At 70.7% G+C, this 55,542-nt stretch carries 55 protein-coding genes and 2 tRNA genes (1 of these 57 cut by a window edge); 29 read left to right on the top strand and 28 right to left on the bottom strand.

What is annotated here, in order from left to right:
* Together EXW95_RS10965 and EXW95_RS10960 are read left to right on the top strand one after the other, a co-directional pair.
* Window positions 1-827: the 3' portion of a DUF1501 domain-containing protein gene (locus EXW95_RS10965; protein WP_174367488.1), read on the top strand. The gene continues 346 nt to the left of window position 1, outside the view; the window shows 827 of its 1,173 coding nt (coding positions 347-1,173); the start codon falls outside the window, past its left edge; the stop codon is at window positions 825-827.
* Window positions 824-1,321 carry a hypothetical protein gene (locus EXW95_RS10960; RefSeq protein ID WP_371810021.1) on the top strand — a complete coding sequence of 166 codons (498 nt, stop codon included), beginning with the start codon at window positions 824-826 and terminating at the stop codon, window positions 1,319-1,321. Before EXW95_RS10965 ends, EXW95_RS10960 begins: the two co-directional genes overlap by 4 nt.
* 135 nt (window positions 1,322-1,456) lie before the next feature.
* Here EXW95_RS10960 and EXW95_RS10955 read toward each other — a convergent pair whose 3' ends face one another.
* The 4 genes from EXW95_RS10955 to EXW95_RS10940 form a co-directional block, all read right to left on the bottom strand.
* On the bottom strand, window positions 1,457-3,232 hold the full coding sequence (locus EXW95_RS10955) for a WD40 repeat domain-containing protein (RefSeq protein WP_174367487.1): 1,776 nt from the start codon (window positions 3,230-3,232) through the stop codon (window positions 1,457-1,459).
* A 149-nt stretch (window positions 3,233-3,381) separates the two neighbouring features.
* A complete protein-coding gene (locus EXW95_RS10950; RefSeq protein WP_174367486.1) occupies window positions 3,382-3,750 on the bottom strand; it encodes a hypothetical protein in 369 nt (122 codons plus the stop codon).
* A 251-nt stretch (window positions 3,751-4,001) separates the two neighbouring features.
* Window positions 4,002-4,271: a hypothetical protein gene (locus tag EXW95_RS10945; RefSeq protein ID WP_119675247.1), complete on the bottom strand. Its 270-nt coding sequence runs from the start codon at window positions 4,269-4,271 to the stop codon at window positions 4,002-4,004.
* 164 nt (window positions 4,272-4,435) lie between these two features.
* Window positions 4,436-5,824: an RNB domain-containing ribonuclease gene (locus EXW95_RS10940; RefSeq protein ID WP_174367485.1), complete on the bottom strand. Its 1,389-nt coding sequence runs from the start codon at window positions 5,822-5,824 to the stop codon at window positions 4,436-4,438.
* A gap of 250 nt (window positions 5,825-6,074) precedes the next feature.
* Between EXW95_RS10940 and EXW95_RS10935 the strand changes: the two genes are divergently transcribed.
* Genes EXW95_RS10935 through EXW95_RS10925 form a run of 3 tightly spaced genes read left to right on the top strand, consistent with a single transcriptional unit; the run spans window position 6,075 to window position 7,782 of the window.
* On the top strand, window positions 6,075-6,950 hold the full coding sequence (locus EXW95_RS10935; protein WP_174367484.1) for a hypothetical protein: 876 nt from the start codon (window positions 6,075-6,077) through the stop codon (window positions 6,948-6,950).
* Window positions 6,947-7,144 (top strand): hypothetical protein, encoded by a 198-nt coding sequence (locus EXW95_RS10930; RefSeq protein ID WP_174367483.1) that lies wholly within the window; start codon window positions 6,947-6,949, stop codon window positions 7,142-7,144. The genes EXW95_RS10935 and EXW95_RS10930 overlap by 4 nt, the downstream gene beginning before the upstream one ends.
* A complete protein-coding gene (locus tag EXW95_RS10925; protein WP_174367482.1) occupies window positions 7,141-7,782 on the top strand; it encodes a hypothetical protein in 642 nt (213 codons plus the stop codon). Before EXW95_RS10930 ends, EXW95_RS10925 begins: the two co-directional genes overlap by 4 nt.
* Before the next feature lie 461 nt (window positions 7,783-8,243).
* Here EXW95_RS10925 and ftsH read toward each other — a convergent pair whose 3' ends face one another.
* Entirely contained in the window at window positions 8,244-10,109 is a 1,866-nt protein-coding gene (ftsH, locus tag EXW95_RS10920; protein WP_174367481.1) for an ATP-dependent zinc metalloprotease FtsH, read from the bottom strand.
* 120 nt (window positions 10,110-10,229) lie between these two features.
* Window positions 10,230-10,736: an ATP-dependent metallopeptidase FtsH/Yme1/Tma family protein gene (locus EXW95_RS10915; RefSeq protein WP_174367480.1), complete on the bottom strand. Its 507-nt coding sequence runs from the start codon at window positions 10,734-10,736 to the stop codon at window positions 10,230-10,232.
* Window positions 10,737-10,830: 94 nt separating this feature from the next.
* Here EXW95_RS10915 and EXW95_RS10910 point away from each other — a divergent pair, with 94 nt between their 5' ends.
* Entirely contained in the window at window positions 10,831-12,255 is a 1,425-nt protein-coding gene (locus EXW95_RS10910) for a hypothetical protein (protein WP_174367479.1), read from the top strand.
* A gap of 226 nt (window positions 12,256-12,481) precedes the next feature.
* Here EXW95_RS10910 and EXW95_RS10905 read toward each other — a convergent pair whose 3' ends face one another.
* On the bottom strand, window positions 12,482-13,408 hold the full coding sequence (locus EXW95_RS10905) for a GNAT family N-acetyltransferase (protein ID WP_174367478.1): 927 nt from the start codon (window positions 13,406-13,408) through the stop codon (window positions 12,482-12,484).
* 349 nt (window positions 13,409-13,757) lie between these two features.
* On the opposite strand from EXW95_RS10905, the gene tkt reads away from it, so the two are divergent.
* Complete coding sequence (gene tkt / locus EXW95_RS10900) at window positions 13,758-15,725, top strand: transketolase (RefSeq protein ID WP_174367477.1); 1,968 nt, start codon at window positions 13,758-13,760, stop codon at window positions 15,723-15,725.
* 69 nt (window positions 15,726-15,794) lie between these two features.
* Here tkt and queC read toward each other — a convergent pair whose 3' ends face one another.
* The 16 genes from queC to EXW95_RS10820 all read right to left on the bottom strand — a co-directional run bounded on the left by queC (window position 15,795) and on the right by EXW95_RS10820 (window position 28,549).
* Window positions 15,795-16,487, bottom strand: coding sequence for a 7-cyano-7-deazaguanine synthase QueC (queC, locus tag EXW95_RS10895; protein WP_174367476.1), 693 nt, complete (start codon window positions 16,485-16,487; stop codon window positions 15,795-15,797).
* A 107-nt stretch (window positions 16,488-16,594) separates the two neighbouring features.
* The gene (locus tag EXW95_RS10890; RefSeq protein WP_174367475.1) at window positions 16,595-17,287 is read right to left on the bottom strand and encodes a 7-carboxy-7-deazaguanine synthase QueE; all 693 of its coding nucleotides are present in this window, start codon (window positions 17,285-17,287) and stop codon (window positions 16,595-16,597) included.
* 4 nt (window positions 17,288-17,291) lie between these two features.
* A complete protein-coding gene (locus tag EXW95_RS10885; protein ID WP_174367474.1) occupies window positions 17,292-17,702 on the bottom strand; it encodes a 6-carboxytetrahydropterin synthase in 411 nt (136 codons plus the stop codon).
* Window positions 17,703-17,706: 4 nt separating this feature from the next.
* On the bottom strand, window positions 17,707-18,174 hold the full coding sequence (queF, locus tag EXW95_RS10880; RefSeq protein ID WP_160976175.1) for a preQ(1) synthase: 468 nt from the start codon (window positions 18,172-18,174) through the stop codon (window positions 17,707-17,709).
* Window positions 18,175-18,357: 183 nt separating this feature from the next.
* A complete protein-coding gene (locus EXW95_RS10875; RefSeq protein ID WP_174367473.1) occupies window positions 18,358-18,789 on the bottom strand; it encodes a DUF6508 domain-containing protein in 432 nt (143 codons plus the stop codon).
* 69 nt (window positions 18,790-18,858) lie between these two features.
* Window positions 18,859-18,934: transfer RNA gene (locus EXW95_RS10870), tRNA-Phe, on the bottom strand.
* Between the two features lie 5 nt (window positions 18,935-18,939).
* Window positions 18,940-19,015 (bottom strand) — tRNA-Asp (locus EXW95_RS10865).
* A gap of 84 nt (window positions 19,016-19,099) precedes the next feature.
* Window positions 19,100-19,861, bottom strand: a complete 762-nt coding sequence (locus tag EXW95_RS10860) for a metallophosphoesterase (protein WP_174367472.1) — start codon at window positions 19,859-19,861, stop codon at window positions 19,100-19,102.
* A gap of 4 nt (window positions 19,862-19,865) precedes the next feature.
* Window positions 19,866-20,465 carry a single-stranded DNA-binding protein gene (locus EXW95_RS10855; protein WP_174367471.1) on the bottom strand — a complete coding sequence of 200 codons (600 nt, stop codon included), beginning with the start codon at window positions 20,463-20,465 and terminating at the stop codon, window positions 19,866-19,868.
* Window positions 20,466-20,477: 12 nt separating this feature from the next.
* Window positions 20,478-22,886 carry a penicillin acylase family protein gene (locus EXW95_RS10850; protein WP_174367470.1) on the bottom strand — a complete coding sequence of 803 codons (2,409 nt, stop codon included), beginning with the start codon at window positions 22,884-22,886 and terminating at the stop codon, window positions 20,478-20,480.
* 240 nt (window positions 22,887-23,126) lie between these two features.
* The gene (locus tag EXW95_RS10845; protein ID WP_174367469.1) at window positions 23,127-23,498 is read right to left on the bottom strand and encodes a hypothetical protein; all 372 of its coding nucleotides are present in this window, start codon (window positions 23,496-23,498) and stop codon (window positions 23,127-23,129) included.
* Window positions 23,499-23,693: 195 nt separating this feature from the next.
* Entirely contained in the window at window positions 23,694-24,539 is an 846-nt protein-coding gene (locus tag EXW95_RS10840; protein ID WP_174367468.1) for a 4-(cytidine 5'-diphospho)-2-C-methyl-D-erythritol kinase, read from the bottom strand.
* On the bottom strand, window positions 24,536-25,225 hold the full coding sequence (ispD, locus tag EXW95_RS10835; protein WP_174367467.1) for a 2-C-methyl-D-erythritol 4-phosphate cytidylyltransferase: 690 nt from the start codon (window positions 25,223-25,225) through the stop codon (window positions 24,536-24,538). Before ispD ends, EXW95_RS10840 begins: the two co-directional genes overlap by 4 nt.
* The gene (locus tag EXW95_RS10830; RefSeq protein WP_174367466.1) at window positions 25,225-25,791 is read right to left on the bottom strand and encodes a UbiX family flavin prenyltransferase; all 567 of its coding nucleotides are present in this window, start codon (window positions 25,789-25,791) and stop codon (window positions 25,225-25,227) included. The genes ispD and EXW95_RS10830 overlap by 1 nt, the downstream gene beginning before the upstream one ends.
* 59 nt (window positions 25,792-25,850) lie before the next feature.
* On the bottom strand, window positions 25,851-27,953 hold the full coding sequence (locus EXW95_RS10825) for a hypothetical protein (RefSeq protein ID WP_371810019.1): 2,103 nt from the start codon (window positions 27,951-27,953) through the stop codon (window positions 25,851-25,853).
* On the bottom strand, window positions 27,950-28,549 hold the full coding sequence (locus EXW95_RS10820) for a glycerol-3-phosphate acyltransferase (protein WP_174367465.1): 600 nt from the start codon (window positions 28,547-28,549) through the stop codon (window positions 27,950-27,952). Before EXW95_RS10820 ends, EXW95_RS10825 begins: the two co-directional genes overlap by 4 nt.
* A 54-nt stretch (window positions 28,550-28,603) precedes the next feature.
* Here EXW95_RS10820 and EXW95_RS10815 point away from each other — a divergent pair, with 54 nt between their 5' ends.
* Both EXW95_RS10815 and EXW95_RS10810 read left to right on the top strand, forming a co-directional pair.
* Window positions 28,604-29,341: a HesA/MoeB/ThiF family protein gene (locus tag EXW95_RS10815; protein WP_174367464.1), complete on the top strand. Its 738-nt coding sequence runs from the start codon at window positions 28,604-28,606 to the stop codon at window positions 29,339-29,341.
* A gap of 211 nt (window positions 29,342-29,552) precedes the next feature.
* Entirely contained in the window at window positions 29,553-29,909 is a 357-nt protein-coding gene (locus tag EXW95_RS10810; protein ID WP_174367463.1) for an HU family DNA-binding protein, read from the top strand.
* A gap of 187 nt (window positions 29,910-30,096) precedes the next feature.
* Here the strand turns inward: EXW95_RS10810 and EXW95_RS10805 are convergent, their stop codons facing one another.
* Both EXW95_RS10805 and EXW95_RS10800 read right to left on the bottom strand, forming a co-directional pair.
* The gene (locus EXW95_RS10805; RefSeq protein ID WP_174367462.1) at window positions 30,097-30,741 is read right to left on the bottom strand and encodes a Crp/Fnr family transcriptional regulator; all 645 of its coding nucleotides are present in this window, start codon (window positions 30,739-30,741) and stop codon (window positions 30,097-30,099) included.
* A gap of 38 nt (window positions 30,742-30,779) precedes the next feature.
* Complete coding sequence (locus EXW95_RS10800; RefSeq protein ID WP_174367461.1) at window positions 30,780-31,007, bottom strand: 4Fe-4S binding protein; 228 nt, start codon at window positions 31,005-31,007, stop codon at window positions 30,780-30,782.
* A gap of 176 nt (window positions 31,008-31,183) precedes the next feature.
* Here EXW95_RS10800 and EXW95_RS10795 point away from each other — a divergent pair, with 176 nt between their 5' ends.
* Both EXW95_RS10795 and EXW95_RS10790 read left to right on the top strand, forming a co-directional pair.
* The gene (locus EXW95_RS10795) at window positions 31,184-31,567 is read left to right on the top strand and encodes a hypothetical protein (protein ID WP_254605585.1); all 384 of its coding nucleotides are present in this window, start codon (window positions 31,184-31,186) and stop codon (window positions 31,565-31,567) included.
* 60 nt (window positions 31,568-31,627) lie between these two features.
* Entirely contained in the window at window positions 31,628-33,790 is a 2,163-nt protein-coding gene (locus EXW95_RS10790; RefSeq protein ID WP_174367459.1) for a bifunctional diguanylate cyclase/phosphodiesterase, read from the top strand.
* 24 nt (window positions 33,791-33,814) lie between these two features.
* On the opposite strand, the gene EXW95_RS10785 is transcribed toward EXW95_RS10790, so the two are convergent.
* Window positions 33,815-34,096: a hypothetical protein gene (locus EXW95_RS10785; RefSeq protein ID WP_174367458.1), complete on the bottom strand. Its 282-nt coding sequence runs from the start codon at window positions 34,094-34,096 to the stop codon at window positions 33,815-33,817.
* Between EXW95_RS10785 and EXW95_RS10780 the strand changes: the two genes are divergently transcribed.
* The 4 genes from EXW95_RS10780 (at window position 34,079) to EXW95_RS10765 (ending at window position 36,765) form a co-directional block, all read left to right on the top strand.
* A complete protein-coding gene (locus EXW95_RS10780; protein WP_174367457.1) occupies window positions 34,079-34,336 on the top strand; it encodes a hypothetical protein in 258 nt (85 codons plus the stop codon). The two genes, EXW95_RS10785 and EXW95_RS10780, sit on opposite strands and share 18 nt — an antisense overlap.
* Window positions 34,337-34,536: 200 nt before the next feature.
* On the top strand, window positions 34,537-34,950 hold the full coding sequence (locus EXW95_RS10775; protein ID WP_174367456.1) for a hypothetical protein: 414 nt from the start codon (window positions 34,537-34,539) through the stop codon (window positions 34,948-34,950).
* Between the two features lie 14 nt (window positions 34,951-34,964).
* Window positions 34,965-35,681: an aminoacyl-tRNA hydrolase gene (gene pth / locus EXW95_RS10770; protein ID WP_174367455.1), complete on the top strand. Its 717-nt coding sequence runs from the start codon at window positions 34,965-34,967 to the stop codon at window positions 35,679-35,681.
* Window positions 35,656-36,765 carry a M42 family metallopeptidase gene (locus tag EXW95_RS10765; protein ID WP_371810017.1) on the top strand — a complete coding sequence of 370 codons (1,110 nt, stop codon included), beginning with the start codon at window positions 35,656-35,658 and terminating at the stop codon, window positions 36,763-36,765. The genes pth and EXW95_RS10765 overlap by 26 nt, the downstream gene beginning before the upstream one ends.
* Window positions 36,766-36,789: 24 nt before the next feature.
* On the opposite strand, the gene EXW95_RS10760 is transcribed toward EXW95_RS10765, so the two are convergent.
* Together EXW95_RS10760 and EXW95_RS10755 are read right to left on the bottom strand one after the other, a co-directional pair.
* Entirely contained in the window at window positions 36,790-39,840 is a 3,051-nt protein-coding gene (locus tag EXW95_RS10760) for an AAA family ATPase (protein WP_174367454.1), read from the bottom strand.
* A 155-nt stretch (window positions 39,841-39,995) separates the two neighbouring features.
* The gene (locus EXW95_RS10755; RefSeq protein WP_174367453.1) at window positions 39,996-41,852 is read right to left on the bottom strand and encodes a hypothetical protein; all 1,857 of its coding nucleotides are present in this window, start codon (window positions 41,850-41,852) and stop codon (window positions 39,996-39,998) included.
* Between the two features lie 209 nt (window positions 41,853-42,061).
* Here EXW95_RS10755 and EXW95_RS10750 point away from each other — a divergent pair, with 209 nt between their 5' ends.
* The 14 genes from EXW95_RS10750 (at window position 42,062) to EXW95_RS10685 (ending at window position 55,515) form a co-directional block, all read left to right on the top strand.
* On the top strand, window positions 42,062-42,619 hold the full coding sequence (locus tag EXW95_RS10750) for a DUF4126 domain-containing protein (RefSeq protein ID WP_174367452.1): 558 nt from the start codon (window positions 42,062-42,064) through the stop codon (window positions 42,617-42,619).
* 353 nt (window positions 42,620-42,972) lie between these two features.
* Window positions 42,973-43,344 (top strand): P-II family nitrogen regulator, encoded by a 372-nt coding sequence (locus EXW95_RS10745; RefSeq protein ID WP_174367451.1) that lies wholly within the window; start codon window positions 42,973-42,975, stop codon window positions 43,342-43,344.
* A gap of 24 nt (window positions 43,345-43,368) precedes the next feature.
* Window positions 43,369-44,676 carry an ammonium transporter gene (locus tag EXW95_RS10740; protein ID WP_174367450.1) on the top strand — a complete coding sequence of 436 codons (1,308 nt, stop codon included), beginning with the start codon at window positions 43,369-43,371 and terminating at the stop codon, window positions 44,674-44,676.
* Between the two features lie 257 nt (window positions 44,677-44,933).
* Window positions 44,934-45,311, top strand: coding sequence for a P-II family nitrogen regulator (locus EXW95_RS10735; RefSeq protein ID WP_046843660.1), 378 nt, complete (start codon window positions 44,934-44,936; stop codon window positions 45,309-45,311).
* Complete coding sequence (locus EXW95_RS10730; protein ID WP_174367449.1) at window positions 45,311-46,621, top strand: ammonium transporter; 1,311 nt, start codon at window positions 45,311-45,313, stop codon at window positions 46,619-46,621. Before EXW95_RS10735 ends, EXW95_RS10730 begins: the two co-directional genes overlap by 1 nt.
* Before the next feature lie 261 nt (window positions 46,622-46,882).
* Window positions 46,883-47,200, top strand: coding sequence for a V-type ATPase subunit subunit G family protein (locus EXW95_RS10725; RefSeq protein WP_174367448.1), 318 nt, complete (start codon window positions 46,883-46,885; stop codon window positions 47,198-47,200).
* Window positions 47,197-49,260 (top strand): V-type ATP synthase subunit I, encoded by a 2,064-nt coding sequence (locus EXW95_RS10720; protein WP_174367447.1) that lies wholly within the window; start codon window positions 47,197-47,199, stop codon window positions 49,258-49,260. Before EXW95_RS10725 ends, EXW95_RS10720 begins: the two co-directional genes overlap by 4 nt.
* A 16-nt stretch (window positions 49,261-49,276) precedes the next feature.
* Window positions 49,277-49,579 carry a V-type ATP synthase subunit K gene (locus EXW95_RS10715; RefSeq protein WP_174367446.1) on the top strand — a complete coding sequence of 101 codons (303 nt, stop codon included), beginning with the start codon at window positions 49,277-49,279 and terminating at the stop codon, window positions 49,577-49,579.
* Window position 49,580: 1 nt separating this feature from the next.
* Entirely contained in the window at window positions 49,581-50,150 is a 570-nt protein-coding gene (locus EXW95_RS10710) for a V-type ATP synthase subunit E (RefSeq protein WP_174367445.1), read from the top strand.
* An 8-nt stretch (window positions 50,151-50,158) separates the two neighbouring features.
* Window positions 50,159-51,136, top strand: coding sequence for a V-type ATPase subunit (locus EXW95_RS10705; protein ID WP_046843656.1), 978 nt, complete (start codon window positions 50,159-50,161; stop codon window positions 51,134-51,136).
* Window positions 51,133-51,474 (top strand): V-type ATP synthase subunit F, encoded by a 342-nt coding sequence (locus EXW95_RS10700; RefSeq protein ID WP_058974473.1) that lies wholly within the window; start codon window positions 51,133-51,135, stop codon window positions 51,472-51,474. The genes EXW95_RS10705 and EXW95_RS10700 overlap by 4 nt, the downstream gene beginning before the upstream one ends.
* A 112-nt stretch (window positions 51,475-51,586) precedes the next feature.
* The gene (locus tag EXW95_RS10695; protein ID WP_174367444.1) at window positions 51,587-53,335 is read left to right on the top strand and encodes a V-type ATP synthase subunit A; all 1,749 of its coding nucleotides are present in this window, start codon (window positions 51,587-51,589) and stop codon (window positions 53,333-53,335) included.
* Entirely contained in the window at window positions 53,332-54,747 is a 1,416-nt protein-coding gene (locus EXW95_RS10690) for a V-type ATP synthase subunit B (RefSeq protein ID WP_046843653.1), read from the top strand. The genes EXW95_RS10695 and EXW95_RS10690 overlap by 4 nt, the downstream gene beginning before the upstream one ends.
* Window positions 54,748-54,840: 93 nt before the next feature.
* Window positions 54,841-55,515 carry a V-type ATP synthase subunit D gene (locus EXW95_RS10685; protein WP_160980777.1) on the top strand — a complete coding sequence of 225 codons (675 nt, stop codon included), beginning with the start codon at window positions 54,841-54,843 and terminating at the stop codon, window positions 55,513-55,515.
* Window positions 55,516-55,542 lie beyond the last annotated feature (27 nt).

Below are 55,542 nucleotides of genomic sequence, written 5' to 3'. Positions count from 1 at the left end.
TCGCCAGCATGGCCATCTGGCACACCGCCGACCCCAGTCAGGCGCAGGCGGACGGCTGGATCGGCCGGATCGCGGAGAAGATCGGCGACCCGTTCTGCGCCAGCAACCTGGGGGCCGCCACGCCGCAGGCGCTGCAGGCCAGCGAGTTCAGCCTGCCCAGCATCGACTCGGTGGACAACTTCCAGCTGAAACTCCCGGCCGGGATGAACACGCCGTTCGAGTCCCTGCTGAACTCCCCGCGCAGCGGCGAGGCCGCGTACCTGACCCGCGCCACCCGCCAGATGATGAAGAACACCGCCCGCGTGCAGGAGAACGTCAGGAAGTACAGGTCGGGCGCCACCTACCCCGACACGAAGTTCGCCTCGCAGCTGCGCGACGCCGCGCGCCTGATCGCCGCCGGGGTGGGGCAGCGCGTCATCTACGTGTCGCTGGGCGGCTTCGACACGCACGCCGGGCAGCGCGCCGAACAGGACGGCCTGCTGACAACCCTCGCCGGGGGACTCAGCGCCTTCCAGGCGGATCTGGAAACCCAGGGCCTCGCCAAGGACGTCATCGTGATGGGCTTCTCCGAGTTCGGGCGGCGCGTCGCGGAGAACGGCAGCGCGGGCACCGACCACGGCAAGGGCAGCGTCATGTTCGCCTTCGGGCAGGGCGTCAAGGGCGGCGTGCACGGCAGCAGCCCCGACCTCGAAGACCTCTCCGAAGGGGACATCAAGTACAGGCAGGACTTCCGCGGCGTGTACGCCGAGGCCCTGACCCGCTGGCTGAACCTGGACGCGCGCGGCATCCTGGGCGGCACCTTCACCGGACCGCGCTGGATCGCGTGAACGCCCGCGTGGGCAGCCTCAGCGTGAAGGGCGTCGGGCTGACGCTGGGGGCACTCGTGCTGCTCTCGCCGCTGCTCAGCCCCGCCGGGGCGCTGCCCCGCTACCGCATCCAGGCCGCGCCGCAGCTGCACCTGACCGAAGGCAACGAACTGTGGGAACTGGACCGCCGCGTCATGCCCTGCACGTACTGCCACGTCAACCCGGACGGCGGCGCCCCCTGGAACCCCTTCGGGCAGGCCATCCAGGCCACCTTTGCAAGCGAGGCCAGAGAGGGGCGGCACCTGACCTTCCCCCAGGCGCTCTCCACCCTCCTGCAGGCCGATACCGACGCGGACGGCGACGGCTATCCGGACGCACTGGAGATCTACGCGAAGACCCTGCCCGGCGACCCGGCCAGCCACCCCGCCACCCCGCTGGATGAGCTGCGCGCGGCGTTCGCGGCAGCCGGAGGCGCCGAGCAGTTCGCCACGCCGAAGAAGAAGGCGGGAAAATAAAAAAGCCGCCTCTCGGGCGGTGATGTCTAAAACTATAGCGCGGTATGCAGGGGCAGTCAAGCCTATGCGCCGGGTGGGTGATGTGCAGAGGCGCCCCCGCTGGATTGGGGGCGCCTCTGACCTCTGCTGGGGGGATCAGCGTCTGACGTCGTACACGCTGACGCTGCCGGGCTGGCCGACCTGTCCGGCGCCGACCATCAGTTGCGTGCCGGTGTCGGACCACGTCAGGAGGTTCGTGCGCAGGCTGAACTGCCCGGCGCGGGTCAGCAGGGTGCCGCTGGCGGTGTCGAAGACGTGCAGGGCGTTCTTCGCGTCGTTCGTCAGGACGGCCAGGAGTTTCCCGTCGGGGCTGAAGCGCAGCGCGCGCACGGCCGCCGTGAACTTCAGGGTCTTGAAGGCAGTGGTCGCGCCGGGTTTGACGAGCGCCACGAACGGCGCGTCGTCCACCGAGTACGCCACGGCGAGCGTTCCGCCGCGACTCTGCTGGAATTCCTCGCTGGACGCGTCGGTGGGCAGTTTCACGGCCACCTGGGTTTTGCCGGTCTTCACGTCCAGGCGCAGGGGGTTGCCCTCGTGCGGGATGACGAGCACGGCCTTGCCGTCGGTGGTGGGCAGCGCGTCGTGGATGTCCTCGACTTTCAATTGCGCCGCCGTGAACTGCGCGACGATCTTGCCGGTCTGCCCGTCCAGCAGCGCCAGGCCCTCGTAGCCGCTGACGGTGGCGTAGCGTCCGTCGGGGGAGGTGTGCAGCGTCTCGAAGTCCACCTTGCTGCTCAGCGCGGGGAGTTTCACGATCTTCCCGGCGCGGTACACGTTCACGGCGCCGCTGCCGTTCAGGGTCCACACCTGCGCGCCCTGCGTCTCGGCGGCGTACAGGCGGTCGCGGTTACCGACGTTCAGGGTCTTGCCGGTCTTCAGGTTGATGAATTCACCCAGGCCCGCGTGGGGCACGCCGCCGATGAACGCGCCGGTCCAGGTGTTGCCGCTGGGCAGTTTCACCTGCGGGCGCGCCGGGGCGTCCAGCGCGTCCAGGGTCAGGCGGCCCACGCTGCCGCCCAGGCTGAGGACCTGCCCGTCGGGGCCGCCGATCAGCGTGTCGAAGGTGTCGAGTTCCAGCGCGTCGCCGACGGCCTCGCCGGTCTGCGCGTCGAACAGTTGCCCCTCGCCGTACTCGGCGTACAGGAACTGCGCGTCGTTCAGGAACACCACGCTGCCGTCCAGGCTGAGGTCCTCGCCGCCCTCGACCTCGGTGGGTTCGGCGCCGCCGCGCAGGATCAGCGTCTCGGACCCGGTGCGGATCACGGCGGCCTGCGCGTCCGGGCTGAAGGTCGCCTCCAGGCCGTCCCACTCGTCGCTGATCGCGCTGCTGGCGACGACCTGCGCGTCGGCGAGCGCCACGAGGTCCACGCGGTCCTCGTAGATGACGGCGGCCAGGGTGCCGTCCGCGCTGACGCGCACGTCGTACGCCTCGCCGTCACCGAGCAGGTCGGTCGTCTGGCCGCTCTGCAGGTCCACGCGGGTCAGGGTCCCGTCGTTCAGCATCAGCAGGCTGCCGTCGGCGGCGAAGGCCAGGGTGGTGTCGTACTCGGGGGTGCCGCTGCGGACCTCCTGCCCGGTGCGGGTGTCCCACACGACCCAGCGGTCCCGGCCCAGCGCGGCGACGCGGGTCCCGTCCGGGCTGGCGCTCAGGGCCTGCACGGCGCCCTGCAGGCCGTACCACGCGCGGACGGTCTTCAGGTTCTGGTCGAGGATCATCACGGCGTTGTCGGCGTCCACGGCCACCTGACCGCCCGGCAGGAACGCCGCGAGGTGCGAGTCCGCGCCCGGCACGGTGTACACGGCGGGTTTGGAGAGGGTCAGGGCGGACGCGCTTCCCAGGGTCAGGGCGACGCTCAGCAGCAGGGTTCTCATGTGACCCACTGTATGGAAAAGTGACCGTGAGGGTATCCACATTTAGGCTGAGGCGCCCGCCTGGCCGGATGGCTCACGCGGGCCGGTCCATGCCCCCGTCATTCCGCGCCTCCCTCCCATCAACGCCCCCTCGGATCAATCCCCTCCGATCAACGGCCGTCGCTGAAGGTCACGGTCAGGGGCAGGCGCTGCCCGGCCATGGTGGCGGTCGCGCCGCTGATGTGCAGCCCGGCCGACTGGGCGGTCGTGTCCGAGAGTTTCAGGCGCAGCAGGCGCACGCGGCTGCCCTGGCGGATCAGGACGCTGGTGATCAGGTCCCCGGCCTGAATGCAGCGGGCGTTCATGGGGCAGCGGCTGTCCTGCGTGCGCAGCAGCGTGACGGTCGCGTCCCCCAGTTTGCCGCTCTGGCCGACCTGCAGGTCGAGGGTGGCGGCGTGGGCGCCCCCGAGCAGGGCCAGGGGCAGGACGGCGCGGCGCAACAGATTGAGGGGCAGCAGGGTGAGGGGCAGGCTGGTCATGCGCCGAGTGTGCCGCGTGAAGCTGAGGGGGAACTGACCGCCGCGCCCTGTGAACCTTGAGGTCCGGGGCGCGGCGGTCGGTTGGGGGGGCGGCTCTTACGGGTTCCGTCTGTTTCGTTGACAGATCGGAACACCACCGACCTGCCAACTCCACGCCCGGAACCCGTTTTACTCCTACTCTGCTCCGCAGCTCTACGAGTCGCGTCCGCTCGGGTTGGAAGATGTTGCACACCTTCCAACCGGAGTCTGTATCAGCCGAGCAGGGGGGCGTCGCCGCTGCCCGCCAGGGCGCGGAAGCTGGCGGCCTTGGCATTCAGGCCCATCTGGTCGTAGCACCCGGCGAGTTTCAGCGCGAAGAACTCCACGGCGCGGCAGTCCTCGCGGCGTTCGGCGGCTTCCAGGCAGGTGCGGTAGTGCAGCACGGCGAGGTGGTACTGCGCTTCACGCGCGGCGTGTTCGGCCCGGCAGTGGCTCATGCGGAGGGACACGATGTCGCAGGGGAGGGTGCTCGCGGCGGACATGACTGGCAGTGTAGTCACGCCGGGCAGTGGATGAATGAAAGATGAATCAGGTTTCGGGAAGCAGATTGTGCGTCTGTCACGCTGCTTTTCGTTATTTGCTAATTTTACGGCTGGGATTTTATGCATGCGCGGGGGACGCGCAGGTGCCCTGCGTCCCCCACCGTTCAGGTCGTCAGCACCCGCGCGCGCAGCGTCAGGTTCGGCAGGTTCACGTCCCCCAGCACCACGCGCAGGGTCGTCCCCGGCGCGGCGGGCGTACTCAGCGGCAGGTCGAAGGCCAGATCCGGGATCAGCAGCGTCGCCTGCGGCCCCCGGCGGTCCACCACGACCGCCTCCCATTCCCGCTCGGGCTGCGCGGCGATGAAGCGCAGGGTGTGGTGGCGTCGGCTCAGGCGTTCGGCCTGCCGGGTGGCGTCGGCGTTCATCTGCGCCTGCGCCACGCGCGCCGCGACCTCCTTGCCGCTCAGGCCGTCCTGCCCGGCCAGATGGGCGCGCAACTGCTGATGCACGACCAGATCCAGGTAGCGGCGCATCGGGCTGGTCGCCTGCGTGTACAGGTCCAGGCCCATGCCCGCGTGCGGTCCCGGCGCGGGCTGGAAGCGGGTGCGGGCCAGCGTGCGCCGCCGCGCCCACTGCGCGGGCAGCGTGTCGCCGCGCACCTCGCGGTGGGGCGGGTCCTGCGTCGCGAACGGCAGGGCGATCGAGTGGTCGTCCGCGTAGATCGCGGCGCCCCACCCGGCCAGCGTCATGCATTCCTGCACCACCAGCCGCATCTCCGGCTTGGGCAGGGGCGTGACGGTCGCGCCCGCCTCGTCGGCCTTCACGCGGACCTCGGGCAGGTCGATGCTCAGCGCGCCCTCCTGCACGCGCAGCTCGCGGCTCGCGGCGGCCAGCCGGGCCAGCCTCACGAACGGCTCCTGACCTGCGTCCAGCCGCTCCTGCGCCTGCGTGTACGTCAGGCGCTGCACGCGCACGGTGGTCAGCTGCACGTCCACGGCGTCGGCGTTGCCGTCCTCGTCCAGATCCAGGCTGATGCTCAGCGCGGGGCTGGTGTCGTGCAGGCCCAGGCCCGCCTGCTCGACCAGCGCGTCGGGCAGCATGCCGATCGTGCGGTCCGGCAGGTACAGGGTCGCGCCGCGCGCGCGGGCTTCCAGGTCCAGCGGGCTGTCGGCGGGGGCCAGCGCGGCCACGTCCGCGACGTGTACCCACAGTCGGGTCAGGCCGCCGGGCAGCGCCTCGATGCCCACGGCGTCGTCCGGGTCGCGGTTGCCCTCGTCGTCGATGGCGTACACGTCCAGGTGCGTCAGGTCCAGCCGCTGTTCGGGCGCGAAGGGCGGCACGTCCAGCGTCACGGGATTCAGGGCGGCGCCCAGCCGGTCGGCGTAGGGCGTGCGGGCGTCGGTCCACAGCCCGGCGCGCAGCAGCAGCGCGTGCGCGGCCTCGGGTGTCTCGGGTTGCTTCAGGTCGCGCATGGTGCGGCTCTTGTCCTGTTTGCCGCGGGCGAGCAGTTCCAGCTCGGTGCGCTGCGCGGGCGTGAGGTCGGGCAGGGTCATGCCCCAGAGGATAGGGCGCGGAGACTCCCCTGAGTTCCTGTAAAGCACAGATTTCCAATCAGTGAGATTCACCCTGCCGCTCTGCCTGACTGCGTGATCTGTGTTCGATCCAGAAAAGATGCAGGAATGCGTCTAGAACGAAAAAAATGCGACCTCCTCCTCCCGCTGGGCGACATAGATTTTTACTATATGGAAAGTCCGATTTGACAAAAGAGAAAGTTGATGTTTCTATGTGACTCAGGAGGGCAGCATGAATGACCAGCACCCCGCAAGCGAGTTCCACGCCCATGTCCAGCGTCTGGTGGCCGAAGGCAAACTCACCCCCGAGGAAGCCCAGGGACTCCTGGACGACACCCAGGACACCCCCACCGCCCAGACCCAGCCGACCAGCACCCTGGTCCCCAGCACCACGCCGGCCGACGCCACCCGCGACCTGCACCTGCTCGTCCGCGGCTACACCCTCACCGTCCTGACCGACGCCGCCCTGAGCGCGCCGCACCTCGCCGTGAACCTCGACGGGCACCTGAGCCTCGACCACACCCCGCAGGGCTGGCGGGTCGCCCGCCTCCCCGGCCAGCAGGGGCACGTCCCGAACCTCAAGGCCATCCTGACCCTGCCCTTCACGCCCGGCCACACCCACGCCGAGATCAGCGGCGGCAACCTGACCCTGCCCGACCTCGCCGGGGGCCTGCGCGCCGAGGTGAACGGCGGCAACGTCCGCATGGGCCGCGCCCACAGCCTCCACGCCGACGTGAACGGCGGGAACCTGAACGCCGCCGAACTCAGCGGCCCCAGCACCGTCACCGTCAACGGCGGGAACCTCACCCTGACTGGCGCCGCCACCCTGAACGCCAGCGTCAACGGCGGCAACCTCACCTGGGCCGGGACGCTCAGCGGCGGCAACCACCGCGTCGAGGTGAACGCCGGGAATGCGAAACTGCACCTCCAGCCCGGCAGCAGCGTCCACATCGACGCCCGCGTCACCCTCGGCTCCTTCAAGGCCGACTTCCCCACCGGCAAGAGCGGCGGCTTCCTGAACACCCACCACACCGGCCAGCTCGGCGGCGGCGACGCCCACCTGCACTGCCAGATCACCGCCGGGAACCTGAAGGTCGTGACCGCATGACCGCCCTGCACGTCCAACCCGCGCCCAGCCTGCCCAGCCTGCGCGCCGTCCGGCTGCGCCTGCTCACCCACCTGCGCGCGATCCTCACCCCCGACGCCACCCAGGCGCACGCCCGCACGCAACTGCGCCGCACCCTGGATGCCGAAGCGCACGGCGCCCGCATGCAGCGCGCCCTGCTCGGAGGCCGACCATGAAAGAGAAGATCCGCCGCATCCTCGACCTGATCCGCGCCGGGAAACTCACCCTGGAAGACGCCGGACCGCTCATGGCCGCCCTGAGCCCCAAACTCGCCCTGACCGACAGCGACCGCGAATTCGTCTCCGCGCTGCTGGCCCGCCAGGAACTCGACACCGCCCACGTCGCCGAACACCTGATGCTGCTGCGCGGCGTCCGCGAACCCGGCCCCGTCCCACCCCCGCCGCCCCAGCCCCCCCGCCGCCCCCAGCTCGTCATGGGCACCCAGCGCACCCGCGGCATCGACGGCCTCGTCGACCGCATCACCGGAGGAATCGACAGCATGGTCGAGAACATCACCGGTCAGATCGACCGGGAACTGCACGGCTTCCAGCCCGACACGCCCCACACGCCCAGCGCCCGCATCCTGCACATTCACGTCCAGAGCCAGCACGGCGACGAGTACAGCGCCAACATCCCCGTCAGTCTCGCCCCGCACCTCGACCGCCTGATCCCCCCCCACGGCCGCTCGGCGCTGGAAAGCGCGGGCTTCACCCTCGACGCCCTGCGCCTCCTGATTGAGGCCAGCCCCCACCGCGGCCCCCTGATCGACGCCGAGGACCAGCACGGCAACGAAGTGCACATCAACCTGATGTGACCACCGCCGAATCCACGCCGCCCCCGACGACCACCGGGGGCGGCGCCCTGCTGCCGGGACAGGGTGGGGGAGAGGCCCGACGGGATTCATACGGGATGAAATTGACTTGCGTCCAACGTGATTGCCTTCCGTTGTCCCCTCTCCCCCTGTGGGACTCAGAGAGCTGCGCAGCAGAGAGGGAGGGAGGAGCGAAGCGACGGAAGGGTGAGGGGGCCACCGGGCGACTCCGAATGTTTTGGAATCACTTGAATCCCGTATCAGGTGCTGCCCCGGTGTCCCCTTCGCCTTCCCGCTCACGCTGTCGCACCGGGAGAGGACGGGAGCGTCCCGCGTAGGCCGGAGGAGGCGACTGCACTTCAACAGGTTCAGGTCGTCGGGTGACCGCTGCCGCAAGTTCTGTCCAGGCCATGGAAAACCGCCCCCGATGGTCCGGGAGCGGTTCGTGGCGTGAGGCTGTGGGTTCAGGCGGTCGTCTGCGGCATGGGCTGGGTCTGTCCGCCCACGCGGCTGACCGCCTCGCGCACGACGTCCCCGGTGATGAGTTCCTGCGTCAGCAGGGCGTCGGCAACCTCGTGCATGGCCTGCTGGTACTCGGTGACGAGTTCACGGGCGCGTTCGAACGCGCGGGTCAGGATGCGCTTGACGTCCTCGTCGACCAGCTGGCTGGTGTGCTCGCTGAATGCCTTGGGTTTCGCCATGTCCTCGCCCAGGAACACGGGGCCGCTGTCGGTCGTGAGGGCCATGTTCTTGAAGTTGTCGCCCATGCCCCACTCGAGGACCATCTTGCGGGCGATGTTGGTGGCCTTGCGGAAGTCGTCCGCGGCGCCGCTGGTCACGCTGCCCATGAAGACTTCCTCGGCGGCGCGGCCGCCCAGCGCGACGATCAGCTGGTTCTCCAGGCGTTCCTTGCTCATCAGGACCTGCTCTTCGGGCAGGTAGAACGCGGCGCCCAGCGCGCGGCCGCGCGGGATGATGCTGACCTTCTGGAGTTTGTCGCTGCCGGGGATGACGGCGGCGGTGACGGCGTGTCCGGCCTCGTGGTAGGCGATGGCCTTCTTCTCCTGGTCGCTGATCGTCAGAGATCCGTTCTCCAGGCCCAGGGTGATCTTGTCCAGCGCGCGGTAGAAGTCGCTCATGTCGATCTGGGTCTTGCCGACGCGGGCGGCTTCCAGCGCGGCCTCGTTCGTGACGTTCTTCAGGTCGGCGCCGCTGAAGTACGGCGTGCTCTTGGCGATCTCGGGCACGTCCACGCCGCTCGCCATGGGCTTGTTGCGCAGGTGGACCTTCAGGATCGCCTCGCGTTCCTTGAGGTTCGGCAGGTCGATGGTCACCTGACGGTCGAAGCGGCCGGGACGCAGCAGGGCCGGGTCGAGGACGTCGGGGCGGTTGGTGGCGCCCAGCACGATGACGCTGCTGCTCTTGTCGAAGCCGTCCATCTCCGAGAGGATCTGGTTGAGGGTCTGTTCGCGCTCGTCGTGCCCGCCGCCGATGCCCGCGCCACGCTTGCGGCCGATGGAGTCGATCTCGTCGATGAACATGATGGCGGGCGCGCTCTTGCGGGCGTCCTCGAACAGCGTGCGGACGCGGCTGGCGCCGACCCCGACGAACATCTCCATGAACTCGGAGGCGCTGACGCTGAAGAAGGGCACGTCGGCTTCACCGGCGATCGCGCGGGCCAGCAGCGTCTTACCGGTGCCGGGAGGGCCGACGAGCAGCACGCCCTTGGGGATTTCCGCGCCGATCTGGTGGTACTTGCCGGGGTTCTTCAGGAAGTCCACGACCTCCACGAGTTCCCGCTTGGCTTCCTCGTGCCCGGCCACGTCGGTGAACTTGGTGGGCACGCGGTTTTCCTTGCCGTACTTCTTGGCCTTGCTCTGCCCGAACTGCATGACGCCGCTCTGGCCGCCCTGGGCACGCATGAAGAAGAAGTACATCATGCCGAACAGCAGGATGATCGGCAGGAAGTTCAGCAGGATCCCCAGCCACTGGCTGGGCTGCTCGAAGCGCAGGTCCACGCCCTGCTGCTGCATCTGGGTGATCAGGCTGGTGTCGGGCGTCGCCTGGCTGCTGGGCAGGCGCACGCTGAAGTCCTTGATCTCGCGCTCCTGCGGGCCGCTGGCGGTGTTCACCTCGACGGAGGTGGGCTGCTTGAGGGTCACGTTCGCGTTGTTCTCGCGGACGATGACGCGCTCGACCTGCCCGCCTTCCAGCAGGGACTTGAATTGGGTGTAGTTCACGCTGGAGCGCCCGCTCAGGGGAGCCTGCGAGAACATCAGGAACAGGGCCAGGACGAACAGGACGATCAGCCAGGGATTGAGCCGTTTCAAGAACAGGTCCTCCGGAGGGAGAGAAGAGGGTGAATGGGGCGAGGTGGGGGGCAGGCCCCCGCTGAAGTTGAGTCTACCAGACTCAAGGTGTGTGAAATTGTCCCGCCGCACACCTGCGCTTTAGGGATTGACAACCTTCACGCGCCGCGCAGCCCACCACCCCAGCCCCACCAGCAGCGCCGCCACAGCCGCCGTCCAGCCCACCAGCAGCAGCACCGGCAGGAAGTTCAGCAGGATCCCCAGCCACTGGGTGGGCTGCTCGAAGCGCAGGTCCACATTCCGCTCCTGCATGAGCGACACCAGGGTGGTGTCGGATGTGGCCAGCTCACCTGGGACCCGTACCCGGACCTCCCGCACGTCCCGTGTCACTGGGCCGCCCGGCGTCAGCACACGCACGGGCAAACCCTGGTTCAGCGTCACGGTCGCCGTCTCACCCCGCACGACCACCCGCTCCACCTGCCCGGCCTCCAGCAACGACCGGAACTCCGCGAACGGCACGACCTGCGCCCGCGCGCCCGACCACCACGACACGCCCCACACGCCCAGCGCCGCCAGTAGCACCAGTCCCAGAAGGCCCAATGCCAGCACGCCGCCCGCCACGGTCCCCCACGCTCCACGTCGTCTCATTCCCCCATGACACCCCGAAGGGGCGCGGCATGCAAGCGACCAAAGGTGCAGGCAGTCCGCCCCTGTGGGCGCGCGTGCCGTATCCTGACGGGGAATGATTGACGTGGCCACCACCTGGCAGCAAGTGTGCGAGGCGCTCGCCGGCGGCGACTACGAGCAGGCCTTCGGCGTGCTGGACGCCGCCATGCGCGAAGCCCACCGCCCCGAACGCGCCCGCCTGACCCTCCTGCTCGGCAGCCTGCACGCCCTGTACGGCGACGCTGCCACCACCGACCTGGGCGCCGCGCTGCGCGAGGCCCGCACCATCGACCCCAGCCTGCGCGAGGACGCCCTGTACCAGGCGCTCATGGCGGAACTCGACGCCCGCACCCGCGGCCCCGACGCCGCCCCGCCCAGTGCCGCCGTCCGCGAGGCGACCGACCCGCTGGCCCGCTTCCACGCGCTGTGCGCCCTGGTCCTGATGGACGAGGGGCAGGCGGCGCTGGACATCCACCTCCCGGCGTCCGACCTGCCCGTGCACCTGCGCTGGCGCCTGCGCTCCTGGGAGGCCGAGGCGAACGAGGGCCTGGGCCAGACCGCCGACGCCGCGAACCTGTACGGCGAGGCCGCGCACCTCGCGCAGGGCCTGAACCGCGCCGTGATGCTCCAGGAGCAGGCGGCGCTGCAACTGCAACTGGGGCAGCCCGAGGCCGCGAAGAACACCCTGGATCAGGCGCGCCTGCTGTACCCCACCCGCCCCGGCCCGCACGACGCCGAGGACGCCGGACTGAACCTCGCCACGTGGCACTACCTGCGCGCGCAGGCCCTGCTGAACCTGGGCCAGCCGGACGCCGCGCACGACATGATCCGCGAGGCCGCCCGCCTGGAAGCGCAGCACGGCGACCCCAGCTACGGCGTCGCCCTGGTGCGCGGTCAGGTCCTGACCCACCTGGGCCGCCAGCAGGACGCCCTGAACGCCTTCGAGGACGCCCTGAAGCTCGCCACGGAAGCCGACCGCCCCTACGCGAACCACGAACTGGGCGTCGCCCTGCTGGACCTCGACCGCCCCGTGGACGCCCGCGAGAAACTCGAAGCCGTGCTGGCCGACCCCGAGTACCCCTACCAGCCGGAGGTGCTGGCCGACATCGCCGAGTGCGACTACCGCCTGGGCCGCCTGCAGGAGGCGCAGCTGGAGGCCGAGCAGGCCCTCGCGCAGGGCGCCGTGATTCCCGCCAGCCTCGTGCTGGGCAGCGTCGCGCTGGACTACTTCCAGCTGGACGAGGCGCTCGAACACTACTACCGCGTCCTGCGCGAGGCCGCGCCCGAGAGCCGCGACTGGGTCACCGCGCACCAGATGGCCGCCGACGTCATGGCCCAGCAGGGCTTCCCCGACCCGGCCGCCGCATACGCGCACGCCCAGCAGGCGCTGGCCCACACGCCTGACAGCGACGACTGGCACGTCACGTTGCAGGAGCACCTGCGCAAGGCCGAGGCGCTCCTGTCCCAGCAGGGCGGCACCGGCGGCCGCATGCTGAACTGAGCGCAGGGGGGAGGCTCCCGGCTATGCGCCATGGGCTATGAGGAGAAGAGTGGACGCTCCGGCTGTCGCTTGCCCTCAGAACTCATGGCTCATACGGACTCCGATTGAATGGACTGCAAAGGCCGTTCAATCCGAGCGGATGCGAGTAGGAGCAGGGCGGGTTCCGGAAGTGAAGCTGGCAATCCGGTGAAGTTCCGGATTGTCAGCGAAACAAACGGAATCCGTATCAGAGCTCCTTCTCCCAGGTGATCCACATGCGTTCCACGCGGTAGCCCAGGCGGGTGTTCACGCGCAGCATGGGGAGGTTCAGGACGGTGCCGCCCGTCCCGGCGTGCATGTGCCCCGCCCCCTGCGCCCAGGTGAGCGCGTGGGCTTTCAGGGCGGTCATGATGCCCCTGCGGCGGTGGTCGGGGTGGGTGACGCTGCTCTCGCTGTCCACTTCGTGTCCGCGTGGGGTGAGGCGGGTCAGGGCGACGATCTGGCCGCGCCAGCGCGTGACGAACGCGGCCTCCTCCCGCCGGATGACGTCGCGCAGACTGTCCCGCGTGAGGGGATCGGGGGTGGTCGTGGGGTTGCGGGGCTGATCACGCACCCCGGTCTGATACAGGGTGTAGAGGGTGTCCCAGTCGGCGTCCGGTGCGTCCGGACTGAGGCGTTCGGGTTCGTAACCGGCGAGGAACAGTCGCTCCTGCAACGCCTCGAAGGGCGCGGGGTCGAAGGCGCGCAGGTCGAGGTGCGCGCCCCAGGACTGCCACGCGTTCCGGAAGCCCGCGGCTGCGAAGAAGGTCATCTGCTCGGTGAAGTCCTCGCGAGTGACGCCCAGCACACGCCGGAAGCCGGAGGGCGCCTCGGCCAGCTGCGCCAGCAGCAGCGGCGTGAACGATGCCCCGTCCCCGGCGACGTCCAGCCGCAGCGCGTCCGGCACGCCCTCGCCGAACGGCGCGAGGCGCGCGGTGGCGACCACCAAGCCGCCCTGCTCGGCGACGAGACGGGTGGGGCGGGTGCCGGGCTGTGCCTCCCGGAACTGTGCTGGGGTGTAGGTCCAGTGGCCGCGCACACTCTCGGTCACGAGGCGGGCGACGGCTGAGGCATCCGCCGCGCGGAACGGACGGAGGTGGGGCAGGTGATCAGTCGGGTGGGGGGCGTGGGTCATGCGCTCACTGTGCGCTGGCGTGTGGGCGCGGCGCGAATCGCGCGGGTACGCCATCTGGCCTATCCGGCATGAAGGGAGGTTCAAGGGTGATTGCATGTCGGCTCAGTGAGTATTCACGGAAGAACTTGCGCCTATTCTGCTTGTGGCGTATTCTGTTGTCACCGGAATGGAGGTGCCGATGGTGCGCCTGCTCCCCAGGACGGATGGCCCAGACCCCGACTGTTCCCCGCTCCCGCGCTGCCGGGAGCGCTTCTCTTGGGGAGTGTTCCCGCGTGGGTTCACGCTTGAGTCTAGAAAGCGCCAAAAAGTGTACACGGTACACATACTCTTCTCGGGGTAGGATGACGGCATGTCCAGCGACATCCCACAGCTGAGCGTCAACACCATCCGCACCCTGAGCATCGACGGCGTGCAGGCCGCCAACAGCGGCCACCCCGGCGCGCCCCTGGGCGCCGCGCCCATGGCGTACGTCGTCTGGCAGGACTACCTGCGCTTCAACCCCGTTCACCCGGAATGGCCCGGCCGCGACCGCTTCGTGCTGTCCGCCGGGCACGCCAGCATGCTCATCTACAGCCTGCTGCACCTCACCGGCTACGACCTCTCGCTGGACGAACTGAAGAACTTCCGTCAGTGGGGCAGCAAGACCCCCGGCCACCCCGAGTTCTTCCACACCCCCGGCCTGGACGCCACCACCGGCCCCCTCGGCCAGGGCGCCGCGATGACGGTCGGCATGGCGATGGCCGAGGCGCACCTCGCCGCGCGCTACAACCGCCCCGAGTTCCCCATCTTCGACAACCACACCTACGCCATCCTGGGCGACGGTGACCTGCAGGAAGGCGTGAACCACGAGGCCGCCGCGTTGGCCGGGCACCTGCGCCTGAACAAACTGATCTGGCTGCACGACGACAACCAGGTGCAGCTCGACACCGCCACCTTCAAGGCCGAGAGCGACGACGTGGCTGCCCGCTACGTCGCCTACGGCTGGAACGTCCTGAAGGTCGCCGACGGCAACGATCTGGACCAGATCCGCGCCGCCGTGAAGGAAGCGCAGACCAGTGACCGCCCCACCCTGATCCAGGTCCGCACCGTGATCGGCTTCGGCAGCCCCCGCGCGGGCACCAGCAAGGCCCATGGCGAACCCCTGGGCGCCGAGGGTGTGGCGGAAACCAAGGCCGCACTCGGCTGGGACTACCCCGCCTTCACCGTGCCTGACGAGGTCAAGGCCCACATGGACGCCCGTGAACGCGGCGCGAAACTGGAAGCCGAGTGGAACGACCTGATGGACGGCTACCGCGCCGCGCACCCCGAACTGGCCGCCGAAGTCGACGCCATGCTCAAGCGCGAACTGCCCGCGAACCTCGCCGACGCGCTCCCCAGCTACGAGGTGGGCGGCAAGGGCGTCGCCACCCGCAACGCCAGCGGTGAAGTCATCAACGCCCTGGCGAAGGTCCTCCCCGGCCTGATGGGCGGATCGGCCGACCTGAGCGGCAGCACGAAGACCACCATCAAGGACGGCGGCGAGATGCAGAGCGGCAGCATGGCCGGACGCAACGTCCTGTTCGGCGTGCGTGAATTCGGTATGGCCGCCGCCGCGAACGGCCTGAGCCTCTACGGCGGCCTGCACCCCATGGTCGGCACGTTCCTGGTGTTCGCGGACTACCTCAAGCCCGCCTTCCGCCTCAGCGCCATCCAGATGCAGCCCGTCACGTACGTCCTCACGCACGACAGCATCGGCCTGGGCGAGGACGGCCCCACCCACCAGCCCATCGAGCAGATCGCCATGCTCCGCGCCGTCCCCGGCGCCCACGTCATCCGCCCCGCCGACGCCAACGAAACCGCCGCCGCGTGGCAGATGGCCCTCGAATACGACAAGGGCCCCACCGCCCTGGCCCTCACCCGCCAGGACCTCCCGATCCTGCCCCGCAACCACGCGGGCGTGAAGAAGGGCGCCTACGTCGTCCGCGACGCAGACGGCGCGCAGGTCATCCTGATCGCCTCCGGCAGCGAGGTCAGCCTCGCCCTCGACTCCGCCGAGGCCCTGGCCGCCGAGGGCATCCAGGCGCGCGTCGTCAGCATGCCCTGCATGGAAGTCTTCCGCACCCAGGACCGCAGCTACCGCGACAGCGTCCTCACCCCCGGCGTCAAACGCGTCGCCATCGAGGCCGCCGCCAAGAGCCCCTGGTACGAATGGGTCGGCACCGACGGCGCCGTCATCGGCATGGACACCTTCGGCGCCAGCGCGCCCGCCAGCGTCCTGTTCGAGAAGTTCGGCTTCAGCGTCCAGAACGTCAGCAAGGTCGTCAAGAGCATCCTGTAAGGGATTTCACGAGAGGGAGGCGGGACGCGTGGGGAAGACCCCCGGCGCGTCCCGCCTCTCCTGCTGGAATTACAGCTGCGCCTGGGCGTAGGTGGTGGCGAGGTCGGGGCGGCCCGCCTCGATCAGCGCCTTATCCCGGATGCGGCACGAGTCGCACACCCCGCACGGCTCCGCCCCACCCTGGTAGCAGCTCCACGTCACGTCGATCGGCACGCCCACCGCCAGCGCCTCGCGCACGATGTCCGCCTTCGTCAGCTCCGCCAGGGGCGCCGTCAGCACCGCCCCGCGACCCTCCAGCCCCGCCTTCGTCGCCAGGTCTGCCAGCGTCTGGTACGCCGCGAGGTATTCCGGCCGGCAGTCCGGGTACCCGCTGTAATCCACCGCGTTGATCCCCAGGAACACCCGCTCCGCATCAATCGCTTCCGCGAGACTCAGGCCCACGGCAATAAAGACCGTGTTCCGCCCCGGCACGTACGTCGGCGGAATCACGCCATCTTCCGTGCCGTCCGTCGGCACCACCATCGACTCGTCCGTCAGCGCACTCCCCCCGAACGACCCGATGTTGATGTCGATCACCCGGTGCACGGCCCCGAAGTGCGCCGCGACCGTCGCCGCCCGCTCCAGTTCCACCGTGTGCCGCTGCCCGTACCGGAACGACAGCGCCGTGCACGCGTACCCGTCGCGGGTCGCCATGCCCAGCACCGTGCTCGAATCCAATCCGCCCGACAGCAGCACCACCGCGCGCTTCTTCCCTTCCGTCATGTCCAATCCTCCGGTGGGGTTCACCCCCACCCAGCCTCCCCCTCAAGGGGAAGGAGAAACAGCGTGATTCAGGCCGCAGTGCCTACAACCCACAACCCACATCCCGTTCAGTACCCGAGTGCCGCGTTTCCGCCGAGGGGGATCAGGCGTTTGTCGCTGTGCGCGTCGAGGTCGTCGGCGCGGTACAGCTTGTGCATCTGGTACCCGGCCCGCAGGCGCGGGTTCTCCTTCACCGCCTGCGTGATCGCGTTCAGGACGGTCAGGTCCCGTTCGCGGGCCTTGCTCCACTCGGGGTGCAGCCAGATCACCGCGTCCTCCCTCAGGCCGGTCAGGGTGTCCAGTCCGGCCTGAATGTCGCCCGGTTCGTGGACGATGATCTTCACCTCGTCCGCGACCGCCACGACGCCCGGCAGCGGGGGCTGCCCGAAGGGTTTCGGGGACAGCGTCACCCAGTCCAGCGCGCCGCGCAGGGGCGCGATGCCGCTCGTCTCGATGTGGACGCGGCGACCCAGGGCGTGCAGGGCCTCCGTCAGGGGCGCGAGGTCGAACAGGATCGGCTCGCCCCCCGTGATCACCACGACCGCGCCGTCCGGACTCTCGGCCCGCACCACGTCGGCCAGTTCGCCTTCGCTCATCAGGGTCACGCCGTCCGGGCGGTACTCCCGGTGCCACGTTCCGGCGCTGTCGCACCAGGGGCAGGCCTGGGGGCAACCGTACAGGCGGATGAAGTACGCCGCGCGGCCCAGGTGCACCCCCTCGCCCTGCCAGGTGTAGAACCGCTCATAGACTGGGTACTTCACCCGATTACTCCCAGTACTCGCAACTGCTGTCCGGCGTCTCCCACAGGGTCACGTGCAGGCGCAGGTCCGCGCCGTCGTCGTCCTCGGGCAGGTCGGCGCGCACGCGGTCCATGGTCTTGCGGTGGATGTACGCGGCGATGACCTCGGCGGTGGTGTCGTCGCCCAGGTCGGGGAGGTCGTTCAGGTACGCGTGGTCCAGGCCGCCGGCGTCGACGTCCTTCTTGGCCCATTTGAGGGTCTTGAAGTCCGCGACCATGATGGCGCGCTTGACATGCGCACTGGGCCGGAGGCGGTCACTGGTGAGTTCCATCCGCACGCGGTACGTGTGCCCGTGCAGGCGGCCGCAGGGGCCGTCGTAGCCGGTGATCACGTGCGCCGAATCGAACGTGAATTCCGACGTCAGTTTCCACGGCATCCGCTTACGCCCCCTGGTGGTCGGGCGCGACGTACTTCACGGTGCAGATCGTGTTCAGACCCCCACGCATGCCGTAATCGCAGCGGATCTCCATGCTCAGGGGATTGAGCAGATTCACCAGATCCGCCAGCACCCGCCGGGTCGCGTGCTCGTGGTAGATGCCCACGAACCGGTAGCTGGTCAGGTAGTACTTCAGGCTCTTGAGTTCCACGCACGCCTCGCGCGGCAGGTACCGGATCTCCAGGCGGCCGAAGTCCGGCAGGCCACTCCAGGGGCACACCGGGCTGAACTCGTCCGTCACGATCTCGATCTGCATCGGCTCGCCCGGGTAGCGGACCGGGTCGTCCTCGCGGATGTGCGGGAAGGTACCCAGCACCGCCACGTCGATGGCGTCGAGGCCCTGCACGTCGTAGCGGCGGTCAAAACCAGGGTTCTGGGGTCCGCAGTCGGCCCCGGCAGTCACGTTCGTCATAGTCTTTCCTCCCGGCAGGCCCGCACCCTGAACGGCGCGGACCTGGGGTGACAGCACAGGTCACCCGGTTGTGGGAGTCCGCACCCGCAGGCGCGACCTCAACCGCGCATTATCCACAACTCCATGCATGACCGCCAGGGGGCGCGGAACAAACGCGCGCAGGCCCCCGGCAGGGGAGAGGACTCAGCCCGCCGCCTGCGCCAGTGCCGCGGCGCGGCGCAGGATGCCCAGCAGCAGCCCGGACTCCCAGAAGCCCAGGCGCGAGCCGTCACTGAACCGCTCCTGCCGCGCGAAGATCGTCAGCAGCCGCGCCAGCTGCGTGGGGGTCGCGCGGGCCAGCACCGCCGGGTCGTCCCGCAGGGCGCGTGCCTCGGGCGACTGCGCCCACTGTGGCCACTGAAACCGCTCGTCCCCATGCACCCACCCGAACTCGTCCAGCGTGCGCAGCAGCCGCGCCACCTGTGGGTCGTACGCGTACCCGCGCATCTGAATGCCGCCGTCCGGCAGGACCACGGCAGGCGGCTGGCCGTCCGTGAAGCGGAACGCCGGGTCCGCCATGACGGGCAGGAACGCCGCGACGGCGCGCAGGGCTTCAGGCGTGAACTGTGGCGGCATGCTGCCCAGCATCGCCCGCGCGCATGAGCACACGGAAAACCCCCACCGCGTGGGTGGGGGCTTCTTTGGTGGTGGCCAGGGCCGGACTTGAACCGGCGACCCAACGATTTTCAGTCGTTTGCTCTACCAGCTGAGCTACCTAGCCTTCCTTGGCGGTCCGGACGGGATTTGAACCCGCGACCTTCTGCGTGACAGGCAGATATGCTAACCGCTACACTACCGGACCGTGCCTTGAAGGGGCTGCAAAAGCAGCGGGGTTAAGGATAGCGGCGCGTTTCACGGTTGTCAATGCGTGCGGGTGCGGGTGGGGTCAGAAGGGGACGGCGCGAACGTTCCGGACGGGGTGTTCCTGGCCGGGGTCGAGCAGCAGTTCCAGGTACTCGCGGGCGTGCAGCGCGTCGATCATGGCGAGGTGGTGGTCCTCGTCGAGGTGGATGCCGCCGTCGATCTGGGTGTGGCCGTACACGCCGTAGTCGAGTCCGGCCATGCGGACGTACTCGGGGGATTCGCGGAACCAGCGTTTGGGGGCGTGGTCGGCGTAGAACAGGTCGTCGTAGTGCGCGTGGGCGGGCAGCGGGGAGACGTGCGCGAACTGGACGGTGCCGACGCGGATCTCGCGCGGGAAGCTGCGCATCCACGCGGCGAGGTGGTCGGGGAGGATCAGGCCGCCGTGGTCCGGGTCGAATTCCACGTGGACCATGCCGCCGCTGGTGCCCAGGACGTAGCTGGTGTTCAGGACGGCGTCGTCGTGGTTGCCGAGGATGATGTGCACGGCGTGCGGCGCGGCGTCCTGGTACGCCTTGAGTCGTTCCAGGTGGCGGATCTGTTCGCGCGCGGCGAGGAACAGGTGGTCCGGGTTCTTGTGGTCGAAGCGGGGCAGGCCGGTGAGGCGGGCGTAGTCGCGGTCGTTCTTGGGGTGGACGAGGTCGCCGATCAGGACGACCTGGAACAGTCCGGCCTGCACGGGCGGGGTGGGCAGGCCGTCGGGCGTGGCGCAGCTGGCGGCGCGCAGCGCGGTCCACAGGAGGTCGAAGTCGGCGTGGACGTCTCCGAAAGCGAGGAATTTACGCATGGGGTCAGCCTTTCAGGAGGGCGTGGAGGTCCTTGTAGATGGCGCGGCTTTCTTCCAGCGTCTCGCCGTAGCCGCGCATGAGGATGCGGGCGGCTTCCCCGCCGCGCCCGGCGACTTTCAGCTGCTCCAGCAGGTCCTCGATGTGCCGCCGGGCTTTTTCCATCTGCGGGTCGCGGGGCGGTTGCGGTGGGAGGGGACGTTCGGCGGCGGGCGGTGGGGTGGGCGTGTCGGTTTCCAGTTCGCTGGTGTTCGCGCCGTCCTCCGGGTCGTACTCGACCCAGACCGGGTCGCTGGTGGGCGTCACGCCGTACGCACGGGCGAGGTCGGCCAGGGCGGCCAGTTTGGCGTCCTGAAGGGTGTGCGCGGTGGCGAGGCCCTCACGGGTGGCGCCGAGGACGCTCAGGCGGGCACGGACGATGGGCGGCGCGGGGTGGTCGCACGCCCAGGTCAGGCTCCAGCCGGGGTCGATCGCGTCGAGCTGCGGGGCGAGCACGTCGAGGTCGGGGGCGAGGGTCACGCGGGCCTGGTCGTCCCGGACGGTCAGGGTGGCCCAGGCGGTCATGCTGGCGCGCAGGGCGTCGCGCACGCGGTGAGGTTCGGCCATACCGCAGTCTACCTACTGCCCGGCCGGGTGGAGGGTGAGGGTCTGCGTGTTTCCCCAGTCGGCGGCCCTGGTGCTCATGGGCAGGTACTGCCCGTCGATCCAGCGGTTCATCTGGTCGGTCGCGTGCGGGGCCAGGGGACTGCCCGCCTGCCCCAGGCTGCCGATGTACAGGCTGCGGTCGGGGTCGCTGAGGTCCACGATCTGGCGGTAGCTGGCGCCGTGCGTCTGCGAGAAGGTGCCGTGTTCGGGCCGGGCGACGTTCACGGTGTTCGTCCCGCCGGGGGTGGGCGCGTGGTGGTTGAACAGCCACGCCAGGGCGCCCACCTTCCCGAACGCGCGGTGGTTGCTGGCGACCTGATGCAGCTTCCCGTACGTCCAGCCGGTCATGTCGTCCCCCAGGCGGGCCTGCAGGTCACCCAGGGCGGCGTCCAGCGTGCGGGTCAGCAGGGCCGCGCAGTCCCCCTGGCCGCCCCGCGCGCACAGTTCCCCACCGCCGCGCAGCTGGTTCAGGACGGACAGGCTGTTCATGGTGGTCGCGTCGTTCAGTTCGTCGCGGGCCATCTCCTGCAGCTGCATCAGCCACGCCTCGAACAGCAGGGCGCCCTGGCTGCCGGTGGTCATGCTGCCGTCCCAGCCCTGCAGGGTGCCCAGCGCCTGCCGGGCGCGGTCACTGCCGGGCTTCGTGGCCAGCAGGATGGGCCGGAAGTCCTCCCAGACGAGGCTTCGGGTGTCGAGCTGGGTGCGCTGCACGTCCGCCACGCTCAGTTTCGGGGTGGCGGTCAGCAGGTCCGTGATGCGCCGCGCGCGGTACGGTTCGGCCCAGTTGCGGGCGTTGCCCAGCAGGTACGGGTACCCGTCGGGGACGACCTTGTTGTTCGCGGTGACGACCAGACCGTCGGCGGGGTTGAAGGTGTGGGGCAGCGCCTCGAAGGGAACGTATCCGCGCCACTCGCGGCTGCCGTCGCCGGGGACGGGCACGCTGCCGTCCCAGCCCTCGCGGATGGGCACGCGGCCCGGCGCGTAGTACCCGGTGTTGCCGTCCACGTCGGCGTACACGAAGTTCTGGCTGGGCCCCACGTACCGTGAGAGCGCCTGCGTGAAGTCCGGCCAGTTCTGCGCGTAGTTCAGGCCCAGGAAGGCGTCCATGGTGGTGTCGCCCGGTTGTAGTGCCGTCCACTTCAGCGCCACGCGCGGCCCGGCGTCCGCGAAGTTCAGGCCGCCGCCCCCGTTGTCGCTGATGACCGGGCCGTGCGCGCTCTCGCGGACGGTGATGGTCACGTCCTCTTTGCCCTTGACCTTGATCACCTCCGGTCGGCTGGTGAGCTTCGCGTCCTCGGGTTCCACGTACAGGTCCTGCACGTCGGGGTTCATGTTCGTCACGCCCCACGCGACCCGTTCGTTGCGGCCGATCACGATGGCCGGGAGGCCCGGGATGCTCGCCCCGATGGCCTTCAGGTCCCTGCCCTGCACGTCCGCGAGGTACCACAGCATCGGCGCGGTCAGCGCGAGGTGCGGGTCGTCCGCCAGGATGGGTTTCCCGGTCGTGGTGCGCGATCCGGCGATCACCCAGTCGTTGCTGCCCTTCCCGGGAACCTGCTGCATGCCCAGTGCCTCGGCGGCCCGCAGGTGCGCCCGCAGCGCCGTGACCGTCGCCTCCGGCAGGCTGGGTGAGGCCGAGGTGGTGCCGCCCCGCGGCGCGGCGTTCTCCTCGCCCACCTCGTCCGCGCTGAGGATCGTGGGAGCACCCGCCGGGTACGGCGCGGTGACCTGATCCAGGCCGCCCGTCCCCAGTCGCCGCGCGACGTGCGCGTTCAGCACCTCGTCGTCGTAGTTGCCGCCCAGATCGAAGGCCATCAGCTTGCTCCAGGACACCGTGTCCACGTCCTGCCAGGGCTCCGGCGTGTAGCCCAGGATCCGGAATTCCAGCGCGGTCTTCCCGCGTCCCTGCGCGGCGTTCACACCCGCCGTGTACGCCGCGATCAGGCGGCGCGACCGCGCGTCCAGGGCGGGCAGGGCACTCTGCGCGGCCCGCTGGAAGCCCCAGGTGCGCAGGAATTTGTCCTGCGGCAGCGCGGCCTCGCCCAGCACCTCCGCCAGTCGGCCCTGCGCCACGCGGCGCTGGAAATCCATCTGCCACGCGCGGTCCTGCCAGTGCACGAAGCCCAGCGCGAACACCGCGTCCTCGTCCGTCTGCGCGCGGATGTGCGGCACCCCCCACGCGTCGCGCGTGACCTGCACAGTCCCACCCAGGCCCGGCAGGTCCACGTTCCCGGCCCGCTGCGGTTCGCTGCTCAGGCGCAGCCACGCATACGCGCCGCCGCCCGCCGCGCCCAGCAGCAGCAGCGCGCCCAGCGTCCCGGTCGCCACGCGGCGACCCCACGATCCCTTCCGCCGCAGCGGACCAGCCGTTCCCTTGTTCATGTGACCCGCGCAGCATAGCCCCGCGCCGCCGGGCCGCGCCAAACCGCGCGGTGGGGGTATGGGTGCCCCCGCCGCGCGGTCAGTTCAATTCGGTGCCGGTGCCAGTCGTACGGATTCCGTTTGTTTCGTTGACAACCCGGAACCACACCGGGTTGTCAACTCCACGTCCGGAACCCGTTTTTCTCCCACTCGCTCCGCTCGGATTGAATGGCTTACAAAGCCATTCAATCGGAGTCTGTATCAGAATTCCTCGTCCAGCAGGCTGCTGTTCGCCTTCACGCGCCGCGGGTGCAGGCCCAGCCGCTCGGTGAGCATCAGCAGCCCCTCGGTGCCCTCGTGCGACAGGCCCGACAGGAACGACGTCGCGACCGTCGTCGAGAAGCACGGCTGCGGCGTGGGCTGCATGCAGTCCAGCACGCAGAACTCGAAGGCGCTGTCCTCCGGGCGGGACAGCTGGCGGGTCACGGCCGCGCCGTACCCGTTCGAGAACTGGAACACCATCAACTCCGCGCCGGGCAGCGTGTGCCGCTGCGGCAGCGCACTGACCCGCTCGAAGGCGGCCGAGGGAACGAACAGGGTGGGGTTCGAGATCAGGGTGGGGGTGTGGGTCACGCGCAGGCTCCGTTCCCCGGTCCGGGGCAGCCACCGGCAGGCGCCAGTCAGCGACCACGATCAGGGATGCCCCAGCGTAGGCGCGCCCGCCTTACCGCCCCCTTACCGCACCCGACCTGAAGGGGCCCGCCGCCCGGAGATGAGGGTCCCCCCGGAACCCTGAGCAGCCCAGAAGCCGGTCAGCCCAGGACCTGTTCAGCCCAGGATCTGGGTGGCCTGCGCCCACCAGCCGGGGTGCCGCCCTGCGAGGAGCTGCGCGGCGTCGTGCGCGTGCGCGTCGTCGCGGGCCAGCGCGAAGCAGGTGCTCCCGGACCCGCTCATCAGGGGCGAGTGCAGCCCGGCGTCCGTCAGGGCGGCCAGCGCCTCACGGATCGGGGCGTGCCGCGCCGCCACCGGCCCCTGCAGGGCGTTCAGGTACGGGACCGGGCGACCGTTGGACAGTGCGGCCAGGATGCCCTCGATATCCAGGGCGGGCGTGAAGGCCTCCTCGGCGTCCAGCCACGCGTAGGCGTCGCGGGCACTGACCTCCACGCCCGGATTCAGCAGGACCAGCGCGGCGCGCGGCACCGGGGTGGGGGACAGGACCTCCCCGACCCCCGACGCGACCGCCGCGCGGCCCAGCAGGAAGAACGGCACGTCCGCGCCCAGCCGCAGCGCCAGTCCCGGCAGGTCCACGCCCGCCGGGTACAGCCGCGCGAGCGCCATCAGCGTGGTCGCCGCGTCGCTGCTGCCGCCCCCCAGGCCCGACGCGAGCGGCAGCCGCTTGTGCAGCGTGATCGCCGCGCCGCCCGGTACGCCCGCCGCGTCCAGGTACGCCCGCGCCGCGCGGAACACCAGATTCCCCTCGTCGGTGGGCAGGTCCGCGCCCTCAACGCGCAGGGTCAGCGTGTCAGCGGGGGCGATCTCCAGGTCGTCCCCGACGCTCAGGGGCACCATCAGCGAGTGCAGTTCGTGGTACCCGTCCGAACGCAGGTCCCGGACACTGAGGCCCAGGTTCACCTTGGCGGGCGCGAAGTACGTGACGGCAGCAGGGTCGCTCATGCCCCCCCAGCATCCCACACCTGCCCGTCCCAGGTCGGGGCCAGCGCCTGCGCCAGGGCCAGGTCGCCGGGCGTGGTCACCTTGAACAGCCGCGCGTCCCCCGGCACCAGCCGCACCGCGCCGCCCGTCCGGGCGATCAGGCCCGCGTCGTCCGTCGCGGCGAAGCCGTCGGCCAGTGCCGCCTCGTGCGCGGCGAGCAGCAGGTCACGCCGGAATCCCTGCGGGGTCTGCACCGCCCATAGCCCCTCGCGCGGGGTGAGGGTGCCCCAGAGGGTGCCACAGTCGCCGCCCGGTCCGGCCCGCACCAGGGTGTCCGCCACCGGCAGCGCCGCCGTCGCCGCGCCCACCTCTCGCGCCGCCGCGATCACCGCGCCGACCACCGCGCCCGGCAGGAAGGGCCGCGCCGCGTCATGGACCAGCACCACGTCCGCCCGCGTGGCGCGCAGCAGCGCCAGCACGCTCGCCTGCCGGGTATCGCCGCCCGTCACGGCGCGGGCCGGAACGTCCCCCGGCAGGTCCAGGCCCACCGGGAGCGCCACCAGCACCTCGTTCACGTGCGGGGCCAGCGCCGCCGCGCTGCGGCCCAGCAGGCTGCGGCCCGCGACCTCCACGAACGCCTTCGGCCCCAGCCCCAGCCGCGTGCCCGACCCCGCCGCCGGGATCAATGCCGCCACCCGCACGCCCATTACGCCTCTCCTTCACGCCAGCGGCGGAAGCCCGGCACGTCCAGCCCGAACTGATCCAGCACCCGCGCCGTCACGAAATGCAGCAGCTCGTCCACGCTGCCCGGCGCGTGATAGAACCCCGCGCTGGCCGTCATCACGGTCGCGCCCGCGTCGTGCGCGGCCAGCATGTTCAGCAGCATCGGGCGCGGCAGCGGGTCCTCACGCAGCACCAGCACCAGCCGCCGCCGCTCCTTCAAGGTCACGTGCGCCGCGCGCGCCACCAGATTGTCCGCGAAGCCCTGCGCGATCTTCGCCAGCGTCCCCGCGCTGCACGGCACCACCAGCATCCCGTCCGTGCGGAACGACCCGCTCGCCACGCCCGCCGCCAGATCCCGGTCGTCATGCACGACCGACGCCAGCGCCGTCAGGTCCGCCAGCTGCGGCCCCGACCCCTCGGCCGTCATGACGCGCTTGGCGCCGCTGCTGACCACCAGATGCGACTCCACGCCCAGGTCACGCAGCGCCCGCAGGATCGACTCCGCGTACGGCATGCCGCTGCCGCCCGACACCCCCACCACCAGCCTCATGCCCGGCAGGCTAACAGGCCCGCCCACGCCCGACGGTACGCGCCACCCAGTTCCGCCGGTCAGCTCGGCCCGGCGCGCCGCTCGCGGCCCAGCTGCCGCGCGTGCCGGACCTCGGCCAGCACGAACGCCAGCGTGTTCAGCACGTACGTGCCCCCCAGCGCGCCCAGCAGCGCCGCCTGCGCGCCCGCCAGCGGCAGCCCCGCGAACACCACCAGTCCCGACAGCGGCAGCAGCGCCGCCACCACCACGCCCCACGCGCCCAGCAGCACCCCACCCCACGGGGAATCCAGCAGCGACGCGCCGGGCAGCAGCAAACCCAGCAGCCGGAAGCCCACCGGACGCGACCGCGCCGCCGGGAGCGGCGTGCGCGGCAGCATCAGCGACAGCAGCAGCAGCGCCGTCAGGCCAGCCGTGCCCAGCAACGCCAGCCCCAGCCGCGCCGACCCGCCCGCCGACGGATCCAGCAGCGCCAGCGGTGAGCGCAGCCCCGCGCCCAGCGTCACGCTCAGGTCGCCGGTCACGGCGCGTGTCAGGCGCCGCTGGTCCGGGTAGCACAGCCGCGCCTGACCGGGCCGCAACCGCTGCTGGAACGCCGCCTCGGGCGACGCGGGCTTCAGGCCCAGGTTGAACGCCGCCGCCATCAGGTCCGGCTGCTCGGCCAGCGCCGCGCGGAACAGGTCCCGCGCCTGCGGGTCGTCCCCGCGCGTGCGGGCGATCACGCCCAGGTTGTTGCGCATGCAGGCGTCCGAGCCCACGTACAGGTCCCGTGCGCGGGTGTCCTCGCCGTCCAGTTGCGCGCCCAGCGCGGTCAGCAGCGCCGCGTCCGGACCGGGCCGCAGCGTCAGGCTGTCCAGCTGCGCGTTCCACCACCCGCCGCCGTACGTGCCGCTCGACAGGACCGGCGAGCGCAGCGCCGCGCCCGAAAGGTTCGCCCACTGCACGCCGCCCAGCGTGCCCAGCAGCGCCAGTGCCAGCAGCGTCACGGTCAGCCGCTCGCTGGGGGACGCGTACGCCACGAACACCCGCCGCGCCCGCGCCAGCGGCCGCCGCGCCCACGAACGGTAGCGGCCGCCCAGTTCGCGGGTGTCGTCCGCCTGCGCCGGGAACGCCCGCACCGACAGGGTCAGCAGCGCCGCGAGCAGACTCAGGCCCAGCGCCAGGCTCGCCAGTCGCGCCGCGTCCCGCACCGACCCCAGGCCCTCCAGGCCCAGGTTGTACAGCGTGCCGGGCCGCAGGGACCGCGCGAACTGCCGCCACTCGGCCGCCTCGCCCTCGCGGCCCTGCGCGTCCAGCGTGCGCGCGTAGCGTTCGTACAGCGCCCCGCCGCCCTCGAAGCGCGGGTGCAGCTGCCGCAGGTACGTCATCCACACCCCGGCGCGCTCCACGCGGCCCTGCGTGAGCAGCGTCCCCACGTACCCGCTGGGATTCCCGAACGCCCCCAGTGCCGCGCGGCTCATGGCGATCTCGGGGTCCACGCCGCGCGCCGCGGCGTCCGCCTGCGCCTGCGCCAGCGCCAGGTCCGCCGCGGACGGGAAGCCCGCCCCGTCCAGGCGCGCGGCCAGCTGCACCCACGCCGGGAACGGCAGCGTGGTGCCCAGCGTGCGCCGCACGAGGCTCAGCGCCTCGAAGGGGTCCGCCTGCGCCTGCGCCAGCCGCAGCGTCAGGAACGGGTTGAGCGGGTCCAGCCGCGCCGCGTCCGCCAGTCCCGCCGGGGGCACCTGATCCGCCACGCTGGACAGCCAGCCGGTCACGACCGGGTCGGGCGGCAGCACCACCCGCTCCTGCACGCGCAGCTCGCCCCCCTGCGCGTTCAGGTTCACGTTCAGCGTGAAGCGCTCGGTCACGCCGCCCAGCAGCGTGCTGGCCGTCACGACGTCCCCCCCGGCGTCCAGGCTGCTGACGATGCCCGGCAGGTCCGCGCGGCCCGTCACGACGCCCCCGGCACCCAGCGCGTACACGGCTGGTCCGGCGCCCAGCAGCACCAGGTTCCCAACCTCCAGCGGCGCGCTCAGGGGACCCAGCGCGTCCGGGAGGGTGCGCTGCCACGCGCCGCCCGGCCCCTCGTGCCGCAGGGTGCGGCCCTCCAGGGTGGTGGTCGCCCCGGCGGTGCCCAGCAGCGCCGTCAGGCTCAGTCCCGCCAGCAGCGCCCGCAGGCGCCTCACGCGCCGCCCCGCAGCAGGTGCGCGGCCCGCACGGCCATGACAACCCCGCCCGCCAGCAGCGGCCAGAAGCCCCCGCTCAGCGCGCCGACCAGCAGGCCCACGGGCACCGCGACCGCCGTCGTGAACGGCACCGCGTTCAGCTTCAGGCGGGGCTGCAGCGTGGCCTTATACGTGGGGATCACGACCGCCGCGGTCAGCAGCAGCGCCAGCAGCACGCCCGGCGTGAACACCAGCAGCGCCCCCAGCAGCGGCGCGATGCCCCCGCCGCCCCGGAAGCCGAAGAAGACCGGGTAGCAGTGCCCGGCCACGACCGCGCCCGTCACCAGCGCCGCCAGCGCCTCGCCACCCTGCGGGACGAGCGCGCGGGCCAGCAGCGCCGCCACGACCCCCTTCAGGATGTCCCCCGCCGTGACCAGCGCGGCCGCGCCGCGCCCGAACTGCCGCCACGTGCCGCTCCCGCCCGGCAGGTCCCGGTCGCGGATGTCCGCCCCGCGCGCGCGGGAGTACAGCACGCCGCTGACCAGCGACCCCAGCAGGAACGCCAGGACCGTCACGAGCAGCGTCGGGGCGGGCGGCAGGGCAGACAGGTCGGGCATACGCCGCGCATTCTAGAGCGGCCCCGTCCCGCACGCGCCCGCTACACTGCCCGCATGACCGGCCCCCGCCTCCCCGGACTGACCCGCCCGGAACTGCGCCGCTACTCGCGCGCGCTGCTGGTCCCCGAGTGGCTGGACGCCGGCGCGCAGGAACGCGTGCGGGCCGCGCACGTCCTCGTGGTCGGGGCGGGTGGGCTGGGCAGCCCCGTGATCGCCAGTCTGGCCGGGGCGGGCGTGGGCACCCTGACCGTCGCGGACGACGACCGCGTGGACCTCAGCAACCTGCACCGCCAGACGCTGTACGCCACGCCTGACGTGGGCCGCCCCAAGGCGGAACTGGCCGCCGCCCGCGCCCAGACCATCAACCCGCACGTGCAGGTGCGCGCCGCGCCGCGCGTCACGCCGGACACCCTCCCCGCGCTGCTGGGCGGCGTGACGCTCGTCGTGGACGCCACCGACAACTTCGAGACGCGCTACCTGATCGCCGACACCTGCGCCGCGCAGGGCCGCGAGTGGATCTGGGGCGCAGCCAGCGGCACGACCGGCATGGTCAGCGTGTTCGGCCCCCACGCGGGCCTGCGCGACGTGTTCCCCGACCCCGGCGACGACCTGAGCTGCGACGAAGCCGGGGTGCTCGGCCCGGTTCCGGCGCTGACCGGGCAGCTGATGGCGCTGGAAGCCCTGAAGGTGCTCGGCGGCGTGGGTGAACCGCTGCGCGGCCGCCTGTGGACCTTCGACGCCCTGACCGGCCGCGCCCGGACCCTCACGCTGCGCCCCGCCCCCACCCTGTAGAGCACGTCAGGCACGAGCTTCACCGGCAGGTGTCGCCCCGCACGGCCGCCCCCGGCGCGCCAGCGGTGACCCGGCGCGGCGCTGCACCCCCGCTGGGCGCACCTCCAGCCCCTCTTGACGCCCGGCGCGGCTGTGTTACTGTGCGGCTGAGCCCACAATTCAATTGCGTTCGCCCTGTGCCGCTCGCAGTCCACTCCCGGAGGTTGCACGTATGGCCAAGAGCACCAAACCCGCCGCGAAGAAACCCGCCCCCAAGAAAGGCGCGGCCAAGCCCGCCCCGAAAGCCGAGGCCGGGAAGATCGCCAAGACGCAGATCATCGACATGGTCGCCGACAAGACCACCCTGAACAAGAAGCAGGCCGGAGACGCCGTCGCGACCGTCATCGACAGCATCGTGGACGCCCTGCGCGCCGGGAGCAGCGTCGGCCTGCCCGGCCTGGGCACCCTGAGCGTCACCCACACCGCCGAACGCACCGGCGTCAAACCCGGCACCAGCGAACGCATCACCATTCCCGCCGGGAAGAAGGTGCGCTTCAAGGTCGCCACGACCCTCAAAGGCACCCTCTAATACGGACTCCGATTGAATGGGCTGCAAAGCCCGTTCAATCCGAGCGGATGCGAGTAGGAGCAAAACGGGTTCCGGACGTGGAGCTGGCAGATCGGTGGTGTTCCGATCTGTCAGCGAAACAGACGGAATCCGTATAAAGCCCCTTCCCGGCGCGGCCCCTGCCAGACGGTGGGGGCCACGCCGGCAGTTATCCGGGCAGGTGGCGGCGCAACTGCGGTTCGTCCAGCGTCACGACCTCCCGGCGGCGCAGGCCGATCAGGCCCTGCCGGTACAGGTCACCGAGGTGACGGCTGACCAGTTCCGGCACGGTCCCCAGCTGCTCGGCCAGGGCTGAGTTGGTCGGCAGGACGTGCGGGCCGCGCTCGAGCAGGTAGGTGACCAGCCGGGCGGCCACCGGGGCGCTCAGCAGATTCAGCCGGGCCTCGGCGTCACGGGTCTGCGCGGCCAGCAGGGCCAGGGCCGCCCCGGACACGGCCGGATCACGCATCGACGCCCGCAGCGTCGTGCCGGGCAGGGCGACCAGTCGACTCGGCGCGCCGCCCAGCGCGTCCTCGCAGAAGGTCGCGGGTGCGCCCAGCACGTCTCGCAGGCCCAGCACCTCGCCCGGTGTGCGGACCGCCCGGGTCAGGCTGCGACCGCTGGCCTGTGCCCGCGTGAGTCGGACCTCGCCCCCGAGCAGGATGAACGCGCCCCCGACCGGGTCATCGGCGCGCCACAGCGTCTCGCCCCGGGCCAGCACCCGTGGCGCGGCGTGCGCGGCCAGCTGCCGCAGCGTTTCCGGCGCGGCGCCGCTCAGCAGCGGGGACACCCGCAGATCGTCAGGACTGATCACGCTTCAGATGCTGTCACGACCACGTGGGGGTGGGGGGCTCACCACAGGTGCAGCGCCGTGCGGGCATACGCGATCCATTCGGGGGCCTCGTGACCCTCCACGATGGCCTGCGCGGGGCAGGCGTTCGCGCAGGCGCCGCAGTCGATGCACTCGTTCGGGTGAATCACGAACTGATCGCCCACGTCGTGAATGCAGGCCACGGGGCAGACGTCCAGGCAGGCGCCGTCGCGGACGCCCGCGCAGCGGGAGGTGATTGCGTAACTCATGCCCTCAGGGTGGGGGACACCGCCGGGTGCGGCCATGACTTTGGTCAAGGCTTCCCGGTGGCGGGTGTCACGTGCCGCCCAGGGTCGCCCGGTACGGTGGGGGGATGACGACCCGGCCTGCTGAGCGTTCCACGTCCTTTCCGCGTTCGGCGGCGCGGGTGCTGCTGGGGGCGTTCATGACCCTGGCGGGTGTGGGGCACCTGACGTTCCAGCGGCAGGAGTTCCAGGCGCAGGTGCCGACGTGGCTGCCGGTGGACCGGGACGCGGTGGTGCTGGGTTCCGGGGTGCTGGAGGTGGCGTTCGGGCTGGCGATGCTGTCGGGTCGGCGGCGGCGGACGGTGGGGCTGGCGCTGGCGGCGTTCTTCGTGCTGATCTTTCCGGGGAACGTGTCGCAGTACGTGTCGCGTCAGAGTGCGTTCGGGCTGGACACGGATCAGAAGCGTCTGACGCGGCTGTTCTTCCAGCCGGTGCTGGTGGCCTGGGCACTGTGGAGTACGGGGGCACTGGGGAGTACGGGGGCGCTGCGGAACAAAAGGGTGGGAGACCGGCGCGAGGATTAAGGTCCGTTCACGCTTGTGGAGATTCAAGCTTCTGTGAGGTCCGCCCCCGTACGCTGAGGCATGTTGACCCGCCTGACTGCCGCCATCGCGTCTGCCACCCAGCCCGGCGGGGCGGGGCTGGCCGAGGCCGTCCTGAGCATCACCGACACCCTGGTGGTCGTGCTGGACCCGCAGGGGCGCGTGGTGCGGTTCAACGCGGCGGCCGAGCGGCTCTCCGGGTACAGTTTCGAGGAGGTGCGCGGGCAGGTCCTGTGGCCGTTCGTGCTGCCCGAGCATGAGGTCGCCGGGGTGGTGCAGGCTTTCGAGTCCCTGGCGGCCGGGGACTACCCGAACCGTTACGAGAATCACTGGCAGACCCGCAGCGGCGAGCTGCGGTACGTCCTGTGGTCGAACACGGCGCTGCTGGACGCGCGGGGGCGGGTGGCGCTGGTCGTGGCGACCGGGGTGGACGTCACGCGGGAACGCGAGGCGCGGCAGGCGCTGCAGGAGAGCGAGGACCGCTTCCGGGCGCTGTTCGAACGCTCGGCGGACGGTGTGGTCCTGATCGACCCGAACGACCCGGAGGTCGCGTGGCGGATCCTGGACTGCAACGAGGCCTTCTGCCGCATGAACGGCTACGAACGTCACGAGCTGGTCGGGCAGTCCATCGACATCCTGCACCCGTACCCGATGATGGCCGAGGAGGGCGGCGAGCTGTTCGCCTGGATCCGCGAGGAGGGACAGGTGCACGGCGAGGGCTCGCACCTGCACCGCGACGGGACGGTGTTCCCGATCGAGAGTGCCAGCAGCGTCGTGAGCGTGAACGGGCGCGAACTGATCCTGGGGCAGGACCGTGACATCCGCGACCGCAAGCGCACCGAGGAGCAGCTGCGGGCCCTGGCGGCGCAGCTGGCGCACGACTCGCAGCACGACGCGCTGACGGGCCTGCCGAACCGCACGCTGCTGCTCGACCGGTTGCAGGTGGAACTGCGCCGCGCCGCGCGGGATGGGCGGGCGCTGGCGGTCGTCCACCTGAACCTCGACGGGTTCCGGCGCGTGAACGACACGCTGGGGCACGCGGTGGGGGACGCGGTGCTGCGTGAGGTCGCGCGCAGACTGCAGGAGGACGTGCGCCCATCGGACACCGTGGCGCGCCTGGGCGGGGACGAGTTCGTGGTGCTGATTCCCGACGTGGGCGGGCGGCCCGAGGCGGGCAGCGTGGCGCGGCGCCTGCAGGCGGCCCTGGCGCATCCCTTCGACGTGGATGGGCAGCTGGTGAACGTGCGCGGCAGCATGGGCGTGGCGGTCAGCCCGCCGGACAGCAGCCTCCCGGCGAACCTGCTGCGGCAGGCGGACCTGGCGATGACGCAGGCCAAGCGCGAGGGCAAGAACGGCGTGCAGTTCTTCCAGAAGTCCATGGACGCCGCGGTGCACGGTCAGCTGCACCTGGAGACGCGGCTGCGCGCGGCGCTGGACGCGGGTGGGCTGCACCTGCACTACCAGCCGCAGGTGGACACCACGACGGGCGCGCTGCTGGGCTTCGAGGCGCTGGTCCGCTGGACGGACACGCAGCTGGGGCTGGTGTCCCCGGCGCGGTTCATTCCGCTGGCGGAGGAGGCCGGGTTGATCGGGCCGCTGGGCGCGTGGGTGCTGGACGAGGCGTGCCGTCAGGCGGCCGAGTGGGGGCTGCGCGTGCCGGTCGCGGTGAACGTCTCGGCGCTGGAGGTCGCGCAGGAGGACTTCACGCAGCGGGTCCACGCGACGCTGCGCCGCCACGGGCTGGACGGCGGGCAGCTGAAACTGGAGATCACCGAGCGCCTGACCGTGCAGGACCTGCAGCGCGCCGCGCGGCAGCTGGCGCAGCTGCAGGGGCTGGGCGTGCAGCTGTCCCTGGATGATTTCGGGACGGGGCAGTCGTCGGTCAGTACGCTGCTGCAGATGCCCCTGAACGAACTGAAACTGGACCGTTCGCTGATCACGGGCGTCGCCGAGTCCCCCATCGAGCAGCGCGTGGTGAGCGCCCTGATCGGCCTGGGCCGCAGCCTGAACCTGACCGTGATCGTCGAGGGTGTAGAAACGCCCGAGCAGCTGCGGGTCCTGCGGGACCTGGGCTGCGGGGCGGTGCAGGGGTACCTGACGGGCCGTCCGGGCCCGGCGAGCATGTGGACGCCGCACCTGAACGGTCCCCTGCCGCTGAACCTGCCCGAGCGCGCGGCGGGGGACGGCGAGACGCTCCTGAACTGATCGGCCACTGACGGTGGGGCTGATCTACCGGCCGGGCCAGTCGGGCGTGCGCCACGCTTCCAGCTGACCGCCGGGCCGCAGGCGGTGGGCGTACAGGGCCGCGCCGCTGGCCTGCACCTCGTCCAGGGACAGGCGGTCGAGGTCGCACGCGAGATTCAGTTGCGCGCAGATCACGCCGCGCCGCGCGACGAGCAGTGTCCCGGCGGGCCAGCGGCTCACGGCGGCGCGGAACGCGGCCGGGTCGGAGGCCGCCGCGTCGGGGTAGGAGGCGCCCCTCAGGCTCAGCAGGTGCGTGGCGCGGCGCACGCCGACGCCGATCAGGGCCGTGTCGGCCTGCCAGGGGTGCGCGTGGACGGTCCTCGCGGCGGCGCGGTAGGTCAGGTGCGCGCCCAGCAGGCGGGCCGCGTCGCGCAGCGTGGCGTGCAGGGCGTCGTCGGGCGTGCGGGCGTGCAGGTGCGCCAGCCGGGCGTCCAGGCGGGCCAGGGCCGTGGGGGGGCTGGGCGTACTGCGGCGGGTGGAACGCGACCGTCAGGGTGGGCGCGGTGAACTGGAGGGGCGGGACCTGGAGGGCTGGCGGCTGGGGATCGCGCGGGTCGCGGGGCGGGTCGTCCGTCATGGGTCTCCCGGTGGGCTGGATTGGGGGGACCCTCAGCGTGGCACGTGGGACGCGCGGGCGCACGCGAAAGTGACCGTATGAAGGGAAGGGGGCGCGCGGGCCGGGCGGGGGCCTTGCTACGCTCTCGGGTATGACTGCTTCCTCTGACGCGGATGTCCGCGCGAAACTCACGGCGCTGGTCCCGGCCCTGCGGCACTTCCACTCGGCGCTGCTGGACGTCGCCAAGGGCGAGTACGAGTTCATGAACGGCCCCGTGAAGGGCCCCTTCGAGCTGTACTCGCTGGTGATGAACCACCCGCAGTTCCAGTGGCTGCGGCCCCTGTCGGGCCTGATGGCCACCCTGGACGAGGTGCTGGACGCCAGGGACACCACCCTGACGGAGCGGAACCTGACGGACGTGCGTCAGGCGCTGGGCCTGCTGTTCGCCGAGACCGACACCCGCTTCGCGGAGTTCCGCGGCGGCTACACCCGCGCGAAGGGCGACGCCCGCGTGCGCGAGACCGAAGCGAAGTGGCGCGAACTGCTGGGAGGCATCCAGGCGTAAGCCGGATTATGAGCATGAAGATCATCGTGGGCCTGGGGAATCCGGGCACGCAGTACGCGCAGACGCGGCACAACGTGGGCTGGATGGTGCTGGACGAACTGGCCCGCCGCGCCGGGGCGTCTTGGCGCAAGGAAGGCAAGGACGCCGAGCTCGCCGAGGTCCGCCTGGGCTCCGGGGTGGGCGCGAAGGTGCTGCTGGTGCGGCCCCTGACGTTCATGAACGCGTCCGGGAAGGCGGTGGCGCCGCTGATGTCGTTCTACAAGCTGGGCGGCGAGTCGCTGCTGGTGCTGCAGGACGACCTGGACAGTCCGTTCGGGCTGCTGCGCGTGCGGATGGGCGGGCGGCACGGTGGGCAGAACGGCGTGCGGGACATCATCCGGCTGCTGGGGCACGAGGCCTTCGCGCGCGTGAAGGTGGGGATCTCGCGCCCGCCGGCGGGCTGGGAGGTGCCGGACTGGGTCCTGAGCCGCTGGCGTGACGAGGAGAAGGCCGATCTGGCGGAACTCGTGCGGCTGGGTGCGAACGCCGCCGAGGTCTGGGCCACGTCCGGGCTGGCGGAGGCGCAGGGGCAGTTCAACGGCACGGACCTGCGCCCGAAACCGCCGGCCCCGCCGAAACCTCCGAAACCTGCACCGGACGGGGACTCTGTCCCGGCTGGGCGAACCCCGCAGGACACGGCGGGGACGGCGGCGCATACTGGCGGGCGTGTCGAAAAAACAGAAGAAGGCTGACGCGGCCCCCGCTGCGACCGTCCCCACCGCGACCATGACGGACCTGCGGCTGGATCTCCTGATGCGCCTGTCGGACCTGCCGGGCGTGCCCGGTCAGGAGGACGCCGTGCGGGCCCTCGTGCTGGCCGAACTGGACGGCCTGGTGGACGAGGTCCGCGTGGACGCCATGGGGAACGTCATCGCCCGCCGCGCGCCCCGCAAGCCCAGGAAGGGCGAGGTGGCCGAGCGCGTGATGATCAGCGCGCACATGGACGAGATCGGCTTCCTGGTGCGCTTCATCGACGACCGGGGCTTCGTGCGGGTGCAGGCGCTGGGCGGCTTCGATACCCGCAACCTCTTCGCGCGGGACGTCACGGTCCACGCGCGTGGCGGGGCGCTGCCGGGCATCCTGACGCCCGGCGGGAAACCCGTGCACATCGCGACTCCCGAGGAACGCAAGAAGATCCCCGAGGTCAGGGAGTTCTTCATCGACCTGGGCCTGAGTGCCGACGAGGTCCGCGCGCAGGTGCGCGTCGGGGACATGGTCACGCTGGACCAGACGGCCCGGCAGGTCGGGCGGCTGGTATGCGGCAAGGCCATGGACGACCGCGCCAGCGTGTTCCTGCTCCTGGAGACCCTGCGCGCCCTGCGCGGCCAGGAGCTGCGGCACGAATTGATCGCCGTGTTCAGCACCCAGGAGGAGGTCGGCCTGCGCGGCGCGATCACCGCCGCGTACGGCGTGCAGCCCACCGTGGGCATCGGCCTGGACGTGACCCTGGCGGTGGACACCCCCGGCGTCGGCCCGGACGAGGCGGTCACGCACGTGGGGCAGGGCATCGGCATCAAGGTGTTCGACTCCAGCATGATCTCGCACCGGGGGCTGGTCGATCAGTTCTGGGACCTGGCGCAGGAGCGCGGCATTCCCGCGCAGCTGGAGGTCCTGGCGCTCGGCGGCACGGACGGCGCGGCCATCCAGCGCAGCCGCGAGGGCGTGCCCACCCTGACCCTCAGCCTCCCCACCCGCTACATCCACACGGTCGTCGAAGCCGTGCACGTGGACGACCTGCGCGCCGGGGTGGACCTGCTGGTCGCCTACCTGCGCTGACGCGACGGCCCCGCCCGCCGCGCCTCAACCGGTCCCGGCCGCTCTGCCCAGGTCCTCCCCGTGATCGGCCGTGGAGGTCCGGGGCAGCTCCGGGAGCAGCGCGGTCAGGGGCGTCATTCCGTGCGTCCGGCACAGGGCCGCCTCGTGCCGGGCGTGCTGGGCGGCCAGCGGGGCGTCACCCTGCGCGTGGTGCAGCAGGGCCCGCGCGCGGTGGTAGGCCGCGAGGGCCAGCGGGGGCGTGTCCGCCTGGAGCGCACACGCGTCCAGCAGCGCCTGGGCCTGCGCCGCGTCGCCGTGCGCGGCCAGCAGGCCCGCGTGGGCGGCCGTGATGTACAGCTCCCGGTACGGATCGCTGACCTCACGCACGCAGCGCGCCGCCTCACCGGCCCGTTCGAGCGCTCCCCGAAGGTCCCCGGCCTGTTCGCGGGACAGGCTCAGGCGGTGGAGGATGTCTGCCCGGTACGTCAGGGATCCCAGGTCGTCTGCCAGGGCCAGCGCGCGGTTCAGATGCGCGTCCGCCTCGGTCAGCTGACCGGTCGCGAGCGCCGCGTGCCCCAGGTGCGTGAGCATCAGCGCGTGCATGTGCGGTCCCAGATCCGCGCGGTTCAGGCCCTGCTGAAGAACCTCGCGCGCCCGGTCCGGCTGACCGCTCAGCAGCAGGCACAGGCCGATGTCGGCCTCCATGGCATTCTGGTGCGCCAGGACCGGATGCGCGGCCAGCAGTTCGGTCATGCGCGCAGCGCACGCCTGGAAATGCCCGGCGAAGAACTCCCCCAGCGCGTCCAGCGTCATCAGCAGCGGCCAGGGATGCGGTTCGGCACGGATCAGGGAGCGTGCGTCGTCGTACTGCCCGCGCCGGAACCCCACCTCGACCCGCAGTTCGGTCAGCGCGCGGTGCAGTGCGGGGGGCAGGGGCCTGGCCGCCAGTGGTCCCGTCGCCAGGGCCAGGGCGCGCTTCAGGAGCATCTCGGCCTCCTGCCCGCGCCCCTGGTACACGGTCAGTTCCGCCAGGGCCAGCAGCGTCTCCAGTTTCAGCAGGTCGTCCGGGCCGTGCTGCCCCCACTCGATCAGGTCCAGCGCGGCCCGCAGGTGCGACTCGCTGACGTGCAGGTCCTGCCAGAACAGCGCGCGGCCCAGCTGCAGGTGCGCCGGGGCTTCCAGCGGGTGCCCGGCCGGCAGTTCAGTCAGCAGCGCCCGCCACTCGTGCGCGGCGGCCTCCACCCGGCCGCCACCCAGCAGGTTCGCGGCGTGCGCGGCCCGCGCGGGCCAGGCGCGCTGGGGGAGCCCTGCCTGCGTCCAGTGGCGGATCAGCGCCGGATCGTTCGGGTCGCGGCGACTGAGGTGCTCGGCCAGCTGCCGGTGCAGCAGCTGCCGCCGGGGCCCCGGCAGCGCGGCGCTCACGGCGCGGCGCTGCAGGTCGTGCAGGCGGCCCTCCTGCAGGAATGCGGCGGCCGTGGCGGCGTCCAGCGCGTCGAGCACCTCGCCCAGCGGCTGACCCAGCACCTCCGCCAGGGTGTCCTCGCTGGCGTCCGGGGCGAGGCTCAGTGCGGCCAGCACCTGCTGCGCCGGTCGGCTCAGGCGGGCCAGTCGCCGCTGCACCAGGGCCTGCAACTGCGGCGGGGGCGGCCAGCTGGCGGCGTCAGGCAGCGGCCCCACAACCTGCCAGCCGCCGGGCGCGGCGCGCAGCACGCCCGCCTCGAACAGGGCGCGCAGGTGCTCCAGAACGTACAGGGGTGTGCCCCCGCTGTGCTCGGCCAGCCACGCACCCAGGGGCGGCGCGGTCTCCCCACCCAGGGCCCGCAGCCACGCGGCCAGTGCGGCCGGGTCCAGCGGTTCCAGCCGCAGGTGCGTGACGGCCTGCCGTTCCAGGTGCGTCAGGGTGCGGCGCAGCGCCTCGCTCGGTTCGTCGCTGCGGTACGCGACCACCAGGCCGCCCCCGGGTCGGCCCGCGGCGTAGGCCAGCCAGTCCAGCGTGGCGTCGTCCGCCCACTGCGCGTCATCCAGGATCAGGGGGGCGCCGCTGTCCAGCAGCGCTCGCGATAGCGCTTCCAGCAGCCGCACCCGGCCCACGCCCGGATCAAGCGGTGCGGGCACGACGTCCGGGTACAGGTCCGGCAGCAGCCGCGCTAGGTCCTCACGGTAGGGTCCCACGCTGGGAGGCTCGCGGCGCAGCTGCGGCAGCAGCGGGTGGTACGGCACGTGCTGCAGGCCCTCCTGCGCGGGCAGGCGGCGCGCGCCGGGCAGCGCGTGGCGCAGCAGTGTCGTCTTGCCCATCCCGGCCGGGCCGCTCAGCAGGGCCACGCCGGGCATCGCGCCCGCCAGGTGCGCCGCCTCGCGGTCCCGGCCGGCCAGCAGGTCCGCCTGGCGCAGCGTGCCGGGCAGCGCCCGCAGCGGTTGACGGCCCAGTGCGGCGGCCAGCGCCTGCGTGGCGGGCAGGGGTTCAGCCCCGGCGTCGTGCAGGGCGCGGCGCAGGGAGGCGTACAGTTTCAGGCCCCGTTCGCGCTCGCGCAGGTCGTGGCACAGGTCCAGGGCCCGGCGCGCGGTGTCCTCGGCCAGTGGGTCCAGGGACAGGACGAGTTCGAGCAGACGCAGCGCTCCGCGGGTGTCCCCGGCGGCGCGGCGTTGCGCGGCGGCGCGGGTCAGGGCGCCGACGCACTCGGCGTGCAGGGCGCGACTCTCGGCCTCGAAGTGCTCGGCCAGGCCGGGCAGCTGGGCCAGCGACAGACCCTGCAGCAGCGGCGCGTACAGGTGCGCCACCCGCTCGGCGTCCCCGTCCCGCAGCGCGCGGCGCAGCTGCGCGACGTCGGTCTCGGCCTGCAGGCGCAGGCGGTGTTTCTGGACTTCCAGTCCGGCCGCCCAGGGCAGTGCGGCGGCGCGCGACAGGCACACGCGCAGGTTGGTGCGCGCCTGCGACTGCGGCAGGCCGGGGAACAGCGTCTCGGCCAGCTGGTCGCGGGTGATCCACTCGCCGCGCAGCAGCAGGACGGTCAGCAGCAGCGCGGGCTTGCTGCCGGGCAGGTCCGTCCAGGTGTCCCCCACACGGACGTGCGGGTGCCCCAGCAGGCGCGCGAGCATACCTCAGTTGTAACACCCGGCCTGACCCGGTCAGGGTTTCCGGGCCCGGCGGGTCTATACGGGACAGCATCACACCTGGCGTTCGGGCCGGGTGTGATGGATTGACGCGCGGTGGGGGGAGGCCCGCGCGTCGGTCAGTTTCGGGTGGACGCCGATCAGTTCACGCGGACGGTCCCGACGGGCATCAGATCGAACACCTGCGGCACCACCGTCACGAACAGTTCAGATCCGGCGGGCATCAGGGTGGGGGCGGTCAGGGTGACGGTGGTCGCGCCGCTGGTCGGGGTGACGCTGCCCAGCACGGTCACGCTACCGGTCGCGGAGCGGCGCAGCAGCTGCACCGACTTGACGTTGTACCCCAGCGAGAACGGCGAGGTGACGCTGAAGAAGTTCACGCGCGCCGGGTCCAGTTGCACGGTCACGGTGGTGCCCGCGCGGGTGGCGGAACTGATCACGGGGGAACGCACGCCTGGCCCCTCAATGTGAATTTCCGGCAGGCCGCTCACGTTCACGCCGATCAAGGTGTTCACGATGTCCCGCACGGCGGCGAAGGCGTCCACGTCGTTGAACGTCCCGATCCGGTAACCGGCGCCGTTCCCGGAGTTCACCTGCGTGTCCAGCGACGCGAGGTCCAGCGCCGCGCGGTACCCGGAGCGGAAGCGCAGCACGTCCAGTTCCGTCACGGTCAGCCCGACCGCCAGCGTGGTGTCGAGGAACACCCCGGCTTCCAGGTCGCGGGCGGTGCGGAGCAGGTCTCCGCTACCGCCCAGGGTCACGGTGCCCTGCACGGTGCCCAGCTCCCCGCGTGACAGGCTGCTGCACCCGGTGTCGGTGTTGCAGTCGAAGCCCATGCGGACGCTGGCGCGCGCCGAGCCCACGGCCGAGAGGGTGCGGCGGCCCGAGCCGTAACTGCCGCCCAGGTGCAGCCCGGGGCGCATCTTGGCGACCAGTCCCAGGCCGAAGGTCTCGAAGGGGGCTTCCACGGCGTCGCGCATGGTGCAGGTCAGGCTCTGGTCGTTGAAGTTGGCGTTCAGGGTGTGCGTGCCGCTCGTGACGCGCAGGCTGGGGTCGGCGGTGTACAGCACGCGCAGGCGCTTCGTGCCCAGCAGTGGCAGGTCCAGCCGCAACGAGAAGGTGGGGTTCCCGGCGTTCAGAGTGAAGGTGGGGCGGCCCAGGGTCACGCTGGCTTCCGGGACGCTGCCGCTGCAGCGGAACGGTCCGGCGTTGAAGGCCAGCGGCTGCAGGCTGGTGCGGGCGGCGCCCTGCTCGCGGAGGTGGAATTCGAACTGACCGTTGCCGAGGGGCCGGATGTCGAACGCGGCGCGGGTCTGCGAGGTGAATTCGATGTCCTGCGAGGGCACGCGGACCGTCTCGTCCACCTGAAGCTGCCGGAACAGCGTGGGGAGCGTCACGATTTCCAGGGTTACCTCGGTGCCGTCGGGCACGGCGCGACTGGACAGCACGCGGCCCTGCACCGGTGTGCCGTCGGGCGCGCGGCTGAACCACAGCTTCCCGGCGGTGGGCGAGACGTCTTTCAGGACCACGGTGTACGTGCTGCCGACACTGAACGGCGTGACGCCCTCCGGGAAGGTGGGGGCGCGCAGGACCTTGCTGGCGGGAATCGCCACCACGCCCTCCTGCAGCACCCCGCTGGCCGCGACGCCGGGCGCGGATTGAACGCCCTGCGCGCTGGCGGTGATCTGGGCGCTGCCGACGGTGCGGGCGGTGGCGGCGCCGCTGGCGGCGACCTCGATCACGGCCGGGTTGCTGGACGTGAAGGTGATGGGCACGTTCAGCACCTGGCCCTGGTCGTCGTACGCGGTGGCCTGCAGGTTCTGCCCGGCGCGGCCCTGTTCGAGCAGCAGCGAGGCGCTGTTCAGTTCCACGCGCGCGACCTTCGGCGTGGGGGTCGGGTCCGGCGTGGGGCTGGGTGCGGCGGGCCCGGCGCAACTGCTCAGGAGCGCGGCGGTCAGGAGTGTCAGGGTCAGCGGTCGGGTCAGCGGTGCGGTCATGGCGATCTCCCCCCGGAGCCGCGCGGATGAGTGCGTCCTGTGGGGGCGCGGCGCGGTTCATCGGTAGGGGCAGTGTGGTCGCGCAGGGTATCTGCAGCGTTTCAGTCGGGCCGGGGGGACTGATACGGTCACCGGACCACAGAGGTATGAATGCTTGCGCAAGTGTGGTCGCGGCAACCGGGGGGCGGCGCGGGTCGTAATGGGGGCGTATGGAACTCCTGTCCGGTCTGCTGTCGTCGCTGGGTCTGTCGGGTGCGGCGGGCCTGAACGCCTTCATTCCGCTGCTGGTCGTGGGGCTGCTGTCCCGCGCGGACGTCATTCAGCTGAACGCGCCGTTCGATCTGCTGGCGAACCCGTGGGTGCTGCTGGGCGTGGCGGTGATCGGCGCGCTGGATTTCGTGGGGGACAAGATTCCGGGGGTGGATCATGTGCTGCACGTGGCGGGCGGGGTGGTGAACGCGGCGGCGGGCGCGGTGCTGTTCGCCTCGCAGGCGGGCGTGGCGGACGTGCCCCCGGCGCTGAGCATGGCGCTGGGCCTGATCGTGGCGGGGGGCGTGCAGGCGACCCGCACGGCGGTGCGGCCGGTGGCGACGGCAACGACGGCCGGTTTGGGCAACCCGGTGGTGAGCACCGTGGAGGACGGCACGAGTCTGCTGCTCAGTGCGCTGGCGGTGTTCGCGCCGTTGCTGGCGGCCCTGCTGCTGGTCATGGTGGTGGTGGGCGTGTACCGCTTCTGGGCGGCGCGGCGCGTGCGGCGCCTGACGTAGGCCGGGACAGGGAACAGGGGAGGGGAGAGGCGCGCGGGTGTCGCCTCTCCCTCCTCCGTTGTGGGTGAAGGCCAGAGGTGAGGCTGGCCGTGCGGTGCCACGGGTGAGCAGACGGCGGATTGAACGCCAAATCGTTCAGGCTGCCTGGGACAGCGTGCAGCTTGTGAGTATTTTTCTGCACGTCCGGCAATCCTCGCTTCCCCTCGGACTCGGATCGGCCCATTGTGTTGCATCTTGTTCAGAGAAACCTAGCCAAATGCTCAAATAAATTTTGACATTCTGCACTCATCTTCCTAAGCTGGGGGCATGCAGGGATGCGGTCACTGCAAATTGAGCGGCAAAAAGGAGACGCCATGAAACTGATCACGGCTGTCATCAGGCCCGAACGGGTCCAGCAGGTCAAGGAAGCCCTCTTCCAGGCGGGCATCAGCGGCATCACCCTCGGGCGCGTCAGCGGACACGGGGGCGAACAGGAAGTCGTCGAGCACTACCGCGGCACCCGCGTCATGGTCGAATTCCGCGACAAGGTCGAGGTCCGCATGGCCGTCAGCGAACCCTTCGTGCAGGCCGCCATCGACGCCATCTGCCACGGCGCCCGCACCGGCGAGGTCGGCGACGGCAAGATCTTCGTCCAGCCGCTCGAACAGGTCGTGCGGATTCGCACCGGCGAGCGCGACAACGCCGCCCTGACCCCCGTCACCGAGACCCGCCTCACGCCCGCCTGAGGCGGCCCCCACAGGAGTGAACCCATGACCCACCTCCGCAAGACCCTTCCGCTGGCCCTGATGCTGGGCGGCGCGGCCCTCGCCCAGACCGAGGCGCCCAAACTCGACACCGGCGACACCGCCTGGATGATCGTCGCCTCCGCGCTGGTCCTGCTGATGACCCCCGGCCTCGCGTTCTTCTACGGCGGCCTGAGCCGCACCCAGAGCGTCCTGAACACCATGATGATGAGCGTCGTGTGCATCGGGCTGGTCGGCGTGCTGTGGCTGCTCGGCGGGTACTCCATCGCGTTCGCGCCCGGCGGCAACGCCCTCTTCAGCGGCCTGAGCAACTTCGGCTTCAACGGCCTGGCCGGGCAGCTGACCGGCACCATCCCCAGCTACATCTTCGCGGCCTTCCAGGCGATGTTCGCGATCATCGCCGTCGCCCTGATCAGCGGCGCCGTCATCGAGCGCATGCGTTTCGGGGCCTTCGTGCTGTTCGGCGGCCTGTGGAGCCTGCTGATCTACGCCCCGCTGGCCCACTGGGTCTGGAACGCGGACGGCTGGCTGTTCAAGATGGGCGCGCTGGACTTCGCGGGCGGCACCGTCATCCACATCGCCGCCGGGGTCAGCGGCCTGGTCGCCGCGTCCGTGCTGGGCGCCCGCATCGGCTTCCCGAAGACCGCGCACGTTCCCCACAACGTTCCCTTCGTGCTGCTGGGCGCGGGCCTGCTGTGGTTCGGCTGGATGGGCTTCAACGCGGGCAGCGCCTTGGCCGCCAACCAGACCGCCGCGCTGGCCTTCATGACCACCCTGATCGCCCCCGCCGCCGCGATGCTCACCTGGCTGGGCCTGGAAAGCGTACGCACCGGCAAACCCACCGCCGTGGGCGCCGCCACCGGCCTGGTCGTCGGTCTGGTCGCCATCACCCCCGCCTGCGCCTTCGTCTCCCCGCTCGCCTCGGTGCTGGTCGGCGTGCTGGGCGCCGCCGCGAGCTTCGCCGCCGTGCAGCTCAAGACCCGCATGAAGGCCGACGACGCGCTGGACGTCTTCGCCTGCCACGGCGTCGCCGGGATCGTCGGCGCGCTGCTGACCGGCGCGCTGGCCTGGACGACCGGAGCGGGCAAACCCATCGGCGAGCAGATGGTCATCCAGATCATCGGAGTGGCCGCCGCCGTCGCCTGGACCGGGCTGGGTTCGTTCATCCTGCTGAAACTGGTCGGGCTGGTCATGCCGCTGCGCGTTCCCGTCAGCCAGGAGATCGCCGGGATCGACGTCAGCGCCCACAGCGAGCAGGGCTACTCCGACAGCGAGACCGGCCTGGGTGCACCCGTCTTCGTCGGCGGCGACTGAAGTCCCCCTGCGACACCTCTTCTCCTCCTTCCTCTGACCTTCACGGGGCCTGACCCGGCCTGATTCCAAACAAGACCCTCCACGTCCGCTGGCCCCCGACCGCATCCCCGGGGGCCAGCACTTTGTCTACCCCGAAAAGGCCGGATGACGTCTGGATGAATGACAATCTGCGCGACAACCCCAGGATTTCTGCGCGGGAGGGTCTTCATGTTGGACAAATCTGCACTCTGGCCTTGACGCGCCGGTACGCTCGTGGCATGAAACTGGTCACGGCCGTCGTCAGGCCCGAGCGGGTGCAGCAGGTCAAGGAAGCGCTGTTCCAGGCGGGCATCAGTGGGATCACCCTCTCACGCGTCAGCGGGCACGGCGGCGAGCAGTCCGTCGTGGAGCACTACCGCGGTACCCGCGTCATGGTGGAATTCCACGACAAGGTCGAGTTCCGCATGGTCGTCAGCGAACCCTTCGTGCAGGCCGCCATCGACGCGATCTGCAAGGGGGCCCGCACCGGCGAGGTCGGCGACGGCAAGATCTTCGTGCAGCCCATGGAGCGCGTGATCCGCATCCGCACCGGCGAGGAGGACACGGCCGCCCTGACGCCCGTCACCGAGACCAAACTCAGCCCGGACCAGCCCTGATGCGCCGAGCCCTGACCCTGCTGGCCCTGCTGGGTGGCACCGCCGCCGCGCAGACGCCCACCCTCAACGGCGCCGACACCGCCTTCATCCTGCTGTGCTCGGCGCTGGTCCTGCTCATGACGCCCGGCCTCGCCATCTTCTACGGCGGGCTGGTCCGCGCGGGCAGCGTCCTGAACACCATGATGATGAGCTTCGCCGCCATGGGCGTCGCCAGCGTCGCCTGGGTTGCCGTCGGCTACACCCTGGCCTTCGGTCCCGGCGGCAACGCCCTGATCGGCGGCCTGAGCCACGCGGGCCTGGGGAACATGGCCGGTGAACTGACCGGCACCATCCCCACCCCGCTGTTCGCGGTGTTCCAGATTCTCTTCGCGGTCATCACCCTGGCGGTCGTCAGCGGCAGCGTCGTCGAACGCATGCGCTTCCCGGCGTTCGTGCTGTTCGGCACGCTGTGGGTGCTGTGTATCTACGCCCCGCTGGCCCACTGGGTCTGGAGCAGCGACGGTTGGCTGTTCAAGCTGGGCCTGCTGGACTTCGCGGGCGGCACCGTCGTCGAGGTCGCGTCCGGCGTCAGCGGCCTCGTCGCGGCGCTGGTCCTCGGGCCGCGCCTGGGCTTCCCCCGCATGGTCAGCGTGCCGCACAACGTCCCGCTGGTGCTGCTGGGCACCGGCCTGCTGTGGTTCGGCTGGCTGGGCTTCAACGCCGGGTCCGCCCTGAGTGCCGGGCAGACCGCCGCGTACGCCCTGCTGAACACGAACACCGCCGCCGCCGCCGCGCTGCTCGTGTGGCTGCTGTGGGACCAGCTGCGCGGCGGGAAACCCACCGCCGTCGGCGCCGCGACCGGCGCGGTCGTCGGGTTGGTCGCCATCACGCCCGCCTGCGGCTTCGTCACGCCCGGCGGCGCGCTGCTGATCGGCGCGGTCGCCAGTACCGTCTCGTGGTTCCTGGTCGCCAACAAGCACCGCCTGCTGCCCGACGACGCGCTGGACGTCTTTGCCTGCCACGGCACCGCCGGGATCGTCGGCACCCTCCTGACCGGCGTGCTCGCCAGCCCCGCCATCAACCCCGCCGGGACGGGCCTGCTTGCCGGGAACCCCGCGCAGGTCGGCAAGCAACTGATCGGCGTGCTGGCCGCCGCCGCCCTGGCCGGGGCGGGAACCTTCGTCCTGCTGAAACTCACGGCGCTCATCACCCCGCTGCGCCTCACCCAGCAGCAGGAGGTCCGAGGCGTGGACCTCAGCGAACACCAGGAAGAGGGGTACCAGGAGGCGCAGAGCCCGCTGGCCGCCCCGGTCTTCGTCGGCAACGACTGACCCGCCCACCTGCCTGACCCGCCCACCCGCGCTGCGGCTGCCCCCCGGTCCCATACGCCGGGGGGTTTGCGTTGTCAAGCGCAGGGACGCTTGCCCTGCCTGAACGATAAAGGCGGTGTGTTAGGATGCTCGGCGAGTCTGACATCACCATCACCAGGGTCGGGCCACCGAAAAACTCACCGCACCCCCGCCACACCCCATGACGTTCATGGGGCGCTTGACCGGGGTGCTTGAGTCACGAAGGGAAAGGAGGAGTGAGTTTTGGACGTCTCAAGTCGAGTCTTAAGTGAACTGGCCAGCCGCGAGGCGGCGCTGGACGCGCAGATCGAAGCGGCCCGCGCGCAGGCGCAGGAAACCGTGGACGCTGCCCAGGCGCAGGCCGCGAGCATCCTCCGCGACGCGCAGGACCGCGTGAAGGCCATGCAGGCCGATCAGGACCAGCAACTGGCCCGCGACGTGCAGCAGGTCCGCGAGGAATCCAGTGCCAGCGCCCAGGCGCAGGCGCAGGCCATCCGCGCCCGCGCGGAAGCCAAGCTGGGCGAGGCCGTGGACACCATCATGAGGGCGGTGCTTCCGTGATCAACCCCATGCAGCAGGTCGTGATCGCCACGCGCAAACGCGACAGTGAAGCGGTCATTGCGGCGCTGCAGGACGCCGGGGTGCTGCACCTCAAGCCCATCACGGGTGGCCCGCTGAGCACCGGCAGCCTTGCCGGGGCCGACGCCCAGAGCCGCCGCGAGGACGAGCGCCTGCTCGCCCGCGCGGAGAGCACCCTCGCGGAACTCGGCAGCTACCGACCCGCGCCCGCCTCCCTTCCCGCCGCGGACAGCTGGGCCGACCTGATCGAACAGGCCGCGCAGCCCACCGCGACCCTGGCCCGTCAGCGCCAGGACCTCCAGGCCGACCTGGACGCCGAGAGCGCCTACGGCGACGCCGTGCGCGCCCTGGGCCGCATGGCGGGCACCCTGGACCGCAGCCAGCGCGTGTCGCTGCTGCCCTTCGTGCTGCAGCCCACCGACAACCCCGGCGAACTGGACGCCGCGCTGAAGGCCGAACTGGCCGACCGCTACGTCCTGGCGACCGAGACCGTCGGCGCCAACCGCGTCGGACTGATCGCCACCCGCCGCAGCGACCGCGACCTCGCGCGCGCCGCGCTGGGCAAGGTCCGCCTGGGCGAACTGCGCCTCCCGGGCCGCTTCGACGGCATGCCGCTGAGTGAAGCGGCCGCCGAGATGGACCGCGTCGCCAGCACCGGCACCGCCCGCCTGGGCGAACTGAACGCCGAACGCGACCGTCTGGCCCAGGCGCACGCGCCCGCGCTGTACGCCATCCGCGACGCCCTGAAAGACCGCGTGGCCATCCACGACGTCCGGGCCGTCTCCGCGCGCGGCAAGTACAGCCTCGCGCTGCAGGGCTACGTTCCCGAAGACCGCCTCGCGGCCCTCAAGGGCGCCCTGGACCGCTTCGGCAGCGCCGTCAGCTACGACCTGCACCCCGTCGACGAGCACCACGACGACCTCGTACCGGTCGAACTGAAGAACAACAGCTACGTCAAACCCTTCCAGACCGTGATGGGCCTCATGACGCCCCCCAAGTACGGCACCTTCGACCCCACCTGGGTCGTGGCGCTGTTCTTCCCGCTGTTCTTCGGGATCATCATGGCCGACATCGGCTACGGCCTGCTGTTCCTGTGGTTCGGCCTGTGGCTGCTCGGCAAGGCCAGGCGCAACGAGGGCTGGGACCTCAGCTTCTTCGGCGCGTACGTGCCGCCCGCCACCCTGCGGGACCTGGGCTTCGTGACGAACGTCATGGCCGCCTGGACCATCCTGTGGGGCGTCCTGACCGGCGAGTTCTTCGGGACCTTCCTGGAGCACTTCGGCATCTTCTACATCAACCCGGAACTGCTGAACAGCCTCTGGGGCTGGACCGGCATCCGCTACCCCGAAGAGGCCGAGGCCCACAAGACCCTCTTCCACCTCTTCCCGATCCTCTTCCCGCGCCTGGAAACCGGGTACTTCAGCAACGTCGCCCTGGTCTTCGCGCTGTGCTTCGGCATCCTGCAGGTGCTGTGGGGCTGGGCCATCCGCATCCAGCAGGGCCTCAAGCACAAGGACCCCGTGCACACCTGGGAAGGCATCGCGCTGTTCGGCGGCGTCGGCGCCCTGATCCTGATGGCCTTCGCCACCAAGGCGGGCAAGGACTTCAGCGCGTTCACGAACTTCAGCGACCCCCGCGTCCTGCTGATGTACGTCGGCTTCGCCGCCTTCGTGGTCGGCTGGCTGCGCGTCATCAAGCACTACCCGCTGCTGCCCATCGAACTGCTCTCGCAGGGCGGCGCGGTCGTCAGCTACGCCCGTATCTTCGCCGTGGGTCTGGTGTCCGCCATTCTCGCCAAGCTCTGCACCGACCTGGGCTGGAGCCTGTACGAGAACATCGGCTTCCTCGGCATCATCATCGGTATCCTGCTGGGCCTGGTCCTGCACTTCCTGGTGCTGGCCCTGACCCTGATCGGCCACGTGCTGCAGCCGCTGCGTCTTCACATGGTGGAGTTCCTCAACCCCACCGGGTTCAACGCCGACTCCAGCCCCCGCTACAACCCCCTTCGTCGCCTCAGCCCCGCCCAGGGGCAGGTTAAATAACCCAGGAGTGTTCACCATGACCAAGTACAACAAGATCGTCCTCGCGTCCCTCGCCTTCGCCCTCGTCAGCACCGGTCTCGCCGCTGAAGCCACCGGCACCAACAGCGACGAGCTGTACAAGGGTCTGCGCGCCGTCGGCGCCGGCCTGGCCCTGGGCCTCGGCGCCATCGGCACCGGCATCGCCCAGGCGCGCATCGGCTCCAGCCTCGTCGGCGCCGTCGCCGAGGACCCCAGCAAGGCCGGCAGCCTGCTGCTGTACTTCCTGCTGCCCGAAACCCTCGTCATCTTCGGCTTCCTCGCGCTGTTCATCCTGAACTGATATGGCGCTCGACAAGCTCCTCGAGAACGAAGCCCAGCAGGACATCGAGCGCATCCGCGCCGAGGCCCAGGGCCGCGCCGAGCAGATCGTCGCCCAGGCCCACGAACAGGCCCAGGCCCTGATCGACTCGCGCACCCGCCAGCTGGAAGGTGCCCGCCAGGCCGAACTGGTGCGCGCCCGCAGCGCCGCTGACCTCGACAGCAGCGCGCAGCGTCTCGCCGCCGCCGACAGCCTCCAGGCCCAGGCGTTCACGGTCTCCGAGCAGTACCTGCACTCCGTGACCACCTCCGCCGAGTACCCCATGATCGTCAGCAAGCTCCTGCAGGAAGCCCTGCAGGTCCTGCCCGACGCCGAGGTGGTCGAGGCGGCCCTGGCCGAGCACGACGCCGTCCGTCAGGCCCTGGCCCAGCTGGGCCGCCAGCTGGACGTGCGCCCCAACGAGCAGGTCAAGACCGGCATTCGCCTGGTCGGCAAGGGCGGCAAGGCCAGCATTCAGAACACGCTCGTGGGTCGACTGAACCGCGTGCGCGGCGACCTCGCCCCGCAGATCAGCCGACTGCTGGCCGAGTAAGGACCGACATGCCCGACGACTACGCTTACATCAACACGCGCGTCCGCATCATGCGGACCAAACTGCTCGACGGACGCTCGCTTGACTCGGCGCTCGCCGCGGGCAGCTACCAGGAGTTCCTGCGGGTCCTGACCGAAACGGACCTCGCCGCGAACCTGCGCGACACCACCACCGAGCAGGCGGGCCTCGCCGAACTGGACCAGGCCCTGAGCCGCAACCTGTTCGACACCGCCCGCAAGGTCCTGGGCTTCGCCGACGGCGACGCCAAACGCGAAATCCAGGCCCTGCTCATGAAATGGGACCTCGTGAACCTCAAGACCGTCGCCCGCGGCATCATCACCGGCCGCGGCACCGACGCGATCCTGGCGAACCTGATCCCCGGCGGCACCCTGAAACCCGCCGCGCTGCAGGCCGCCGCGCAGAGCACCGACCTGCCCGGCGCCGCCGCCGCTATCGCCCTGAGCGGCCACCCGCTGGCCGCCGCGATGCGCACGGCCGCGCAGGCCTACGCCAGCAGCAACCGCATGCTGGACCTGGAAGTCGCGCTGGACCAGGGCTACTACCGGCACGCGCTGAGCGTGGCGCGCAACACCAGCCTGCGCCGCTACCTCAGCCGCGAGATCGACATCACCAACGCCCTGATCGCCCGCGCGGGCGCCGGACAGCCCCTGGACCCCAGCCTGTTCGTCGCCGGCGGCAAACTCGACGCGGCCGGCTACGCCCGCCTGAGCGGCGGCGACGCCGGCGGCCTGAGTGACGTCAGCGCGATCCTCGACGCCCCCAGCCTCGAAGACGCCGAGGTCGCCGCCCGCACCGCCCTGGACACCGCCACCCGCAACGTCGCGGCCGGTGACCCGGAAGGTGTCGGCGTGATCCTGGACTTCCTGCGCCGCAAGGAGATCGAGATCGCCAAACTCCGCCTGATCGGACGCGGCAAGTTCTACGACCTGCCCACCGACCAGATCCGCCGCGAGGTGCAGGCATGACCCAGCCCAACACGCAACGCGTCGCGGTGCTGAGTGACGCCGAGACCGCCACCGGCTACCGCCTCGCCGGAGCCGCCGTGATCGAGGCCACCCCCGACACGGCCCTCGCCACCCTGGAACGCCTGATCACCGAAGGTCAGTACGGCCTCGTCGCCGTCGACACCGGCCTGATCCCGGACCCGGCCACCGCCACCGCCCGCGTCATGCGCGGCCGGGACCTGCCGATCCTGCTGCCCATCCCCAGCCTGCGCGACGCGTTCAACCCGGACACCGTCGACGCGAAGGCCTACATGGGCAAACTGGTGCGCGACACCATCGGCTTCGATATCAAACTGTAAGGAGTTGATGGTCGAGAGCAGAGGGATGATGGTACACAGGACTTTCAGTGACTGAACGCTTGACCCGTCAACCATCCACTCTCCACCATCAACCTCTCCGAAGGAGAACGTAATGACGCAGAACAAGAGCGGCGTCGTGAAGAGCATCGCCGGACCCGCCGTCATCGCGGACGGGATGTACGGCGCGAAAATGTACGACATCGTCCGCGTGGGCCAGGAACGCCTCGTGGGCGAGATCATCCGACTGGACGGCAACACCGCCTTCGTCCAGGTGTACGAGGACACCAGCGGCCTGACCGTCGGTGAACCCGTCGAGACCACCAACCTCCCCCTGAGCGTCGAACTGGGCCCCGGCATGCTGAACGGCATCTACGACGGCATCCAGCGCCCCCTGGGCAAGATCCGCGAGGCCAGCGGCGACTTCATCGCGCGCGGCATCGAGGTCTCCAGCCTGGACCGCACCCAGCTGTGGGACTTCACGCCCAGCGTGCAGGTCGGCGATACCGTCGGCGGCAGCGCCATCCTGGGCACCGTGCCCGAGTTCAGCTTCACGCACAAGGTCCTGACGCCCCCCGACAAGGGCGGCAAGATTGCCTGGATCGCCCCGGCCGGTCAGTACAACATCGACCAGACCATCGCCAAACTGGAAGACGGCACCGAGCTGCGCATGGCCCACTACTGGCCCGTGCGCGCCCCGCGCCCCGTCACCAAGAAACTCGACCCCAGCCTGCCGTTCCTCACGGGCATGCGCATCCTGGACGTCCTGTTCCCCCTGGTCATGGGTGGCGCCGCCGCGATCCCCGGTCCCTTCGGTTCCGGCAAGACCGTGACCCAGCAGAGCGTGGCGAAGTACGGCAACGCCGACATCGTCGTGTACGTGGGCTGCGGTGAACGCGGCAACGAGATGACCGACGTGCTCGTGGAATTCCCCGAACTGGAAGATCCCAAGACCGGCGGGCCGCTCATGCACCGCACGATCCTGATCGCCAACACGTCCAACATGCCCGTGGCCGCCCGCGAAGCGAGCGTCTACACCGGCATCACGCTGGCCGAGTACTTCCGCGACCAGGGCTACAGCGTGTCCCTGATGGCCGACAGCACCAGCCGCTGGGCCGAGGCCCTCCGTGAAATCTCCTCCCGCCTGGAAGAGATGCCTGCCGAAGAAGGCTACCCGCCCTACCTGGGCGCCAAGCTGGCCGCGTTCTACGAGCGCGCCGGGGCCGTCAAGACCCTCGCCGGTGAAGACGGCGCGGTGTCCGTGATCGGCGCCGTCAGCCCCGCCGGCGGCGACATGTCCGAGCCCGTCACGCAGGCCACCCTGCGTATCACCGGCGCCTTCTGGCGTCTGGACGCCGGCCTCGCCCGCCGCCGCCACTTCCCCGCGATCAACTGGAACGGCTCCTACAGCCTGTTCACCCCGATCCTGGACTCCTGGTACCGCGCCAACGTCGGCGAGGACTTCCCGGAACTGCGCCAGCGCATCGGCACGATCCTCCAGGAAGAGGCCGCGCTGCAGGAAGTCGTGCAGCTCGTCGGCCCCGACGCCCTGCAGGACAACGAGCGCCTGATCATCGAGACCGGCCGCATGCTCCGCCAGGACTTCCTGCAGCAGAACGGCTTCGACCCCGTCGACGCCAGCGCCAGCATGCCCAAGAACTACGGCCTGATGCGCATGTTCCTGAAGTTCTACGACCAGGCCGACGCGGCCCTCAAGAGCGGCAGCACCATCGACGAAATCATCCAGAGCCCCATCATCGAGCGTCTCGCCCGCGCCCGCTACACGCCCGAAGGTGACTTCGCCGCGTACACCGACAGCGTCCTCGGCGAGCTCGACAGCAGCTTCAAGGCGGTGAAAGCGTGACCCTCCTCCAGAAGGAATACAACGACGTCGCGTACATCTCCGGCCCTCTGCTGTTCGTGAATGCCGCCAGCGACCTCGCGTACGGCGCCATCGTGAACATCAAGGACGCGAGCGGTAAGCTCCGCGGCGGCCAGGTCATCTCCGTGACCGACCAGAACGCCGTCATTCAGGTGTTCGAAGAAACCCGCGGTCTGGACCTCGCGACCGCCAGCGTCAGCCTCGTCGAAGACGTGGCCCGCCTGGGCGTCAGCAAGGAAATGATCGGCCGCCGCTTCGACGGCCTGGGCCGCCCCATCGACGGGCTGCCCGCCGTGGTCGCCGAGAAGCGCCTCTCGATCAACGGTCAGCCCATGAACCCCGCCGCGCGCGCCAAGCCCGAGGAGTTCATCCAGACCGGCATCAGCACCATCGACGTGCAGACCAGCCTGATCCGCGGCCAGAAGCTGCCGATCTTCAGCGGCTCGGGCCTCCCGCACAACGAACTCGCCGCGCAGATCGCCCGCCAGGCCAAGGTGCCCGGCCACGAGGGTGACTTCGCCGTGGTGTTCGCCGCGATGGGCCTGACCCAGCGCGAAGTCAGCTTCTTCACGCAGGAATTCGAACGCACCGGCGCCCTGGCCCGCTCTGTCCTGTTCCTGAACAAGGCCGACGACCCCGCGGTCGAGCGTCTGCTCACCCCCCGCATGGCCCTGACCACCGCCGAGTACCTGGCCTTCGAGCACGGCTACCACGTGCTGGTGATCCTGACCGACCTGACGAACTACTGCGAGGCCCTCCGTGAAATCGGCGGTGCGCGCGAGGAGATCCCCGGTCGCCGCGGCTTCCCCGGCTACATGTACACCGACCTCGCCTCGCTGTACGAGCGCGCGGGCGTCGTGGACGGCAAGCCCGGCTCGGTCACCCAGGTGCCGATCCTGTCGATGCCCGACGACGACATCACCCACCCCATCCCCGACCTGACCGGCTACATCACCGAAGGTCAGATCGTGGTCGACCGCACCCTGAACAGCAAGGGCGTGTTCCCCCCGATCAACCCCCTGCCCAGCCTGAGCCGCCTGCAGGGCAACGGCATCGGCAAGGGCAAGACCCGCGCCGACCACAAGAACATCAGCGACCAGCTGTTCGCCGCGTACGCCAACGGCCTGGACCTGCGCAAACTGGTGGCCATCACCGGTGAAGACGCGCTGACCGAAACCGACAAGCTGTACCTGAAGTTCGCCAACGACTTCGAGGAATACTTCATCGGCCAGGGCGACCAGGACCGCAGCATCGAGGACAGCCTGACCGTCGCGTGGGGCATCCTGAGCAAGCTGCCCCAGAGCCAGCTGACCCGTATCGGCAAGGACTCCATCGACAAGTACTACGGCACGAAGATGGACGAGATGTGGAAGGGCAGCCGCTCCACGAAGTAACCCCCCTGAGGGGCTGAAGGGTGACCCCGCCGCTTGCGGACTCGCCCTTCAACCCCTGACCATAAACGCCAGAACGTCAGGAGGTGAACACACATGGCAGAACAGATCAGCCCCACCCGCAGCGCCCTGCTGGCCAGCAAGGCCAGCCTGAAGACCGCCTCCGGCGGCGCGGACCTCCTCAAGCGCAAGCGTGACGCCCTCATCGGCGAATTCTTCGCGCTCGTCAAGGACGCGCTGGCCGCCCGCGAGCAGCTCAGCGGCGTCAGCAAGGGCGCGTACACCAGCCTCTTCAGCGCGAAAGCCTGGGACAGCCCCGAAGCCGTCGAGAGCCTCTCGCTGGCCGGCAGCGGCGACTACCAGATCGACATGCAGATCGACAACCTGTACGGCGTGAAGGTGCCGCGCATCAGCGTGCCCGAACGCGCCGCGCAGGCGAACTTCAGCCCGATCAACGTCGGCGCCCGCACCATCCAGGCCGCCACCGACTTCGGCGGCGTCCTCGAGGCGATCGTCAAGGTCGCCGCGACCGAGACGAAACTGCGCCGCATCGGCGAGGAAATCAAGAAGACCAGCCGCCGCGTCAACGCGCTCGAGCAGGTCGTGATTCCCGGCATTCAGGACGACATCCGCTTCATCCGCAGCGTGCTCGACCAGCGCGAACGCGAAGCCGGATTCACCCAGAAGAAGATCAAGGCGAAGATCGAGGCGAAAGCCAAGGCCGCCCGCGAAGCGCAGAACGCGCAGAGCCACGGCAGCGCCGCCGACTGACCCCGACATCACAGAAACCGCCCTCCG

The sequence above is a fragment of the Deinococcus sp. JMULE3 genome, assembly GCF_013337115.1.
Taxonomy (GTDB): domain Bacteria; phylum Deinococcota; class Deinococci; order Deinococcales; family Deinococcaceae; genus Deinococcus.
This window is presented reverse-complemented; position numbering and strand designations above follow the sequence as displayed.

Bases quoted from the DNA above. Each gene is read 5' to 3' on its own strand.
- EXW95_RS10700 (WP_058974473.1), top strand. From the start codon at position 51,133: ATGACCCAGCCCAACACGCAACGCGTCGCGGTGCTGAGTGACGCCGAG.
- EXW95_RS10935 (WP_174367484.1), top strand. From the start codon at position 6,075: ATGAATGACCAGCACCCCGCAAGCGAGTTCCACGCCCATGTCCAGCGT.
- EXW95_RS10795 (WP_254605585.1), top strand. From the start codon at position 31,184: ATGACCCTGGCGGGTGTGGGGCACCTGACGTTCCAGCGGCAGGAGTTC.
- EXW95_RS10790 (WP_174367459.1), top strand. From the start codon at position 31,628: ATGTTGACCCGCCTGACTGCCGCCATCGCGTCTGCCACCCAGCCCGGC.
- EXW95_RS10710 (WP_174367445.1), top strand. From the start codon at position 49,581: ATGGCGCTCGACAAGCTCCTCGAGAACGAAGCCCAGCAGGACATCGAG.
- EXW95_RS10875 (WP_174367473.1), bottom strand. From the start codon at position 18,789: ATGCCGCCACAGTTCACGCCTGAAGCCCTGCGCGCCGTCGCGGCGTTC.
- EXW95_RS10910 (WP_174367479.1), top strand. From the start codon at position 10,831: ATGATTGACGTGGCCACCACCTGGCAGCAAGTGTGCGAGGCGCTCGCC.
- EXW95_RS10715 (WP_174367446.1), top strand. From the start codon at position 49,277: ATGACCAAGTACAACAAGATCGTCCTCGCGTCCCTCGCCTTCGCCCTC.
- EXW95_RS10810 (WP_174367463.1), top strand. From the start codon at position 29,553: ATGGCCAAGAGCACCAAACCCGCCGCGAAGAAACCCGCCCCCAAGAAA.
- EXW95_RS10735 (WP_046843660.1), top strand. From the start codon at position 44,934: ATGAAACTGGTCACGGCCGTCGTCAGGCCCGAGCGGGTGCAGCAGGTC.
- ispD (WP_174367467.1), bottom strand. From the start codon at position 25,225: ATGGGCGTGCGGGTGGCGGCATTGATCCCGGCGGCGGGGTCGGGCACG.
- EXW95_RS10955 (WP_174367487.1), bottom strand. From the start codon at position 3,232: ATGAGAACCCTGCTGCTGAGCGTCGCCCTGACCCTGGGAAGCGCGTCC.
- EXW95_RS10755 (WP_174367453.1), bottom strand. From the start codon at position 41,852: ATGACCGCACCGCTGACCCGACCGCTGACCCTGACACTCCTGACCGCC.
- EXW95_RS10855 (WP_174367471.1), bottom strand. From the start codon at position 20,465: ATGGCCGAACCTCACCGCGTGCGCGACGCCCTGCGCGCCAGCATGACC.
- EXW95_RS10925 (WP_174367482.1), top strand. From the start codon at position 7,141: ATGAAAGAGAAGATCCGCCGCATCCTCGACCTGATCCGCGCCGGGAAA.
- EXW95_RS10750 (WP_174367452.1), top strand. From the start codon at position 42,062: ATGGAACTCCTGTCCGGTCTGCTGTCGTCGCTGGGTCTGTCGGGTGCG.
- EXW95_RS10930 (WP_174367483.1), top strand. From the start codon at position 6,947: ATGACCGCCCTGCACGTCCAACCCGCGCCCAGCCTGCCCAGCCTGCGC.
- EXW95_RS10945 (WP_119675247.1), bottom strand. From the start codon at position 4,271: ATGTCCGCCGCGAGCACCCTCCCCTGCGACATCGTGTCCCTCCGCATG.
- EXW95_RS10830 (WP_174367466.1), bottom strand. From the start codon at position 25,791: ATGAGGCTGGTGGTGGGGGTGTCGGGCGGCAGCGGCATGCCGTACGCG.
- queC (WP_174367476.1), bottom strand. From the start codon at position 16,487: ATGACGGAAGGGAAGAAGCGCGCGGTGGTGCTGCTGTCGGGCGGATTG.
- tkt (WP_174367477.1), top strand. From the start codon at position 13,758: ATGTCCAGCGACATCCCACAGCTGAGCGTCAACACCATCCGCACCCTG.
- EXW95_RS10730 (WP_174367449.1), top strand. From the start codon at position 45,311: ATGCGCCGAGCCCTGACCCTGCTGGCCCTGCTGGGTGGCACCGCCGCC.
- EXW95_RS10745 (WP_174367451.1), top strand. From the start codon at position 42,973: ATGAAACTGATCACGGCTGTCATCAGGCCCGAACGGGTCCAGCAGGTC.
- EXW95_RS10940 (WP_174367485.1), bottom strand. From the start codon at position 5,824: ATGACCCTGCCCGACCTCACGCCCGCGCAGCGCACCGAGCTGGAACTG.
- EXW95_RS10740 (WP_174367450.1), top strand. From the start codon at position 43,369: ATGACCCACCTCCGCAAGACCCTTCCGCTGGCCCTGATGCTGGGCGGC.
- EXW95_RS10840 (WP_174367468.1), bottom strand. From the start codon at position 24,539: ATGAGCGACCCTGCTGCCGTCACGTACTTCGCGCCCGCCAAGGTGAAC.
- EXW95_RS10820 (WP_174367465.1), bottom strand. From the start codon at position 28,549: ATGCCCGACCTGTCTGCCCTGCCGCCCGCCCCGACGCTGCTCGTGACG.
- queF (WP_160976175.1), bottom strand. From the start codon at position 18,174: ATGACGAACGTGACTGCCGGGGCCGACTGCGGACCCCAGAACCCTGGT.
- EXW95_RS10850 (WP_174367470.1), bottom strand. From the start codon at position 22,886: ATGAACAAGGGAACGGCTGGTCCGCTGCGGCGGAAGGGATCGTGGGGT.
- EXW95_RS10705 (WP_046843656.1), top strand. From the start codon at position 50,159: ATGCCCGACGACTACGCTTACATCAACACGCGCGTCCGCATCATGCGG.
- EXW95_RS10915 (WP_174367480.1), bottom strand. From the start codon at position 10,736: ATGAGACGACGTGGAGCGTGGGGGACCGTGGCGGGCGGCGTGCTGGCA.
- EXW95_RS10760 (WP_174367454.1), bottom strand. From the start codon at position 39,840: ATGCTCGCGCGCCTGCTGGGGCACCCGCACGTCCGTGTGGGGGACACC.
- EXW95_RS10905 (WP_174367478.1), bottom strand. From the start codon at position 13,408: ATGACCCACGCCCCCCACCCGACTGATCACCTGCCCCACCTCCGTCCG.
- EXW95_RS10815 (WP_174367464.1), top strand. From the start codon at position 28,604: ATGACCGGCCCCCGCCTCCCCGGACTGACCCGCCCGGAACTGCGCCGC.
- EXW95_RS10800 (WP_174367461.1), bottom strand. From the start codon at position 31,007: ATGAGTTACGCAATCACCTCCCGCTGCGCGGGCGTCCGCGACGGCGCC.
- pth (WP_174367455.1), top strand. From the start codon at position 34,965: ATGAAGATCATCGTGGGCCTGGGGAATCCGGGCACGCAGTACGCGCAG.
- EXW95_RS10695 (WP_174367444.1), top strand. From the start codon at position 51,587: ATGACGCAGAACAAGAGCGGCGTCGTGAAGAGCATCGCCGGACCCGCC.
- EXW95_RS10775 (WP_174367456.1), top strand. From the start codon at position 34,537: ATGACTGCTTCCTCTGACGCGGATGTCCGCGCGAAACTCACGGCGCTG.
- EXW95_RS10950 (WP_174367486.1), bottom strand. From the start codon at position 3,750: ATGACCAGCCTGCCCCTCACCCTGCTGCCCCTCAATCTGTTGCGCCGC.
- EXW95_RS10685 (WP_160980777.1), top strand. From the start codon at position 54,841: ATGGCAGAACAGATCAGCCCCACCCGCAGCGCCCTGCTGGCCAGCAAG.
- EXW95_RS10885 (WP_174367474.1), bottom strand. From the start codon at position 17,702: ATGCCGTGGAAACTGACGTCGGAATTCACGTTCGATTCGGCGCACGTG.
- EXW95_RS10860 (WP_174367472.1), bottom strand. From the start codon at position 19,861: ATGCGTAAATTCCTCGCTTTCGGAGACGTCCACGCCGACTTCGACCTC.